The organism is Desemzia sp. C1, assembly GCF_020882875.1.
GTDB classification, from domain to species: Bacteria; Bacillota; Bacilli; order Lactobacillales; family Carnobacteriaceae; genus Desemzia; species Desemzia incerta.
The window spans coordinates 1,992,854-2,050,524 of the sequence record NZ_JAJIZP010000003.1 but is presented as its reverse complement, the minus strand read 5'-3'; the positions used below and the strand labels follow the sequence as shown (position 1 = coordinate 2,050,524).

The following is a 57,671-nucleotide window of genomic DNA, read 5'->3' as shown; positions in this document are numbered from 1 at the left end:
GGTATCGTTGGTAACATCATTGCTGGATTTATCGGATCTTGGTTAGGTACATCATTATTAGGACAATGGGGTTTGAATATCGGAGGATTTTACATCTTCCCAGCGCTGATTGGTGCTATCGTTCTAATTTTAATCTTCTCTTTCATTACTGGAAGACGCAAAGGGTAATTGTTCCCTAATAACATAAAAAAGATATACTCTTCGGAGTATATCTTTTTTATGTTAATGTAAAACGATAAAAAGAATGGAAACTATGAAGTCTCCATTCTTTTTGATTTTTTAATTATAATTTAACAACGTTAGCTGCTTGAGGTCCACGGTTGCCTTCAACAATTTCAAATTCTACCGCTTGTCCTTCTTCTAAAGTTTTAAAACCATCGCCAGTGATTGCGCTGAAATGTACGAATACATCGTCTCCGCCTTCAACTTCGATAAATCCAAAACCTTTCTCAGCGTTAAACCATTTTACAGTTCCTTTTTCCATAACTAACTACCTCCACTATATCTTATTGCAACAGATCTTTTTTTCTATAGAGGTCTATTTATGTAACTCAACGATCAAAGTGCATTTATACAAATATAAACGTCGTTCTTGATTAGTTATTGATGTGACATAAAATCAACTTTCTCATTTTTAAAAACAAAATCTATTACATTTTCAATTATAACGCAGTTGTTTTTTATTTGCAAGGGCTATCATCTGCATTTTAACAGCGATATCGTTCGAACGTGATAATGTCCTAAGTAGGTCGAAGCATAAAATGTCCCAAAATGATAAAATAAAATCATGAAAAGGATAATACTAACGATGAATGAAGATAAGAAATATAAAGTAATAAAAGCTGTGGCAGAAAAAAGAAAGGAAAAAAAGAGAGCTTGTGTTGAACTTGGGCTCTCGATGAGGCAAGTCAACAGATTGATTCAAGACTATCAAGAAGGAGGAAAAGCTGTTTTTTCACACGGCAACAGAGGAAAAACAGCTAGGCACGCCGTGCCAGAGGAAATAAAAAGACAAGTGATCGAGCTCTATCAAAGTTTTAAGATAAAGCCTAACGTGAAGCATTTTACTGAAATTTTGAAGGAGGATCATGCTATCTGTTACACCGATACGACCATTCGTCATATTTTATATCATGCTGATATTCTATCACCTAAGGCTCAAAGAAAAACACGTAAGAAAATAAATGCTCGAATCAAAGCTAAATCAATGAAAGGTAAAAAAGGGTCTTATAACCCACTGGTTCCAAGAGCCGAAGATCAAATGGAGTTACCCGAAAAAAGTCACCCTAGCCGTCCTAGAAAGAAATATCAGGGGGAGCTTATTCAAATGGATGCCAGCTCCTATAACTGGTTTGGTAAAGAGGTGACACATCTCCATTTAGCTATTGATGACGCTTCTGGTAATATCGTCGGGGCTTATTTCGATATGCAAGAAACACTCAATGGCTATTATCATGTGCTCAATCAGATCCTAACGAAACAAGGCATCCCTTTAGCTTTTTTAACAGATAAACGAACGGTTTTCGAATACACATCAAAAGCCATGAAAGCGGTCGAAGAAGATACCTTTACCCAGTTTGGTTTTGCCTGTCATCAACTCGGTATTGAGATTAAAACCTCCTCTATTCCACAAGCTAAAGGCCGCGTAGAGCGCTTAAACGGGACTGTTCAATCACGACTTCCTGTAGATTTAGACTTAGCTGGAATACAATCTATGGAGGAAGCCAATCACTTTTTAACGAAATGGATTAGGACTTTCAATAAGAAGTTTGGCAATAAAACGAAGGAATCCATCTATGAAAACGCACCAACTAAATCAGAAATCAATTTATTATTAGCACGAGTAGCGAATAGAAAAGTGGATAGTGGGCATCATATTCGGTATCAAAACAACTACTACCTGCCTACGGAAGGCAGTGAAGAGCACTACTGTTTATGGCAAGATAAAAATACATAAGAGGAGGTGCGGATGTTTTTTTGGACTTTTTCAAGCAATTAAACCTAGTTTCTTTCTGTAATCAATCGGACTGAGACCGCCTAGAGACAATTTTATTCTTTTGTTATTGTACCAATGCAGGTAATCATCAAGTAGTTCAATGAATGCGTCAATTGAAATATTGTCCCATTTAAAGCCATAGAAGAACTCATTTTTAAGTCTACCGAAAAACCCTTCGCAAGCCGAGTTATCCGGTGAACATCCTTTTTTAGACATGGACTGTGTCAAACCGTTGGTTTTAATCCTTTCAATCCAACCTGGCCATCTGTAGTGAGCTCCGCGATCAGAGTGTATGATTGGCTTTGAATTATCAGCGAGTGTATCAAGTGCCTGATCAAACATACTATTAACGAGCTCCGCATTTGGTTGTGTACTGATAGTCCAACTAACTAAGGCCCCGTCAAAACAATCGATAATGGGCGATAGATAGACTTTTCCGGCGGGAATACGAAATTCTGTAATGTCTGTCAACCACTTTTTGTCAGGTGCTTCAGCTTTGAAATTTCGTTGAATAAGGTTAGGTGTCGCGGGAGTAATTTCACCTGCATATGAACTATATTTCTTTTTAGTTACTGAATGAACAATGAGTTTTTCTTCCTTCATAAGCCGTCTAACAACTTTCTCGGAAACAACAATATTTTGCTTTTTTAGAACGTCATGCATACGACGATAGCCATACGTACGACGACTTTCAATAAAAATATCTTTAAGCATTACCCTTAGATCAGCATATTTATCCGGAAGCTTAGCCTGACTTCTGTGGTAATAATAACTACTCTTAACTAAATCCAAATTCTCTAGTAAAAGTGCCAATGGATAAAAGGTTTTTAATGCATCAATCACTCTTGTTTTTTCCTTGTTGGAGAAATGTTTTGGATTGATGCCCCATTCTTTTTTACAAGTTCGGCAGACTTTTCCAAGATATCTTTTTCCATTCGTAGTCGATAAACTTCTTGTTTTAAAACATCAACTTCATTTTTCAACCCTTCTAGTTGAGGGCTATCAGGCATATTCGTCATATTAGGTGGAAGCTCCTCTCCGATGAGCTCCTCTTTCCAATCATAGAGCGTTTTACGGGTGACCTGCAGGCGCTCAGCAATTTTGTGGACAGAGGTTTCTCGGCTCACAAGATGGATAACGGCCTCTTTTTTCTGCTCTTGAGAATAGTTTAACTTACTTCGCCTGATTTTACGAGCTTCAGGTGCAAGTTCTTTACACCAATCGCTAAGAATGTTTCTATCTGGATAACCCAACATGCGAACAGTTCTAGAATAATTGCGACCGTATTCGATATAGTGATTAACAGCAAACTGCTTTTCTTCTTGCGTAAATTCACGTTTTCTTTTTGAAGTCTTAGAAAGATCACCATTCTCTTCATATTCCTTAAACCATTTGTATAAAGCTTTTGAAGAAGGATAGCCTAATTCATGAATGACTGACGCCAAAGAGTGTTCGTATTTGATGTAAAGTTTTACAGCTTTCATTCTTTCTTCGTAAGAGTACATGGACATTCTCCTGACTTATAGTTGTCCAAGATTATGTCCGCACCTCCTGTTGTGTAGAAAAGTCTTGCAAAATACAACTACTTCACGCGAAGATCAAAGGTGTTGGTTATCGAAGCGTTTAACGGAGATATCTATGTAAATATAGCTGAAAAAATATACACAACAAGGAGACTGAAAGAACATGACTACTACTCACAAGAGTTTGATCCGATTCCAGAGCAAAAAAAAGAAAGACGCCAGTATATTCCCCCACAATCTCACCCGTGGAAACTAGAATCTTTCAAAAGATATCTTCGCAGTGTCGGAAAAACACTCGAAGAGTACGAAGCTGAACAAACAGCTTAAGACTAATTTTAACAAATTCGGTCACATTAATGCAAGCTTTTGCGAAGTAAAAGCTTGCATTAATGTGAGCCTTGGTTTTAGGACATTTTAACTTTCGCTTGACAGGGCTATCATCTGCATTTTAACAGCGAACAACAGCTTTTTATTGATTATGAGTTTTCAACTACTTTGGAAACGTTCTATCAAAATAGTTCTCATTCACCACCTACCTCAAATTAATTGCCCTCTTTTCACTTTCGTACTCAATAAAAAAGCTCCATCAAACAGATTGAACTGTTTAATGGAGCTTACTGGTCTATTCTGCTTCTGTTTCAGGTATTAACGCTTCTGGATAGTGTTCCTTCACGATATGGTAGCAACGACCACAAAGTGTTGGAGCCTCCTCAAATGATCCCACTTCTTCACTGACGATGCGGCATCTTTCACACGTCTCTCCGTGTGCATGTTCAATAGAAACAGCTACATCTGCAAATTTATGAGCTGATTCAGGTGCTGACTCGTAATCACCAGCAATTTCTAAATCAGAAACGATCAATAATTGCCCAATATTTGCGTCTAAACTATTCAACAACTCTTTTACTTCTGCTGTTGGGTAAAGAGTTACTTTTGCTTCAAATGACTTACCAATGATTTTTTCATTACGTGCTTCTTCCAAAGCTTTCAATACTTCATCTCGCACATTCATGAATGCTTTCCAATCTTTTAACACTTCTTCTTGATTGTTGAAACGTTCTACTTCAGGTAATTCTGCCAATTGAGCAAATTCTTCATCTTCTTTAAGGAGTTTCCAAATCTCTTCACTAGTATGCGGAAGGATTGGTGTCAATAATTTTGTCATCTTCACTAAGATATCATAAAAGACTGTTTGCATAGCACGACGATCGTGTCCATCTTCTAAGTCGATGTAAACAATATCTTTAGCAATATCTAAATAGAATTGAGACAAATCAACTGTACAGAAGTTCATTACTGTTTGGTAAATCCCCTTGAAATCATACGTTTCATAAGAATGTTTGATTTTTTCTACGATTTGGTTGAAACGAATCAACATATATTGGTCTAAAGCATTCAACTCTTCGTAAGCAACGGCATTGACTGCAGGATCAAAATCAGATGTATTAGCCATTAAGAAACGCATCGTGTTACGTATTTTACGGTAACCTTCAGATACTTGTTTCAAAATATCATCTGAGACGCGCACATCGTATTCGTAATCAACGCTTGAAACCCACAAACGAATAATATCTGCACCCATTTGTTTGATCACTTTATTTGGAACAATAACATTTCCGATAGACTTACTCATCTTACGGCCTTCTCCATCCATTACAAAACCTTGAGAAAGGACGCTTCTGTAAGGAGCTTCTTCGTTAACAGCCACAGAGGTTGTCAAACTAGAGTTAAACCAGCCTCGGTATTGATCTGAGCCTTCTAGATACATGTCTGCTGGGAATGATAACTCTGGACGAGTTTTCAATACACCTGCATGAGATGATCCTGAGTCAAACCATACATCCATGATATCTGTTTCTTTAGTAAATTCATTATTTGGACTAGCTGGATGCGTAAAGCCTTCCGGTAACAAATCTTTTGCTTCCCGTTCAAACCATACATTCGATCCATGCTCACTCACCAATGAAGCCACATGATCAATGGTTTCTGGAGTAATAATCGGTTCGCCATTTTCAGCGTAGAAAATCGGCAGAGGCACGCCCCATACACGTTGACGTGAAATAACCCAATCACCGCGGTCTCGAACCATATTGTACAATCTTGGTTTTCCTGATGGATGCAACCACGTTACATCATTTTCAATAGCATCTAAAATTTGTTGACGGAATTTATCGATTGAAGCAAACCATTGAGGTGTTGCTCTAAAAATAACTGGTTTTTTTGTTCTCCAGTCATGAGGGTAGCTATGTGTAAAGAAGCTCATTTTCAACAAGTTTCCTTTTTCTTCAAGCCATTCCGTAATTTGTTTGTTGGCTGTATCATAGAAAACACCTTCTAAGCCTGGTGCTTCATCAGTGAAACATCCTTTATCATCAATAGGAGAAAGAACACCTAGTTTGTATTTTTGACCTGCAATATAGTCATCTTCCCCGTGTCCAGGAGCCGTGTGAACTAAACCAGTACCGGCTTCTAGTGTAACGTGATCTCCCACAATTACTAGAGATGTACGATCATACAATGGATGTTGTGCTGTCATCAATTCTAAGTCTTTTCCGTTCACTTCAGATACGGTTTCAACATTTTCCCAACCTAATGTGGCTGCTACATCATTTACTAAGTCTTTAGCCAGTACATATTTTTTGCCATCAACTTCAACTACAGAATACACATAATCTGCATTCACAGCGATAGCCAAGTTTGCTGGAATCGTCCAAGGTGTAGTTGTCCAGATTACGAATGATGTGTCACCATTTAAAATTCCTTTTCCGTCAACAACTGGGAAAGAAACATAGATACTTGGTGATTTAACATCTTGGTATTCAATTTCAGCTTCAGCTAATGAAGATTCACTAGATGGTGACCAGTAAATAGGTTTCAAACCTTTATAGATGTATCCTTTTTCCGCCATCTGTCCGAATAAACGAATTTGTTGTTCTTCAAATTTAGGATCTAGAGTCACATAAGGATTATCCCAATCACCAGCTACTCCAAGACGTTTAAAATCTTCTCTTTGTTGGTTGATTTGTTTCCAAGCATACTCCTCACAAATCTTGCGGAATTCTGCTTCCGACATTTCTTTCCGTTTCACACCGCTGTTTGTAACAGCTTGTTCAATAGGCAGTCCATGTGTATCCCATCCAGGAACGTAAGGAGAACGGAAACCGCTCATGCTTTTTGATCGGATGATGATATCTTTTGTAATTTTGTTTAAAGCGTGACCCATATGGATATCGCCGTTTGCATATGGAGGTCCATCATGCAAGATAAAAGTTGGTTTATCTGAGTTTTTTTCTTGACGTTTTTCATATACATCAGCATCTTTCCACTCTTGTTGCCATTCCACTTCTCGTACTGGCAAGTTTCCTCGCATTTTGAATTTAGTATTTCCTAAATTCAATGTTTCTTTCATTTTCATTGTAAGAATTCCCCTCTTCTTTGTTTTTCCTTGTTTCCTTTGATCAACACCATTGCCTAACTTTTGGAGCATAAAAAAAAGACCTCCTCCCAAAAGGGACGAAATCTTCGTGGTACCACCCATAGTTCAAGAAAAGAGTTCCCTCTTTTCTCCTCTAGTAATTGTTAACGCCAATCACACGATTGATTCTACTCCTAGTTCGAATCAATACTCATGGAGGATCTTACGACAGCAGGGACTTGTTAGACTTACACTATCTCTAACTCGCTGAAAAGTATACTTACTGTCGCTTTCTGTTCCAATCTTCGCTATTCATTATTCAATTGGTTGATTATAAAGGCATTTCTACAGCAGGCATGTTGCCTTCTTCGTAGTCCGCTTCATCTGTTTCAGACGAAGTTTTTTCTGAAACAGTCTCAGAATGAACTTCAATGGATTCCGTTCTTTCAGAATCATCATCTGTTATTATAGCTTTTTCGACATCTACTGGCAACCGTTTCTCATTAGTTTCTGTCTTTTTCAAAAATTCTTTAACCGTTGGAATTTCGATAACTTCTTCTACGTCACTTTTCAGCAGCTCATCCCATTCGTTGTTTTTTACCATTTCCAATTGAGATTCGATCATCAATTGAAGACGTTGCTTGAATACACGGCTTTGTTTTTTCAATTCTTCTGTTTCAGCAGTGATTCTACGAGCTTTTTCAACGGAGTCGTTCAATAAGCGATCTGCATTATTTTCAGCTTCTTGTATGATGATAGCTGCTTCTTTATCAGAGTTTTCTTTCAAACGGTCAGCAGCCTCTTGAGCAACAATAATGGATTTATTCAAAGATTCTTGAAGATTATTGTAATAAACCACTTTTTCTTCAGCAAATTTCAAGTTCTTTTCCAATTCTTTTTTGTCTTTTAAAATGGCTTCGTAATCCTTGATGATTTGATCTAAATAATCATTTACTTCATCTTGGTCGTAACCACGCATTTTGACCGGAAATTCTTTATTATGTATATCTAATGGTGTTAGTACCATTATTGACACCTCCAATAGTAAAGTTGTTAGTCTGTTATTTAAATAAAACGCCTAATTCAAGTTTCCATTTGTCTTTCTTGCTTTTTCCTTCAATTTCTTGTATTTGGAAACGTCCAAACCCGCGAACTGAAACAATATCTAATAAGTCCAACACAAAATCCGGACGTTGCATTTCAGTCCAATTGACCTTAATATGCCCTGATTCTATCATTTGTTTGGCACGTTGTCTAGAAATCTTGAAAACACTTGAAACAAGCACATCAATACGCATAGATGAAACGGTATCGTGGACGATCGTCCAACTATCTTTAGGAACGATCATATCGGTGTAGCGTCTTTCTTCTAACCGAACAGCGACTCTCCCAATTTTATCGATTTGAGAGACCACATAGTTCTCGATAGAGTCGTCAATAAAAAATTGCCATCTCTCTCCATCCGAAATAATATCTCCGAAATATTCCCTTTTCATACCGGTAGAAAGCAGAGTACCCAATATTTTCCCATGAGACATGGTGGCAAACTTCGCTGGGTACTTTACTTCATACAAGCGGATATTGAAATCTTCTTGTTTCGGTTCAAAGTAAGTCGGACAAATAAATGCTCGGTTTCTCTCAGAGGATTCGTATCCTCCAAAAGAATGCAACTTGATTTCACTGCTTTTACCGATGATCGTTTCCAATATATAGTATTGGCGAGGATCTAAAAAATTTGTCAGTACCGGTGTATATTGGTCCTCAACTTCTCTGACCCAATCCATTACCATATCAATAAAAGGTATTTCATCTTTTCGGAAATGCTGGTAAACATTTTCAATCATTGTGACCTACCCCTTATGAAAGTATTAATCGATAAATGAACACGAAGATACTATCTAAACCTGAACTTGCCAGATTCAATACAAATAACGCTACTATTCCAGATATACTGATCATACCGATTGGCGGAATGAATCTGCGGAATATTTCCAAATAAGGTTCGCAAATTCGAGCCAACAACTGCCCAAAAGTAGATTGATAAGCATTCGGAAACCAAGACATCAGTATATAAATAATCAGTAATACGGAATAAATTTCTAGAGCAGCAGATAATACATCATGAAGTACAAATAGTAAGTTTAACACTGAATGGTATTTCCTCTCTTTTAGTAAATCTCAAGATCATCAAAGGTGTTGGTTTGTTCTAACACACCATCGATTTCAACATTTTTTGGTGTGCAAAGAAAAATTTCATTTCCAACACGTTGCATGTCTCCTTCAATGGCATAGATACTTCCCATCAAAAAATCCACTATTTTTTTGGCTTCGCTTTTTTCAATACGGCTAAAGTTCAAAATAACAGATTGATTCGCCAACAGTAAATCTGCAATATCTTTTACTTCCGAGTAGACTCTTGGTTCAACTACGATGATTTTTCCTTGTTGTTGAACTTGGCTCAAAGCAACTACATTATTGTTTTTCTTAACTTCTCTTCGTGTATTCATCGCCGGATTACTTCCTTGTCTGTTTGGAAACTGAGGTTTTTGTTTATTTTTCATCTCATTATTTTCTTGTGCATTGTTTTCGACTTGAAAAGTTTCTTCTTCATCACCCAGCCCAAAAAAATCATTTAATCGGTTTATCATTCCCATTGTAAACCCTCCTCATTCAAAAATTAATCTTCGTCAACAGTAGTATTTTTGAAAAAAGCTGACCCAATACGGACAAAATTAGAACCTTCTTCTATAGCGATTGGATAGTCTTGACTCATCCCCATACTTAATTCCGTACAAGGAGCGTAGGACAACCCAAGCAATTGAACTTCGTCTCGCAATTGTTTTAACTCACTAAATGTTTTTCGAATAGTTTGTGTATCAGCATTTTTAGGAGCCATCGTCATCAAACCAATAACCGTTATTTTTTCAAATTGTGCCAAAGAACGAATGAAATCCATCACTTCATCAGGAGAAAAACCACTTTTAGAGTCTTCTCCAGCTACATTCACTTGTACGAAACAAGAAACAGGCTTTTCAGCTCGTTTTTCGATTTCTTTCGCCAAAGACATACGATCTAAAGAATGTAAATAATCAATACGATTGATAACTTTTTTTACTTTTCTAGTCTGAAGTGATCCAATATAATGCCAGACAATACTGTCATCTTGTAAAGCTTCTTGTTTCTCGATCAAACCTTCTGGTCTATTTTCTCCCAAATCTTTGTAACCTAATGATACTACCTCTTTAGCCTGTTCAATGGATACATATTTTGTTACGACTACAACACGAAGACCAACTCTATCACGTTGAGCTTCTCTAAGTGATTTTTCTAGTTGATCTTCTATGCTGTGAACATTTTGTTCAATGGTGTTCATTTTTTACTTCCGTCTTCTTCTGAAGAAAGGAGGTGTATCTAAGCTGTCTTGAGGCATTTCTTTTTTCTCTTCTGGCGCTGTCTCTCGGTTTGATGAATTGAAATCATGATTATCCTCTTCATTGAAAGAAGCTGACTCTTCTGTTTGTACTGTACGGCTGCGTGTATTCGGTTCGCGACGGATATCCCAATCAGCAAACGGATCTTTTTCTCTTGTTTCTCGGTTTGAGTCATTTGTTTGTTGTCCGCGATTTGAAGACGGTTGAACACGATTGCGTGTATTTTGAGCTAACCGTTTGTCTGATTCCGTTGTATCGATTCCTGTAGCGATAACCGTTACGATAACTTCGTCTCCTAATTCTTCATTGATTGAAGTACCAAAGATGATGTTCACTTCAGTAGTAGATGCAGCTGAAACAATGTCGGAAGCATCTTGCGCTTCAAATAATGTTAAATCTGATCCTCCTGTAATGTTCAACAATACTGATTCTGCTCCATCAATAGAAACTTCTAATAATGGTGAAGAGATAGCTTTCTTAGTTGCTTCCACAGTGCGGTTTTCTCCGCTTGCTGTACCGATACCCATTAAAGCAGATCCTTGATTTTCCATTACAGTTTTAACATCCGCAAAGTCCAAGTTTACGTATCCAGGAGAAGTAATTAAATCAGAGATTCCTTGTACTCCTTGACGCAATACATTATCTGCTTCACGGAATGCTTCCAACATAGGAGTCTTTTTGTCTACGATTTCTAACAAACGGTTGTTTGAAATCGTTACTAATGTATCTACGTATTCTTTCATTTTAGCTAAACCTTCAGCAGCGAAACGGCCACGTTTTGGTCCTTCAAATGAAAATGGACGTGTGATCACTCCAACAGTCAATGCACCTTGTTCTTTAGCAATTCGAGCAACGATAGGCGCAGCACCTGTACCAGTACCTCCACCCATTCCAGCAGTAACAAAGATCATATCTGCTCCTTTTAGGGATTCAGCAATTTGTTCTGCACTTTCTTCAGCAGCTTTATGGCCAATATCTGGATTCGCACCAGCACCTAAACCACGTGTCAATTTAGGTCCAAGTTGAATTTTTGTTTCAGCATTTGAATTTGCCAAAGCTTGTAAATCTGTGTTGGCTACAATAAATTCCACGCCTTTTACGTTATCCATGATCATACGGTTTACTGCGTTGTTACCTGCTCCACCTACACCAATTACTTTAATGACAGCTCCACTTACTGGTGCTGTATCGAATTCTAAGTCCATCTTGTTTCCTCCTACTATCTGACTGGTTTCATTTTTTTAGTTTAATCAAAGAAGTTGTTGAACATTTTTTTCATTTTTGAAAACATGCTTTCTTCTTGGTTCTTTTGCTTTTTAACTACTTGTTTCTTTTCAACATATTCCCCTGCATCTTCTTCTGCATACATTGGAACAACTGTCTGTTCTTGTGAAAAAGAAGGTTCTTGATTGAATCCTGTTGCAGTTTGGTTGGCAATCTTTTGAATATCATTTAGTTTTGCTTGATATTCGATCAACCCAATACCGGTTGTAAAGGAAGGATATCTGATTCCCATATGATCTGGAATGTATAATTTTACATTTACTTCAAATATCTCTTTTGCCAATTCTACCATACCTGGTATAGAAGATGCTCCTCCAGTTAAAACGATACCCCCAGGCAGCTCTCTAGCTCTGACTGAGTCCAACTCTTCCTTTATAGTCTCAAATATTTGGACCAGACGAGCTTCTATAATCTCAGATAAATACAGTTCATTAACTTTGACTGGCTCAGTTTTACCGACCACTTCGACCGGGAAGACCTCGTCCTCTGAAGCTTCAAGCGAAGTGGCATAACCAAAGTCACGTTTTATTTTTTCCGCATTTTCTAAGCTTGTATTCAGTACAATGGAGATATCTTTTGTAACGTATTCCCCACCTTCAGGATCGACAAATGAAAACTTCAATTGATTGTCGTGAATAACTGAAGCAGCAGTTTGGCCGCCTCCCATGTCAATCAATATCGTTCCAAAATCTCTTTCTCCGCTTGACATGCTTACTTTACTGGCTGCCAAAGGCTGAAGAACAATGTTTTCAATGTTTAATCCCGCTTTTTCCACACAACGTTTAATGTTATGTACAATGGTTTTAGGTCCAGTGATCATTGTGGCATGCATTTCAAGTCTGACACCGATCATTCCCCTAGGATCTTTTATACCATCAAATCCATCCACGATAAATTCTTCTGGAATAATAGCCAATATCTCACGTTCTGGAGGAACGGATTTGACCATTGCTGCGCTGATCGTATTTCGTACATCTTCGTCTGTAATTTCTTTATTTTCACCTGATACTGCAATCATTCCATGACAGGTTTCAATTTCTGTAGATGTACTTTGAGTTCCTACGACAACGTTGCGAATATCAACATTAGCTTTTTTTTCTGCTTGTTTAATCGCTTTCTTCACAGATTCCACAGTTTTGTCGATATCCACTATGATACCTCTGCTTAGACCTTCAGATTTTTCATTTCCAACTCCAATAATATTCATTTGTCCATTAATATACTCGGCTACAACAACCTTTATTGAAGTGGTTCCAATATCTAAACTAACATACATCTCAGAATTCCTCATACATTGAAACCTCCTAGCTTTAAATTTCAACTTTTATCTATTTTTAATGATGATTTATACAAAATCAATTCTACCATACTTTACGCTATTTTTTGAAGCTATTCCTTTAGTTTACTGATTATTTTGAAAAAAATCTTGATTTAATTTTTTAAGAGTCTAAGAATTCCATTTGATACTTATCTCATTCTTCGACCACTTCCTCAGTTTCTTGAGAAACCTCAGCATCTTCTTCTGCAGACTCTTCTTTTGAATCAAATGTATCAGATTCAAAAGGTGTGAAATAGCCCCCAACTTCAAGATTGAACAGACCATTTTGGTCTCCAACTTTTTGCACCATATCTGGATAATAATTCATTTTCTCAGCAAAGCTGGGCAGTGTAGCTACTACCTGGTTTCCATCATTCATATAAATTTTGATTAAATATTCATCTGTTTCTGTCGGAGTATGTTCAATCTCAGAGATACCGTTTTGTACACTGGTATTCAGCAATTTATATTGCTCGATCAATATATCCAATGCTTTACCTTCTGAAAAATCTTTGAAGATGGGATTATTGCCCATTGAGACTTTCTTGCTTTCATTTACAATCTTTCCGTTTTCCAATATCGGGAAATAATCATCTTTTATATGAGAATAGGCGATCATTTTGTATTCTTCTACTGTAACCACGATATTGTTCCACCCTTGACGTTTTACATCAGCTGATTTTACTTGAGGAATATCCAACACAGCTTTTTCTGTTTCTTCATCATTCCATAAAGTAGTCCACAAAGGCATTCCAGATGACAGTTGACTAGAGTCGATCACTTGTTGATCAGTCACGTTTTTACTTCCATCCACCGAAATTGTGCCTACTTTACTTAACGGAGAAATGAAATATACGACAATTAAGATTGCACATGAAAACAGCAAAAGTAACGGAATCAAACGTCGATACATTTTACTTCGGCGCTGTTTTTTCAACTTGGGTAGATTCTCTTCCAAACTGCGCGCAGAATTAGAAGATTTTCTTGCATTGTTCAAGGAGGATTCTCCAGGAAAATTGCTATTCATTTTGGGTTTATTTCTTTTGAATGAATTCATCTTGGTTCATCCTCCTTCCAATGGATTTGATTAGATAATATCTTTGATCACTTGAATCAATCGGTCTGCAGCATCTGGAACTCCGATTTTTTCAGCTTGTCGAGACATTTCTATTCTTTTTTCTGGATCACTCATCAATTCATCGATCGTTTGAATGAATGTTTCTGTAGTCAAATCTTTTTCAGCGATCATTTTAGCCGCATCATGCTTTACTAAACTGTTCGCATTGCTCGTTTGATGATCGTTAGTCACGATTGGACTTGGGATTAAGATACTAGGAAGCCCCAGTGCAGTAACTTCTGCTAGTGTCGTTGCGCCACTTCTAGAAACTACTACTGAAACATTGGCAAATATTTCTGGCATATTAGGGATATAAGGAACAATTGAAATGTTTTCAGTCGCTTCTCCAATTTGTTCGACTATTGTATCGTAGTGGACTTCTCCAGACGCAAATAATACTTGATAGTCTTTCTTGGAAAAAGCAGGTATTGCTTCAACAAAAGACGTATTGATCGCTTTTGCTCCTCTACTGCCTCCAAAAATCAGTACAGTTGGAACTCCAGGTTTAAGATTGTATTCTTTCAAAGCATCAGACGGCTGAATACCAGCCACTTCTTGAGCTCTAGGATTACCTGTATAAACTACTTTAGAAGAATTTTTACCAAACTCTGACTGTGCTTCTTCAAAACAAGTGGCGATTTTGTCCACGTAGCGAGCTAAGAATTTGTTCGTTACACCAGCTATACTGTTTTGTTCATGGATGATTGTAGGAATCTCTAGTTTCGCTGCTGCGTACACTACTGGACCACACACATATCCTCCAGTACCAATCACTACATCAGGTGCAAATTCTTTAACGATTTTTCTAGATTTAAAAACTCCTTGTAAAAACAGTTGAACAGTTTTTAGATTATCTAAGGACAAAGAACGCTTGAAACCCTCTACTTTAATAGCTTTAAAAGGGACACCAGCATTTGGCACGATCGTACTCTCCAATCCGCGCTCCGTTCCAACATATAAAAACTCTGTAGTGGGATCGATACTCTTTAATCTTCTCATTAAGGCTAAAGCAGGATAAATGTGGCCTCCTGTTCCTCCGCCTGATAATAGTACTTTCATGTAAATGTAAGACCTGTATAAAAGGTCTATTCCCCCTCTTCTATATTGGCAATCAGTTGTTCAATGGCGTCGATAAACGCATCTCCCCGCACTTCAAAACTGCGGTATTGATTCCAACTAGCACATGCTGGCGATAAGAGAACAACATCTCCTTCTTCACTCATGTCATAAGCGACTGGTACTGATGCTTCAACGTTTTGAACGGTTACAATCGATGGTACACCAGCTTCTTCTCCAGCTTGAGTCAACTTAGCAGCCGTTTCACCATATACGATCATCCCTTTGACTTGTTTGAGATGCGGTACCAAATCATCAAAATCATTTCCACGATCTAATCCACCAGCTACCAAAATTACTGGCTGCGTAAATCCATTTAGAGCATTAATAGTTGCTAATGTATTCGTTGCTTTTGAATCGTTATAGAATTTTCTGCCTTTATAGTCTTTAACAAATTGAGTCCGATGTTTTACGCCGGCAAATGACGCTAACACTTCTTTGATGACAGGCGTTTCTTGTCCCATCAATTTAGCAACTGCAATAGCTGCCATGGCATTTTCCAGATTGTGTTCTCCCGGAACTAAGATATCTTTTTTATTCATGATTGGTTCATTTAAATAGTAAATGGTCTCTCCACTAAGGAATACGCCGTTTTCTACCATTTCTTGTCTCGAGAAAGGAATAACAGTAGCTTTGCTGGCAAGTGCCAATTCTCTCAACTCCGGTTGATCCCAATTCACGACTAGATAATCTTCTTCGGTTTGATTTTTTGTGATTTGCATTTTAGCTGCCACATATTCTTCTCTCGTTCCATGATAATCCAAGTGAGCTGAATAAATATTGGTGATTACCGCTATATGCGGTTTAAATGTCGTTGTACCTAACAATTGAAAACTGGATAATTCCATAATAATAGCATCTTCATCGGCTACATCTTGAACCACTAAACTTGCAGGAGTTCCTATATTCCCTGCCACGTAGGCTTTCCCACGCTGTTGTTTGCTGTTTAACAAATCAGCGATCATCGTCGTTGTGGTTGTTTTTCCATTCGTTCCTGTGATTCCGACAATAGGACATTGCGCCACTTCATAGGCCAATTGAACTTCTGTCAATACCGGAATGCCTTTTTCCATTGCTTTAGCAACGATTGGGTTATTGTACATAATTCCAGGATTTTTCACTACAAATTCAAAGTCTTCATCTAATAATTCGACTGGATGCCCTCCTGTTACTACTCGCATCCCATCTTCTAAAAGTTCTTGTGCTTCAGCATTGTCTTCAAAACTTTTGTAGTCATTAACAGTGACCAATGCACCTAATTTATGCAAAAGTTTTGCAGCATTCACACCACTTAATGCTAAACCTAGTACTAATACTTTTTTATTTTTATATGTCGTTACATTTTTCACCCAAAATCCTCCATTGCTGTTTAATTGTTAAAGTACGATCCATAAAGCAATTAGGGCCATTAGTAAACCAATCGTCCAAAAAGTAATGACGATTCTCCATTCGCTCCAGCCGCTCATTTCAAAATGGTGGTGAATAGGCGCCATTTTAAATACACGTTTATTTCTTAACTTAACCGATCCCACTTGTAAAATGACCGATAAGGTTTCTACGATAAAAATCAGACCGATTAACAATAATGTCCATTCTTGATGCAGCAATACAGATACAGCAGCAAGTCCGCCACCAAGTGCTAATGAACCTACATCACCCATAAATATTTTCGCAGGTTTTTTGTTGAACCCTAAAAATCCTATTAAACCACCGATTACAGCTAAACAAAAGATCAATACATCTATTTGTTCTTGGTGGAAAGCTATTATTGCATATGCTGAATACGCTATGATACTTGTTCCAGTAGCCAGCCCATCTAATCCATCTGTCAAATTGACTGCATTTGAAAATCCAACCAACCAAAAAATGATCACTAATCCATAAAACCAGCCTAAATTCACATCAGCTAATCCAAACAAATTCAAATCGCTAGGCAATCCTTGCATTCGGTAAACAATGTAGAATAAAGCTCCGCCTACTACTTGTCCGATGAATTTTTGCTTTGACGTAAGACCTAAGTTTCGTTTTTTGATTAATTTAATGTAATCATCTAAAAATCCTAATAATCCATATAACATCAGAATAAATACCAACAAACCTAAACTGACCGTAAACACATTCTGCCAGATGGCTGTCCAAATAATCGTTACACTGGCAGAAATCAAAAAGGCGACTCCTCCCATTGTTGGAGTTCCTGTTTTTACTTCATGCCATGTTGGACCTTCTTCTCTAGTTGTCTGTCCTAATTGTTTTGTTCTAAAATACCCTATAATAAAAGGCATTAAAATAATTGTTATTGCAAAACTGCTTACTGCTGAAATCAGCATTTCTTCCCACTGCATATGATCGCTCCTAGTTTTTCTTTTTAACAGATTGCCTTTTTCCTGCTGCGAAGTCAAGACCTGTTTCCTTTGCAACTAAAATCTCTTTACGATTAAGGAGATTCAAGTTTGATTTCAATTAGACTTTCTTCTGTCAAAAGAGCATTAGGTTCTAAACTTTGCTGCGTAACGTAACCATCACCATCAAAGGTAAATTCTATCCCTGTGATTTCAGAAACCTTCAACACATCGTTTTTCGACCATCCCATCATATCAGGCATAGTCATTGCTCCATTTGTCATCAGAATGACTCGTTGTTCATCAATGATCACTTCATCAGTCAATGGCAATTGCTGTACTATTGTATCACCATTTCCAACGACGGTCACGTTCAAACCCATTTCTTCTAATTTTGTTAACACGTCATTTTTAGGCTCGCTGGTTACTTTAGGCATCTTGATTTGATTGTCTAATGCTTCTTGAGCAGTATCATTCAAATGCAAGTATTCCAATCCTCTCTTCATCACTGGATTAAAAATTGAAGCTAAAACATCAGAAGGAGCAACCGTATAATCAGTGATTGTAGGACGTTCCATTGTGATATACAACACTAATTCAGGATCATCAGCTGGTGCCATTCCAACTACTGAATATAAGAAATTGTGCCCCCCACTGAAATAGCTCTTCGTTTTAGGGTTGTAGATTTGAGCAGTCCCGGTTTTAGCTGCAATCTCATATCCATCGATTGCATACTTCTTCCCCGTCCCATTTTCGTTATACACAACTTCTTTTAAGTATTCCAGCGTTTGTTGTGCAGTTTCTTCTGAAACAGGTGTCCCAACTACTTCTGGTTCCACAATGGTTTCTTCATTTGTATTAGGATCTACATACTTATCAATAAATTGGGGCTTCATCATTTGTCCGCCGTTTGCGATAGCACTGAAGGCTTGCATCATTTGCAACGGTGTAACGGTCAATCCTTGTCCAAAAGCCGTATTTGCTTGATCAATAGCTCTTTCATAATTATTTGAACCCTTATTTTCATGAGGCAATCCTGAATTGGTCGATTTTCCTATCCCAAATGCATCCATGTATTCTTTCCAGACATCTGCCCCCATTTTTTCGACGATTTTTACAAACGCGACGTTACTGGAGCGAGCCAGTCCTTCTAAATAAGTGATCGTCCCCCATCCTGTACGATTGACATCTCGAATAGGTACACCAGATACTTTGATCATACCGGACTCATAATAAGCTTTGGGCTCAAAAGCATTTTCATTAATGGCTGAAGCCAACGTCAACGCTTTTAATGTAGACCCTGGTTCATAGGTGTATTCGGTTAGTAAGTTCATCCATAAATCACTGATACCTTCTTTTGTTGTTCCATTAAAAGAAGGTCGCTGAGAAGTCGCTATGATTTTACCTGTTTTCGGGTCCATCAGCGTTGCTGTCAAAGCCACTGGATTGTATTTTTCATCTACTTCCGTCATCAAACTTTCTAACAGTACCTGCATACGTTTGTCTAGCGTCAGATAAATGTCAACCCCATCAACTGGATCAATCACCTCAGCGTCTTCATTAGGCAATGCGTAGCCGAAACTATCTTTTTGATATTTTAATTTTCCATCCGTTCCAGTCAATTGGTCATTGTAAGCTTGTTCGATCCCCATAATGCCGACCATTTCTTCATCGACTTTTACTTCGCCTTCTTTAGTCGTCGGAAGCTGTGCTACACCAACTAAATGAGAAGAGAATATTCCATTGGGATACAACCGAGTAGGCATCTCCTTGAAAAAGATACCTGACAAATCATGTTTTTCGATGTCGCTTTTGATTTCGTAGGATAAGTTTTTTCCTGCTGTCCCAAATTCAACTTGGCTCAAATCTTGACTCAACTTCTTGAAAATTTCTTCTTCACTCATCGAAATGTATTGGGCTAGGATCTCAGCTGTTTTCTGCTTATTGGTCACGTGTTGAGGATTTTTCTTATTATTCGACCACTCATCTGTCAGTACAGCATATAATGAATAAGAAGTAGCATCCATAGCGACCGGATTCCCCCCTACATCATAGATGGTACCACGGTTAGCTTCAAGGACACTACTTCTTGTATATAGATTATTCACATTGGTCTCTAAATTTTCCCCGTTAACTTCCCCTTTGACCATTATATATGAGAATCGTCCAGCAAATATGACAAATGCTAAGATAGATCCAAAAAATAAGAAAATGGCAATTAATTTTCTATTTGTTAAGGGACTTCTTTTTTTCATTTCGTAACATTCCTAACATTTTCTTCATTCATTTCCAACCCGTGAGCTTTAGCAATTTCATACACTCGATCGTAACGTGACAATTCTTGTACTTCTTGCTCTAAATTAGTATTCATAACCGCAACTTCTTCAATAGCTCGATTTGTATCTTGCACTTCTCTGTTCGCAGTAGCAACCATGATTTCCAACGACACACAGGCTACTCCTAAAGCAAAGATGATCATACTAGCCACAACTAATAATACCTTTTCAACTTTTAAATGACGCTGTTGTTTTGGCTCAGGAGTCTGAATAGGTTGTTGTTTAGGTTGGACTTGCGGTGCTGTTTGAGGCATTACGCTATGTAAATCCCTTGCTAAATTATTTTCTGCTGCCATACAATAACTTCCTTTCCCATCTAAGTAATTAGTTGCTTTCTGTTTTAACTTGTTTCTCTGCGATTCTTAATTTTGCACTTCTAGCTCGGTTATTTTGTTCCAGTTCTTCTTCACTAGGTAATATAGGCTTACGTGTAATGATTTTCAGTTCCGCCATATATTCTGTCGGCAACACCGGCAATCCGGGCGGCAATTGAGGTCCTCTGGCACGGTCTTTATATATGGACTGGACAATTCTGTCTTCTAGAGAGTGGAAAGTGATTACGCTGATTCTTCCATTCACATTTAATAGATCAATAGCTTTTTCTAAAGACTCTTCCACAGCATCTAATTCATCATTTACAGCTATTCTGATCGCTTGGAACGTTCTTTTGGCTGGATGACCGCCTTTTCTGCGAGCAGGTGCTGGAATAGCTTCTTTGATCAACTCAACTAATTCGCCAGTTGTTTCAATTGGAGCTGTCTCTCTGGCTTTTTCGATTTTGCGTGCGATTTGTTTAGAGAATTTTTCTTCTCCGTAACGGTAAAAGATTTTGACTAATTTCTCGTAAGGCCAGTCGTTAACTACTTCTTTTGCAGTTAACGGAGATTGGGTATCCATTCTCATATCTAAAGGTGCATCTTGATGATAGCTGAAACCTCGTTCGGCTTGATCCAACTGCGGAGAAGACACTCCTAAATCGTATAAAATCCCATCCACCGAATGAACACCAAGAGCATTCAATTCTTCTGTGATGTAACGGAAATTCGACTTGATAAACGTTACCATTCCTTTTTCTACATAATGGCTCAACTTTTCTTTTGCATTGGCAATGGCTGTTTCATCTTGATCGAAAGCATATAAATGCCCTTTTTCATTTAATTGAGAGAGCAGGTATTCACTGTGTCCAGCTCCTCCAAGGGTACAATCGACATATGTTCCTTCAGGAGAAATGGACAATCCATCTACCGTCTCGTGTAGTAAGACTGTTTCGTGTTTAAATTCTGGCATCTATATCTCCCTTTCAATTTCTTATCGGTTAAAATCCGAAATCGATCATACTTTCAGCAATGTCTTCGTAGGATTCTTCTGCTTCAACAGCATACTGGCTCCATCTTTCATTGCTCCAAATTTCGATCCGTTCCGATACTCCTATAACGTGACATTCTTTGTCTAATTTTGCGTATTGTCTTAAGTTTTGAGGAATGTTGATTCTGCCTTGCTTATCCAACTCACATTCTGTGGCGGCGGAATAAAAGAAACGCGTAAATTGACGTGCATCTTTTTTAGCAAGCGGTAATTGTTTTAGTTTTTCTTCTAGTTCAGACCATTCTTCTTGCGGGTAACCAAATAAACAGCCATCAAGCCCACGAGTAATAATAAATCTCTCGCCTAAGTCATCTCTGAATTTAGCTGGCATGATCAACCGGCCTTTTGCATCAATATTGTGCTGATATTCACCGATAAGCATGTACTTTGGTCACCCCTATCATCCCTATTTAAATTCAGTCTACCACAATCCCCCACTTTCCACCACCACATTCCGAAATTTTTGTGATTTTTTTTCATATCTCATAAACCGTTGTCATTACTGGCGTGGCAACACTTAAAAATTAAAATGTTCCTACATTTCATTTGTAACAAACTGATTACTTTTTCTAATTATTTTCCTTTTGGTCTATAGAGCAATTTTCTTGAAAATAAGTCTATAATTTGGGGTGCTTTTTCCGTTTCTAGGATACAAAAAAAGAACGATGAGATTTTATTCTCATCGTTCTTCGCTTTCTAAACACCTATGATAATGCTTGTAGCTGCTAATCCATAATATGTAATGATGGAACTAATAAAAACAAAGCGCCACCAGCTCTTAAAAAACTTCCCATATAGAATCTCGCCTTTTTTCACAGCTAAATACAAGAGCAAGACTATTGCTAAGGAAAAAATAAAGATTAAAAAGTATGGGAAAACAGTCAATCCAAGTGTCAGCATACTTAATATATGAATACCTACTATTAAGTAAGGAACAAGCAAGTCTGCCAGCTTGAGAGTCAGACGTTGTCTTCGAAAATGTCGATTGATTTTTTTATTGAATAATAGGAATAAAAGAATCGGTACTAAAAATAACACGATTCGCATAACAAATACTGAATCCAACACCATTTACTTGCCCTCCATCTATGAATAAGTTATCCAAATTGTACACTATTTTCATCTTTATTACTCTAACAAATTAGTTGAAACTTGGCAAAAAAAATAATCCTGAGAAAATCTCAAGATTATTTTTATCTTAAGAGCGCAATAACAGAAAGTTATTATGCTTCTTTAGATGATACCTCTTTTCCATCATAGAAACCGCATGATGCACATACGTGATGGCTTTTTTTCAATTCACCACAATTAGGGCAAGCGTTCATACCTGGAACTTCTAATTTAAAGTGAGTACGACGTCTGTTTTTCTTAGCTTTTGATGTTCTTCTTGCTGGTACTGCCATTCTATACACCTCCTTAAACAATTGTTTCATTTTTAACTAACATGAAACAAGTTAGTCTTCATCTGGATTACTATTAGATTCATCATCTTTAAAAAAATCTTTCAGATTCGCAAAACGCGAATCAATAGCGTCTTCAGATTTTTTTTCTTTTGAATAGTAATCTTCTTCTGAAATTACTTTCCAACTATTTCCACTTGGCATATCTTCTGCTTCTTTTTCTTCTTCAGTAAATACTTGAAGAGGAAGATTAAGCAAAATCGTATCCTCGATACTTTCTGCTAAATCGATCCAGTCATGTTCTAAATAAATCACAACTTCATCTTCTCTAGCAGCAGTTTCATTAGATGCTGATTTTGGAATATACACTTCATTTATCACAAATTCCATTGGAAATAATACAGGTTTTAGTGATCTTGCAGAAGGAAGTGTTAATTGTAATGAAACATTCATATGAAGAATCAATTCATCATCATTAACAGTTAAGATTCCATCCAAATGAATCGGTGAAACGTCTAATATTTCACTTTCTCTTTTTAACAAGGATTCTTTTAAATCCACCTCATCATTAAAGACAAAAGGTTCATTTAGATATCGTTTTAATTCGTTTAGTGACCACTTCATTTTCATTTCTCTTCACTCCTAAAGCAACAAAATTTATTATACTAGTGATAAAAACCTTTGTCAAGATATTTTACCTTACACCTCTAAGTTCTTTTTGATTGATTTCATGCGTTTATGCTTCCACTTTTCGCAAAGGCAAACGATGAAAATCTTGTTCTTTCGTTACTTCTCCAGTTGCTAGTTGATAAATTTTTCCTGCTTGAATATCTATTTCCCACAAATCCTTATTCTTTTGATGCAAACGACTAATAATCGGAATCGAAACACTCTTTTTGGTCTGGCTTAAATATTGCTGACCAGCGGCGGAAAAACCCAAAACTCGAATCGCTTTTGGTCCATCTAGAGCTTCGTCTGCAATATCTTTTGTGAATTGCAGCAAGACATAAGTGAACAACCGCTGCAACCGAACCCATGTGTAGCGTTTGGTTTTCACCAATTCTACAAAATGCTCAAAATTCTCGGCTTGTGTGACGAACTCTTTCAATCGGTATTCAATACCCTCGTTCATTTGATACGTTTGTCTCAATTGTTCTTCTGATTGGACGATCAGTTGGTACTTTAAAAAGGGCCAAAAGGCATTCCAGTCGACAAGCTGACTATCTACCAATATGTTGAACACTTTAGCTGGAACTGCCGCTTTGAGTGCTTGTTTATCAACATTGGATATCTGACCGGAAATCTGTTGTTCGAGAAGCTGTTTTCGAATCGCTGTAGCACTTTGAAAAGACGTTTTTTGGAGCTTTTTCTCATGGTAACCTGCTCCGAGACGTTGGATAGGTTCCAATAACATAGGATGACGATATCGGCTGTTTTCTTTGGCATAAGCCAACCCTAAGATAGTGTTGGGCAACTGCAAGTCAAGGCTGTGTTTTGATAAGACAGACTCTGCTGCTTGCTGCATCTGCTCTGAATAAGTGCCGCCGTTATTTTTGAACTGCTGAAATGCTGCTTCGATTTGTTCTTCATTTTTGAGCCAATCAGCTGCAAATTGTTGAAATTCTTCTGCTGTTCCGCTTTCTGTACCAAAAGACAACACATCACATCTCATTTCTTGCAGCAGGGCTACTCCACCTTTAGCAAAATAATCTGCCGGCTGCACACTAAACGCTACAGGCAGCTCAATCACAATATCTGCTCCTGAGGCCAAAGCCATTTCTGCTCGCTTCCATTTATCCACTATGGCGGGTTCACCCCGTTGCAAGAAATTACCGCTCATTACAACAATCATGACGTCAGCGGAAGTTTTTTTCTTCGCTTCTTCTATCTGATATTGATGTCCTTTATGGAAGGGATTGTATTCTGCAATAATGCCGCAACTCTTCACTAGATCGTCTGCCTTTCTAAACTGTCGTCTTCTATCTTATTTCTAAAGCTCTGTTGATTATTTTTTATGACAAACAAAAAACCATCGTGTGCTCTCTTCTGTTATCTCTTCTTCTCCATACTCAGCCGATACTTCTATAGAAGCAAATCCAGCTTTCTTCAACATATCAACGTAAGTCTGTAGTTGATATGTCCGCTCTTTATGAGTTTCATCGAATCGTTCGTATAAATCTATCTCATCTTGATAAACGAAAAAAGTTAAATCGTGTTCAATGGAATGCGGATACTCTCCCGCAAAACTTTTCCATAGAAAACTCACTTCTTCTGTTTGATCATTGAAGGTATAGCCAGGAAAGATTTCATCTATTTGATAAACAGAGTGGACATCAAATAGAAACACCCCATCTTCCGTCAAATGTTGATAAACTTGATTAAAAGCAGTCTGAACAGATTCTTCATCAGGCAAATAACAAATCGAATCACAATAACACGTAACGGCATCAAATTGCTCCAAAGCTGTTAAATCGGTCATGTCTCCTTGCACGAATGGAATAACTGTTCCAGCTTCTTTTGAGCGTTTTTCAGCTATTTCCAACATCTGCGCAGACAAATCCAACCCTGTAACTTTTAACCCCTCTTGCTGCATCTTAATGGCCAAATGACCTGCTCCACAAGCTAGGTCTAGTACATTTTGATGATGTTCGACAAGATTTTTCTTCGTGAATAAGACCCACTGATCATACAATTCTTCATCCATCAAATCATCATACACTTGGGCAAAAATGTTGTAACTCATGTTACATCATTCCAGAAATATCAACTAGTGGTGCGTCACTCCATAATTTTTCCAAGTTGTAGAATGAACGTTCTGTGTAATGGAATACGTGAACGACAACATCTCCTAAATCGATCAAAATCCATTTAGCAGAGTCTTTTCCTTCTACGTGTTTCACTGTGTATCCAGCTTTTTCTACACTGTCTACGATTCCTTCAGCAATAGCTGCAACTTGTCTATCATTATTTCCGTGCATCACTACAAAATAATCGGCTAAAAGAGAGATTCCTGCAACGTCCATCGCCATAATATCTTCAGCTCTTTTATCGTCACCCGCTTTAACTACTGTTTTTAATAATTCCATATTTGTTTCAATCATGTTTTTCCTCCTATTTGTCAGCTACCCATCTATTGTAAGTAGCTACGGCTCTTGGGTAAATCTTTTTCTTTGTTTGAATCAAATGAGCTAACGTCTGCTGCGTTCCGAATGATACCGCTGCTTCTAGGTCTTCGTCAGCCAAGCGGCGAGCTTCTTCCACACCTGGAAACTGTCTTCCAGCTTCGATATAATCAGCTACATAAATCACTTGCTCTAGTAAAGACATTTCACTTCTGCCAACCGTATGGTAACGAATAGCGTTTAAGATATCCTCATCAAAAAGATGATACTCTCTTTTTACGATTTCCGCTGCGCAAGGTCCATGCCAAATGTTGCTGCCATAATCTATCATTTCGCTGGGCAATCCAGTTTCTTTGATCAACTCTTTCATCTCTTGGTCAGGTTTTTCTTTTGCCATGTCATGGCATAGTGCTGCAATACTAGCTGCTTCTATGGATGCTCCATATTGTTCAGCTAATCGGACTGCTGCTGCTTCTACTCCCAACACATGCTTAAAGCGTTTAGCACTCATTTGAACCCTTGCTTGTCCCTTCAATTCTTCACGGGTCAGAGCGAAGTAGCGGTTTGAATAGATCAGCTCATCAACCTCAATTTTCATCTCTATACAACCCTTCTTGTTGAATATAGTCTAAAACTGCTGCCGGCACTAAGTAGTTAACTGTACAGCCTCTGGCAATGTTTTTTCTAACTGAAGTAGAACTCACTTCTATTTCCGGAACATCTACCCATATCAAAGGATATTGAGTATCGATCACGTATCCTGGACGTTTTACTCCTACAAACTGAACCAGCTGCATCAATTCGTCAATCTTGTACCATTTAGGTAAATAGTTGACCATATCTGCTCCAATAATAAAATAATACTCTGTATCAGGATGACGTTGAATCAATTCCAACATCGTATCGTAAGTGTAGCTTTTTCCGCCACGCTCAACCTCAATCGTTTCAATATCAAATTGAGGATTGTCTGAGATAGCTCGTTTCACCATATTTACCCTGTGTTTGGCGTCGATGGTTGTTTTAGCATCCACATGAGGAGGATTAGCAGTCGGCATAAAGTAGACTTTATCCAACCCTAATTGCTGGCATACTTGATCTGCAACAACCAAATGTGCCAGATGTGGAGGATTGAATGTTCCTCCAAGAATACCCACTCTTTTCTTTGTTTCCGTTTCAGTTAATACTTCACTTAAAACTTGAGTTTGTTTCCCAGAAAAAAATGACTCTCTCACACAACTTCCACTCCTTCTTACTGTAAACTCTAAAGATTATTTTTTAGGGATATCTAATGAGATCTTGCGGTATTTCTCTTGTGAAGATGGTTTAAACAACACGATCACACGACCGATTTTTTGGATGACTTCGCAGTGGACTGCTTGTTCGATTGCTTCTGCAACTTCAGAAACGTCTTCATCTGCATTTTGCAATAACGAGACTTTGATCAATTCTCTTTTTTCCAAAGCTTCCCCGATCTGTACTAACATTTCTGGATTCATCCCATTTTTACCTACTTGAAAAATAGGGTTCAAATGATGTGCTTTGCTTCTTAAAAAACTTTTTTGCTTACCTGATAAGTTCATAGTAACTCTCCATTTCTATACTCGATTGACATTAAATAATTGACTTTCTGATTAAAACATCGATGCCTTTAGGCGCCCATCCGGCTACCACTACACCCGGCTTGGCTACAGTGATCCATCCTAAACCGGCAAAAACAATGTCTGACTTTTCTTTGATTGAGAACTCAAAACGAACCAGCTCAGGAAAAGCATCTTTTTCTTCCATGCGCGGCGGCTGCAATAAAGCTCCTTTTTGTTTTGCATACAATTCATCCGCTTTTTCCAATTTTGTTCGATGAATAGTTAAATCATTTGAGACGTAACAAGTAAATGAACTTCTTTCACCTTTGATGAAATCAAAACGAGCTACTCCACCAAAAAACAAGGTTTGTGCTTCGTTCAATTGATAGACTTTCGGTTTGATTTCTTTTTTAGGTGCGATCAATCGCAAGTCTTTCGCTCCTAATACGTGAGCCATTTGGTGACGGTGGATGATTCCCGGTGTATCAATCAAAGCTTTGCCGTTATCTAAAGGAATCTCGATTTGATCTAATGTAGTACCTGGAAACTGAGAAACAGTGATCAAATCTTGTACCCCTGCCGAACTCTTGATAATTTGATTGATGATACTTGATTTCCCAACATTGGTCACACCGACTACATAAACATCTTTTCCATTACGGTATTTTTCAATAGCTTCTTTCAACTCATCTATTTCGTTAGTTTTCATCGCACTAGTCAAGACTACATCTACTGGACGTAAACCAATTTCATGCGCTCTTTCACGCAACCACTGAGTCAAACGGCCTCTTTTTTGCGACTTAGGCAATAGATCCACTTTATTCCCCACAAGCAATACAGGGTTTTTCCCAACGAATCGATGCAGCCCCGGAATGACGCTTCCATTAAAATCGAATACATCTACTACGTTTACAATCAAGGCATCTTTAGAGCCGATTTCGTTTAGTAATTTTAAGAAATCGTCATCTGTCAAATGAACGTCTTGTATTTCATTGTAATGACGCAATCTGAAACAACGTTGACAGTAAACTTCTCCCGTTTCTAAACCTTTCTCTAAAGCTGCTGCAGGTGTATATCCAGGTTTAGTTTTGTCTGTTGTCTGTAATATTGCACCACAGCCAATACAACGAATCTCTTCTTCGTTATTTAACTCTGTCTTTGTCATGTATTGATGTCCTCCATCTCATATCTGGGTCTTTCTTGATCAAATAATTCATAATGTGCAATTCAAAAAAGCGATTGATGCGCGTATTCCATGCATCAGAGTTTAGAATGGGTTTGACAAGCACATTACGGATACCGGCGATATTCGCTCCCCAAATATCTGTCATGATTTGATCTCCTACCATTAAAATCTGTTCCTTAGGCAATTTCAGCCCCTCAGCAGCTTCATTAAACCCTTTTGATAAAGGCTTCATAGCGCGAGGAACATAGCGTACACCCAATAATTCTGCTACACGTTTGACACGTTCATCACTATTGTTCGACAGAATAATGATTGGTATATCTACTTCCTTCATCACTTGAATCCAAGCAATCAATTCTTCCGTACCATTTGGATTGTTCCAAGCGATCAGTGTGTTGTCCAAATCTGTCAAAACGGCTTTTATATTGTGCTCTCTCAACTGCTCCGGAGTGATCTGATAGATTGCTTCTACCATCCAGGTAGGTTTAAATATATTTAACATAACATCTCCCTACTCATTAAAATGGGAGCACTGTATTGAGTACTCCCATAGTATTCTATGTTTTTATTATACGCGAAAAGCTGAGAATATCAATTTTCTCTAGACATCTTCTTCCTTCCAATAAGCATCAATCTATTCGTAGGAAGAAAGGCCATCTCAGTTTGTTTAACGCTCTTTATTGTATCTTTCTAAACTTTTGATCACGTGGAAAGTATCACCTTCGTAATCTACATACCCATTCCCGACACGTTGATTCGTTTCTGCGCCTTTACCTACGACTGCTACAACTGTAGGTCCATCAATATGACTCATAGCTTTCTGAATAGCTTCAGCCCGATCTTCAACGATTTCATAACAACCATTCTCAGCAATTACAGCTTCAGCGACCTGCTCACATATCTCAATAAGTGGTTCATTAGCAGGATCGTCTTCAGTAATATAAACTTTATCTGAAAACTTACCGGCTACTTCTCCCATCTCTTTTCGTCGGTTGTAAGCTTTACCTCCAGGACACCCAAATACTGAAATCAGTTTGTGGTGCGGATATTCTTGTTTCAATGAATCAAACAATACCTCAAAGCTCAATCGATTGTGGGCATAATCTACTATCCCAACCAAATTTTTATCTTGGCTGGTGTACAACTCCATGCGTCCTTTAGCTCGTGCCTTTAGCAATCCTGACTTAATGTATTCTATAGGAATTCCTAAGACATACATTGCCGCAATAGCTGCCAATGCGTTCTCCACATTAAATAGTCCTGCGATTCCTAAAGAAACTTTTTCAGTATATGTCGGCGTGCGAACATCAAATGTGATGTGATTATGCTCTTTTTGTACATTAAAACCGTAAATATCTGCTTTTTCATTTCGCTGACTGAACGTGATCACATTACTAGCTTGGCGAGAAGCTTTTTCGATTCGTTCAAAATAATCCGTATCTAAATTTAAACAAACCGTCTCAGATTGTTTAAATAATAATAATTTTGAATTTAGATAGTCATCCATATCACTGTGTTCCACTGGACTTAAGTGGTCCTCAGAAATATTTAAAAATATACCGATTTTAAACATTAACCCTTTAGTACGATCGTATTTTAGCGCTTGACTGGAGACTTCCATCTCAAAAAACTCGACTCCAGAATCTACAGCTGTTCTGAAGTTTTGTTTCAATACCATGGCTTCGGGAGTCGTCATGCGTGAAGGTGCTTTTGTGACTCCATCGTAATTTTCAACAGACGAAAAGTAACCAGATGTTCTTTTTTGGTTAGCTACTAAATAGTCATCTAAAATAGAGCGCATAAAATTTGTAGTGGTTGTTTTTCCTTTTGTTCCTGTTACCCCTATCAGCGTCAACTGCTCTTCAGGAAAGTCATAGAAAAGAGAACTTAACACCGCCATAGCTTCGCGTATCTCTTTTACTAATATAACCGGTACTTCTATACCGTAGTCTACTTCACTGACATAAGCCACAGCACCATAAGATACGGCTTGTTTTAAATATTCTATTTTAAACGTAGCACCCTTACAGATAAACAAAGAAGGTTCACTAACTTCTCGTGAATCGTATGTCATTTGTAAAACAGCGCTGTTAGCAATAGCAGAATCTCGAACAACCGTTGTATTGACTAAAATATCTTGTTCAACTAATTGATCAATATAGTCTTGTACTTTTAAAGTTCTCATGTTTCCATATCTCCCTTTATTCAGCTAATGGCTGATTTTAGTACATCAATCGAATCTTTTTCATACCAAAACCTCATCAGCATCTCCTACCTGTTTCAATGTTCCATTAAAATGATAGATATCTACTTCTTCTAATCTTTAGACATATTAAGTCTAACAAACTTCTCCTTATTATAACAAAATATTTTACTATTTACTTGAAAATTAGTTAAGGATTTCTTTTCAGGCTTATTTTGCTTTTTAGCCTGTCAATATGTCAGAGCATGCTGAACTGCCCTTTTAAACACCGAGCGGATGTCCGAAAGGGATTTTCCATTATTTTAGACAAAATAAAACAACCGACACAGAAATACCACTATTTCTGCATCGGTTGATTGCTTAATCTTGAAGTAGTTCAAATATTTCTATGGCTACAATATCAATATCATCAAATTGATAAACTTGACCAGTGGCTATTTCTTCTAGTTCATAAACTCCTGATTTACCATCATAATTGATCAGACAACGTTCAGCGCCTTCTTTTTCAAAGCGACGGACTTGTACTTCTCCATCTGATCCTTCTTGCATAGCTTCTAATCTGCGTATAATGGCAGTTAATTGTGAAGACTTCATGGTTCGTGCCCCTTTCAAACTTGACTCAGTACTATTCTAACAGATTTCAATGTAAATAACACTATACTCACTTCTGTTTTGCAAAAAAAAATCCAGCACTTTGGCTTATTCCTATAAACAAGGCTTTTTTACTTTACTGACAAATCCTTCTTTTCTTTAATTATGATAAAAAAATGATATCTTTCAGTAAAAAAGTTGAAAATAACATGACAAAAAAATGAGAAAACTGTTTCTTATATGCTGTACTTGTTGAATACATTCGATTCACAAGAGGACCCCGACCAGTTTTTTGCAAAAAAAAAACGCCCGCAGAAAAAAATGACTGCTGACGCTTTTCTCAATATCTTTACATTTCCCACCATAGTTTGATTAATGCCTGTGTACCGTCATTCCCTTTACCTTTACCTTCCAACTCTTCATAGAGTTTTTCTGCTAAGGCTGTAGAAGGTAAATTCAGGTTCATTCTTTGCGCTTCTTCTAAAGCTATCTTTAAATCTTTAACAAAGTGTTTAACGAAGAATCCAGGAGAATAATCTTCTTTTAAAATACGTGGAGCATAATTGGTCAATGACCAGTTTTGGGCGCTCCCGCCTCCAACAGTATCGACTACTTTTTCAATATCTAATCCAGCTGCCTTTGCGTACACTAACAATTCCGTCATACCTGTCATCGTGCCCGCAACCATGATCTGGTTAGCCATTTTAGTATGTTGTCCGCTGCCAGCCGGTCCTTGAAGATTGACCTTGCTGGAAAATAAATTAAAGATGGGTTCCAGTCTTTCAAATACATCTTGGTCTCCGCCTATCATGATGGTCAGAGTTCCGTTTTTCGCCCCTAAATCTCCTCCTGAGACCGGTGCATCTAAAATACCTATACCTTTTTCTTGACCGGTTTCATAGAGCTTTTTCGCTAATGTCGGTGTACTAGTTGTCATATCGACCAACACTTGCCCGGACGCAGCGGTCTGGAAAATTCCGTTTTCTCCATAATAAACTTCTTCCACATCGGATGGGTAACCCACAATAGTAAAGACCAGATCTGCATTTTGCGCTGCTTCAGCTGGAGTACTTTTCCATTTCGCACCCAACTCTATGACCTCAGTCGCTTTATTTTTGGTACGGTTGTAGACTTGTACCTCGTGGCCAGCTTTTAATAAATGTTTAACAATGGATGTCCCCATAACACCCGTTCCAATAAACCCAATTCTTTTTTTCATAAGTACTTATCTCCTCCTCTTATCCCTCGGTAGTAGTATAACACGGATTCAATAGGACACTGCGAAAAGCGCTGTAGACTTTTTTACTGAAGTTGGTCCTGCTGGCTGTAAAACTCCAACCATATGCGAGCCAAGCGCTTTTCTGAATAAGCAGCATTGCCTTCAACCGCTTTTTTCTTTACGCTTTGATAAAAATCCTCATCTTGTTTTAGTCGATCAATCGTTTCTTTCATCGCCGTTTTATCTGCAGCAGGGTGATAGTAGTCTTTTAATACCGGTTCATACAATGGCAGATCACGCAACACAACAGGTGTATGACATGCTAAAGATTCCAAAATACACATTGGAAACAACTCTTCGTACGACGGCAATAAAAAGACATCAGCTAGATTATAATAGTCTAGCATTTCACTTCGGTTGAGTATGCCGGTAAAGAGCAGATTTTCAGGCGGATGGTCCATGATTTTTTTAAACTTTTCATACCCGTCTGTTATTTTCCCAAATGAAAATCCTCCTGCCCAAATGAACTGAACATCAGGCATTTCTTCAGCTAGTTTTACGAAGTCGTATACGCCTTTTCGCTCTTGGACTTGTCCGGCTCCAAATACTACAAATCGGTCAGGTTTGATTCCCAACTTTTCTTTCGCCTGTTTTTTTCGCTCAGAAGAATAGACAAAAAAGTCCTTTTCCGCTACAAAATTTGGAATATATGTAATATCGTTTTCCGCAATGCCGTATTTTTTTAACTCGTCAATAAAAATAGGATTAACCACTACTAGATGGTCCATCCTTTTATAGAAAGATATGACATATTTATAAAATACTTCTTCTATGAGTTTTGGTAAATGAATACTGCCTTTTAGTGTGGAAGGCAAAAAGTGAACATAACCTATTCTTCTTCCAAATCGCTTCCTAAAAAAAGTGCTGATATAAAAATGTAAATCGATTGTATGATAATGGCTGATAGCTGATTTCGAAAACCGATTGATAGAAAGATCGATAGAATCTTTATGGTATGTTTTTAACAATTGCAGCAATTCAATATAAGCACTGCCTACACCTTGACCTTTTACTTTATCAGCAGAAGAAAACATATTTATATGAAGCATGACTTTAACCTCTCCTTACTGATTTTCGGTAATATTTTGGCTCAACCGGTTTTTCCAGCTGATAAGATTGCATCGCTTCTTGGTAATATTTCAGGACTTCTTCACCAAACACCGTTGACGAAATCGATTGAAGCAAGTTTTTACGATCTATAGTGTTACTTTTTTGAGCATCCCTATTCTTTAGATAGTCTAGAACCGTCTGACCTAATTCTTCGTCATACCGGTATGTTTTACCCAGCTTGCCGCTATAAATCAACATATCCGTATAAGGGCTAGACTTAGCTACAATGTTTGTTCCAGCAGCGATTGCTTCAATGTATGTCAGACCTTGAGATTCAGATGTAGAAGCATTAACATACAAATCCGAAGCTTGATAGTAAGCATTCACTTCATCTACATGGACTTCTCCAGTAAAACGAACGGATGGAGCGATGTTTAACGCCTCACTCAACTGCTCCAATTCACTACGAATAGGCCCATCGCCAACTACAATTAATTTAGCGGTCGGATATTCGCCTAACACAGTCGGAAAAGCTTTTAAGATAGCCTCTATATTTTTTTCATGCGCTAAACGACTCAAAGATAACAACACCAATTCATCTTCTTCAATAGCCAATTCTTCGCGAATATTTCGTGTTGATGGGGCTCTTAATTTTTCCAAATTGACACCTGTAGGGATCACTCGGATGTCTTGTTTTACGCCGTAGAACAACAATTTATTTTTGGCTTTTTCACTTGGAGCAATTACTCCAGCCGTTTGATTGCAAAAATATTTGGAAACGACTTTTACATGTGATGGACGCAAAACTTTCCCTTTAGCCACGTAATGCAGATAGTCTTCATACATCGTGTGATACGTGTGCACGCAAGGAATCCCCAGTTGCCGCGCTACGTATTTGCCAGTTAACCCCAAGCTAAATTCAGTATGCGTATGAACTAAATCAAGGCGCAACTCTTTGGATTTTTTCAATGCAGTCAACATGCCGCGAAAAGCCACACGTCTATCTTTAAAAGAAAAGAAAGGAATACTAGCAAATCGCACGATACCCGGTTCATATTTATCAGCTTTAGGATCTGTCGTTGTAAAAATCACTACTTCATGTCCATGAGCTTCCAATTCTTCCTTTAATGTTTGGATAGATGTCGCTACCCCACTGACTTGGGGGAAATACGAATCAGTGAAAATTCCTATTCTCATTTTTATTTTCACTCCTTTAATAAGATTATACGGATTTTCAGTAAAAAAAACAGTGCAATTAAAGTAAATATTTCATTTTCATTGTTTTTTTGATAGATTGCTCATCATAATCTTACCTTAACACAGATGGATAAAGAAATAATCCATCTTTAGCAGTAGAAAAAAGCACTTTATACAAAAAAACACTTGGTTTAGGAATCCCTAAACCAAGTGTTTTATAATTATTATCTTTATGGTTTTATTTTAGATATTCTTCAACTAAACCAACAACTTCTTCAGCAGTGTCGCATTCATTGATTGCTCTGTCTGCCAGTTCAGCCATTTTTGTTGAATCCAATGTTTTCATTAAGCTGCGTGTTTTTAACACACTTGATGCACTCATTGAGAACTCGTCTAAACCAAGACCTAATAATAACGGAACAGCTGTTTGATCTCCAGCCATCTCTCCACACATACCAGCCCATTTGCCTTCTTTATGCGCTGAATCAATAACATTCTTGATTCAGCGTAAAATTGAAGGATTGTAAGGTTGGTACAAGTAAGAAACGCGCTCATTCATACGGTCAGCAGCCATCGTATATTGAATCAAGTCATTCGTTCCAATACTAAAGAAATCTACTTCTTTAGCAAATTTGTCTGCAATTACAGCTGCAGCAGGAATTTCAATCATGATACCAACTTGGATAGAATCAGAAACTTCAACACCATCTTTGATCAAGTTTTCTTTTTCTTCCAATAAAATAGATTTAGCTTCACGGAATTCGCCTAAAGTAGCGATCATTGGGAACATGATACGCAAGTTACCATGAACTGATGCACGTAATAGAGCACGCAATTGTGTTCTGAACATGTCAGATTCATTTAAACTGATACGGATTGCACGATATCCCAAGAACGGGTTCATTTCATGAGGTAAATCTAAGTAAGGAAGTTCTTTATCCCCACCGATGTCCATTGTACGAACAACGACTGGTTTTTCTCCCATACTCTCTAACACTGTTTTGTAAGCTGTATATTGATCATCTTCCGTTGGGAAATCTGGTGAGTCCATATATAAGAATTCAGTACGGTACAAGCCAACTGCTTCAGCTCCATTGTTGTGAACTCCGTCTAAATCTTTAGGAGTACCAATGTTTGCAGCTAATTCAATGTGTTTCCCGTCGGCTGTTACAGTATCTTCTTCTTTTAATTTTTCCCACTCAGCTTTTTGATTTTCAAATTCTTCAGCTTTTACAGAGTAAGTGTTGATTGTGTCAGCATCTGGTTTAATGAATACTTGACCTTCTAAACCGTCAACAATAATTTCATCCCCATCTACTACACGACTTGTAATATCTTTTGAACCAACAATAGCTGGAATCTCAAGAGAACGAGCCATAATAGCAGAATGTGAAGTACGACCTCCGATATCAGTTACGAAAGCCTTAACGTATTTACGGTTTAATTGAGCAGTATCACTTGGTGTTAAATCATGTGCGATCACAATCACTTCTTCATCTATTGTTGAAGGACTAGGTAATTTCACACCTAATAAATGAGCTAAAACGCGTTTGCGAACATCTTTGATGTCAGCTGCTCGTTCTTGCATATATGGATTGTCTTCCATTCCTTCAAAGATAGAAATAAATGTATCAGTAGCTTCTTGAAGCGCACTCTCAGCATTTACTCTGTTGTCTTTGATGTTGCTTTCGACCGTTCCAATCAAATCAGGATCTGAAAGGACCATCAAATGCGCATCAAAAACTTGAGCTTCTTCTTCGCCTAAACTTTTCGCTGCATTCTCACGAATCAAGCTCAACTCTTCTTTAGCTTTAGCCAATGCATCAGTAATGCGTTGAATTTCACTATCTGAATCTTCAACTGATTTTTTGGTGAAAGTTAAATCCGGCTCGATAAGCATATAGGTTTTTGCAATAGCAATACCATCACTAGCTGCAATCCCTTTCAGTACGTCTACCATTATTCTGATAATCCTTCTTTCTTCATTGTTTCTGCGATTCCAGAAATTGCTTCAGCTTCGTCTGCTCCTTCAGCAGAAATCGTAACGTCTGCGCCTTGGCCAACACCTAAAGACATAACGCCCATGATTGATTTCAAGTTTACAGATTTACCTTTGTATTCAAGGTTGATATCTGAGTTGTATTTGCTTGCTGATTGTACTAATAATGTAGCTGGACGTGCATGGATTCCTGTTTCAGCTACGATATGAAATTCGCGTTTTTCCATAATGGTTATTCCCCTTTATTTCAAATATTTTTTTATTTAGAGTCAGTTTCATCTATAATACTGTTAAACAGTAAAAGACATAGTTAAAAATAACCCTTTCAAAAATTAGATTACCATTTTTTCAATCATTTCACAACTCTTTTTACATTGTAAACGCTAAATCGAAGATAAATTTAATCTATTCTCTCGGTTTACGTCTATAGACAACGTTTCCACCTAATCCAGCTTCACCTATAACGTTATTTTTTTCTGGATGCTGATTCCACGCTTCTAAAAAAATCATGAACTCATCTTTTGGAATAATGATTTCTTCCACTTCCCCATTACTTAATGCAAAAAGTTTTTGCTGCATTTCTTCTTTAGTCAACTTAACCACCTCGTTTTTCTGTTGGGTCTAGTGTATCACTTTCATAAAATAGAAAATAGTTGTATCTTAGCTTTGTAAATAAAAACTTATTTATGCAACAGACGTCTAATTTTTACGAGAAAAAAACTTGAAAGTCAGGAATGGTCAGTGTATAATAAATTCATAAAGGTCAGACAAAGTCAAATTCATGTCTGACTGATGAATCAATCTTTGAAAGGTTGTGTAAATTATGTTATGTCAAAATTGTCACCAAAACGAAGCTACTATTCATTTGTATACTAGTATGAACGGCCAAAAAGGTCAATTAGATCTATGTCAAAACTGTTACCAAGAATTGAAAAATGCACAAGCTCGAGGAATGGGAAATAACCGCCCACCTCAAAATCCTTTTGGGTTTGGAAATTTAGATGATTTATTCCGTTCTATGCAAGGCGGAGCAAGAGAATATCCTAATTCTGATGTCCCTCCTACTCAAACCGGTGGCGGCAGAGGCAATCAGCCTCCAACCAGAAGAAAATCTGGTTTACTGGGAGAGTACGGTACTAACTTGACCGACTTAGCAAAATCAGGAGCCATTGACCCAGTTATCGGTAGAGACCAAGAAATCGAACGAGTATTAGAAATCTTGAACCGCCGTACAAAAAATAATCCTGTTTTGATCGGTGATCCCGGTGTTGGGAAAACTGCTGTTGTAGAAGGTTTAGCACAAAAAATCGTAGACGGAGACGTTCCTCAAAAATTGATGAACAAAGAAGTCATCCGCTTAGACGTTGCTTCATTAGTTCAAGGAACGGGTATTCGTGGTCAATTTGAAGAGCGCATGCAACAATTGATGAATGAATTGAAGCAAAATAATAATATAATCTTGTTTATTGATGAGATTCATGAAATCGTGGGCGCAGGTAGTGCAGACGGCAGTATGGATGCAGGTAATATTTTAAAACCTGCCCTAGCACGTGGCGAACTTCAATTAGTTGGTGCTACTACACTAAGAGAATACCGTTCAATCGAAAAAGATGGTGCATTAGAACGTCGTTTACAACCTGTACGTGTAGATGAACCCACCCTTGATGAGACTTTTAGTATCTTAAAAGGGATTCAAAAGAAATACGAAGAATATCATCAAGTAAAATATACAGACGAAGCTATACGAAGTGCGATCAACTTATCTGATCGTTATATCCAAGATCGGTTCTTGCCGGATAAAGCAATTGATTTGTTAGATGAATCAGGCTCTAAGAAGAACCTGACTATCCAAACCATTGATCCGCAGATCATAGAAGAAAAAATCGCTGAGGCTGCTCAAGAAAAACAAGCTGCTCTGCAAAATGAAGACTATGAAAAAGCTGCATTTTATAGAGACCAAGCTGCTAAATACGCAGCTATGCGAGATCAACAACAACCCGATTCAGAAAAACCGGTCGTTACTGAGCAAGATATGATCAATATCATTGAATTAAAAACAAATATCCCTGTTGGAGATCTAAAAGAAAAAGAACAAGCTCAATTGCGCAACTTAGATACTGACTTGAAAAAACATGTCATAGGTCAAGATGCTGCTATTGAAAAAATTGCTAAAGCTATCCGCAGAAACCGCGTTGGTTTCAATAAAAAAGGCAGACCTATTGGTTCATTCTTGTTTATCGGACCAACTGGTGTCGGAAAAACAGAATTAGCTAAGCAATTAGCATTTGAATTATTCGGCAGTAAAGATTCGTATGTACGTTTTGACATGAGTGAATACATGGAAAAACACAGTGTCTCTAAATTGATCGGTTCTCCTCCAGGATATGTTGGTTACGAAGAAGCTGGTCAATTAACTGAAAAAGTTCGTCGTAACCCATACAGCATTTTGTTGTTGGATGAGATTGAAAAAGCTCACCCAGATGTATTGCATATGTTCTTGCAAATTCTTGACGATGGTCGTTTGACGGATGCTCAAGGAAGAACTGTAAGCTTTAAAGATACGATCATTATTATGACAAGTAATGTTGGACAAGGCGAAGTTGAGGCTAGTGTCGGATTCGCGGCTACTAATCAAGCAAACCGAAGTTCAGTCTTGAACCATTTAACAGACTACTTCAAACCAGAGTTTATCAACCGCTTTGACGGCATTATCGAATTTAATACGTTGAGCAAAGAAAACTTGCTCCGTATTGTTGATTTGATGATTCTAGATGTGAATCGCATGCTTCAAGATCAACGCATCACCTTAGATGTCGATCAACAAGCGAAAGAAAAATTAGTAGATCTTGGATATAATCCTAAGATGGGCGCTCGTCCGCTACGAAGAGTAATCCAAGAACAAATAGAAGACCGTGTAGCTGATTTCTATTTGGATCATCCAAACGCTAAAGAATTGATTTGCACGATTGAAGAAGATGAAATCACTATAAAGGAAAAAGAAATCGCTGAGGTCAGAGAAGAAAGCGAATCTTCTTCATCAGAGACAACAGAATAATTTTTGATATCACTTCTCACTATAGGTTTTTAATACCATGCCCTTTGAAGTAAGAATAAAGATTTCTTATCTTCAAAGGGCATTTTTTCTTCCAAATAGTAAATAATATTTTGAAAAACGGTTTAGTGAGGTTTATAATAAAACCAAATAATAAAATTTTAAAGAAGAACGAGGTGGACAGCATGAAATTAATTGATGTAACCAATAGCCATTCTCTTTTAGTAAGTAGTCAGTTAGAAAATACTGATGCCGTTTTTATAAAAGTCTTTTCATTAGGTCCTACCACAGTAATTTTCTCCGGCGCGCCTACACATGAGGATGTTATTCTTGAAAATAAGAAAAGAAATATAAAGAGTACTGAAGTCCAATACGCTATTGAACGTATTCTAGAAACAGATCCAAGCGAGGTAGAAATCTTTGAAGCTCCGCATCTAGTAGAAATTTCTATTAAACGCTGACTTTATTTATCGATACAATCCCAACAGACAGGAGCCAACATTCATTTTCATTTGTTTACGTTGACTGTCTCATTTCACTCATAATCGAGTAGGAGATAAATAATTAATTTATTTATCGTCCTCTCACACCACCGTACGTACCGTTCGGTATACGGCGGTTCAATTTCATATAACATGCTTTTGTTTTAAATAGTAACTATCTGGAGATACTAGACCTTTGAAGGCTAGTATCTTATTGGTTACTGTGGTTGTCATAACCCAGGACAGGGCTATTCGGGCAGTTCCTTTGGAACTGTGGCTATTCATGTAGGCGTTGTAGTCGCTCATCCCTAGTTTAGTGAGGGCTCTTCTTCGATTTTTGGCTGTTTTCCATTGGTGCCAGATACACATCCTCAGTCGATAACGAAGATGACTCGCTATTTTCTTGAGTTTTGTGTGCATATTTCCTATTTTGAAATAGTTCACCCATCCTCTGATGACTTGATTCAATTTAACGATGCGGTAAGCCATATCAATGCCCCAGCTTTTCTTGCTTAGCTGATGAAGCTTATATTTAAACGTCTCGATTGATATGGCATGAGGCTTTGCTTGATAGCCTTTATCTGCTTTCGACCAATAGAATCCAAATCCCAAGAATTTAAAGGTTGGGTCATTAGGTTTAATGATTTTCGATTTACTCGTGTTCACAGTTAAACCCAGAGTTTCCTCAATATATCGTGTAACCGAACGCATTACGCGCCTTGCTGCGAATTCGCTCTTAACGAGGATAATGCAGTCATCTGCGTATCGCACGAAGTGTAGACCTCTTCTCTCTAGTTCTTGGTCGAGTTCATTTAAGAGGATATTACTCAATAATGGCGAGAGGTTTCCCCCTTGGGGAGTGCCAACTGGACTTTCCTCATATTCTCCGTTTACCATAATGCCACTCACGAGATATTTCCGAATCAATGATATCACATCACCATCGGTTATTTTCCGAGAAACTAGATTCATCAGTCGATCATGGTTAACAGTGTCAAAGAACTTCTCTAAATCAATGTCGACAATCCAGTGATAACCTTCGTTCATATCTCTTAGCCCTTGCGCTATAGCCATATGGGCGTTGCGGTTTGGACGGAATCCATAACTACTGTTGTGGAAGTGTTCGTCAAAAATGGGTGTGAGAACTTGTGCAATCGCTTGTTGAATAACTCGGTCAACCACTGTCGGTATACCCAGTAGTCTGACCCCACCCGATGGTTTAGGTATTTCTACTCTTCTGACAGGTTTAGGTTGATAGTGACGTTGACGAATAGTCTGAATAAGCTCTTCTTTGTGCTGACGAAGATATTCTTTAGCCTCTTCGATAGACATACCGTCAATGCCTGCGGCACCTTTATTCCGTTCCACTTGTCGAAAGGCTTCGTTTAAATTATTTCTGGATAGGATTCTATCCAGTGTCCTGTTTTCCTGCATGCTTGTTACTCCTTTTCTGCTCTCGTAAGGCAGCTATCTACTTTTACGCTGTCGTAGCCAATAGTCTTTGGCGGCCTCCAATAAAGATGTTTGTAACGATAAAATTGTTCGGTCCTTCGCTCTTTCTAGCTTTCACTAGCTGTCTTCACTACTACGACCTCTGCTGACTTCTCATGAGTCAAGCACTTATCACTAAGTGTATTTGGTATAACGTCATGAGACCTCCCCAGTTAAGGTGCGAACTCTTTCACTCCATCTATCTGCCACATTTATGCTTCGAGTTAGGACAGTTATCGGACTTTAGCTTCTTTCGCAGCCTTATCCACTCGACTCACCTCTTATGTGATTTCTGTTCGTCAGACCAGAGTTTTGCCTTAGGCTTCCTTCAGATTCCACCTCACGGTGGACACCCTTGCCGTCAGCTATATGCTTACCACTGTCAGGTCGCATTCGGGACTTGCACCCGTTAGAGTTCGCCCATGCTGGGCGAACAAAAAAATGACCGCTGAATGATTCAGCGGTCATTTTTTATGTTTTTTTACAACAATGTTTTTAATTCAACATCCGGATATTTATCTGAGAACCAACGCATTGCAAATTCATTTTCAAATAAGAACAACGGGTTGCCAAAACGGTCTTTCGCTAGGATATTTCGACTAGACGACATATTCTCATCTAAATCATCGACATCGATCCAACGAGCGATTTTATGCCCCATTGGAGACATAATGATTTCTGAATTGTATTCACCCAGCATTCTGTGTTGGAACACTTCGAATTGCAGCTGACCAACAGCACCGATAATATAATCTTCCGTGTGGTATGTTTTATACAATTGAATAGCACCTTCTTGCACCAATTGTTGAACACCTTTATGGAATGATTTTTGTTTCATTACATTTTTAGCTGAAACTTTCATAAACAATTCAGGAGTAAATTGCGGCAAATCTTCAAACTCAATTTTTAAATTGTTTTCGTAAATCGTATCTCCGATCTGGAAGTTTCCAGTATCGTATAGCCCAATGATATCTCCTGCAACAGCATGCTCTACTGTCTCGCGTGTTTCAGCCATAAATTGAGTCGAATTAGACAATCTCATTTTCTTAGAGGTTCTTGCTAAAGTGACATCTATTCCACGTTCAAATTTACCAGAACAAATTCGTACAAAAGCGATTCGGTCTCTATGAGCAGGGTCCATATTCGCTTGAATTTTAAAGACAAATCCAGAAAATTTTTCTTCCGATGGACTTATTTGTTCTTCATTTTTTGTTTCATGAGCAGATGGACCAGGCGCAAATTCTAGATAAGTATCTAAAAATGTTTGCACACCAAAATTGGTCAATGCAGAACCAAAAAATACAGGCGTCAATTCTCCGGCTTGAATTTTTTCTCTCGAAAATTCATTTCCAGCTTCACTTAACAATTGGGCATCCTCAAGTGCTTGCGTATATAAGCTGTATTGTTTTAACGGATGATCTCCAATGATCTCCCCATCTTCATCTAATGGAGCATAAGATTCACCATTTAAGCCATTGATTTCAGGGCGATGCACTTCTACACGATTGTTATAAAGGTCGTATAATCCTAATAAACCTTTCCCCATACCGATTGGCCAATTCATTGGGTAAGCATCAATTTCTAACACTTCTTCCAATTCATCAATCAAGTCTAACGGCTCTCTTCCATCCCGGTCTAATTTGTTAATGAAGGTAAAAATAGGAATACCTCTCATGCGACAAACTTTAAATAATTTCTTTGTTTGCGGCTCAATCCCTTTGGCACTGTCAATAACCATTACTGCACTATCCACAGCCATCAAAGTACGGTAAGTATCTTCAGAAAAATCCTCATGTCCAGGAGTATCTAAAATGTTGATTCTTTTGCCACTATAATCAAATTGCATCACTGAACTGGTTACTGAGATCCCACGTTGTTTTTCAATCTCCATCCAGTCTGATTTAGCAAATTTTCCAGATTTTTTCCCTTTTACAGTACCCGCTTGACGAATCGCTCCACCAAAAAGCAATAATTGCTCGGTGATCGTCGTTTTCCCAGCATCCGGGTGAGAAATAATCGCAAAAGTTCTACGAGATGCCACTTCTTCTTTTAATGTTTGGTTCATATTCAAATCCCTCTTTTAAATTTCTTTTAGTTTTTATATAAGCAGAATCTGTTGATTCAGTTAGCATTAAGAATCTTTTCTGCACTAATCAAGCTTTACTATCTACAACTAATTAATTATAACATAATTTAAAAACGAGAGCGAGATAAATCTAAATCCTAGAATGGCTTCGGCGTGAGGAAGATGGAAAATAAAGAACAAAAAAATGACTGAAGTAAGACTCCAGTCATTTTTATTCTTCTTAAATTAAGGATTAAGCAGTTACTTCTGTGCCTAATGCGATTTTTCTTTCTTGTTCTACTGCTGCTTGTGCAAGCAAGTTCAAGTAGTTCCAAGGACGATCGAATACTGGTTGGAAGAAGAAGTCAACATATGCCAAATCTTCGATAGTCATTTTGTTTTGTACAGCTAATGACAATGTATTAGCTGATTGAGTAATATCATATTTAGACATTACTTGTCCACCAACGATGCGGTTTGTTCCTACTTCATAAACTAATTTCATCAATACTTTTTCATTTGTCGGCATGAATTCTGGACGGTAGTAGTCTTCTACTACAACTGAACGAACGTCTAATCCGAAATGAGAGGCACTGTTTACGTTTACTCCTGTAGAACCGATGTTGAAACCGAACAAGTACAATCCAGATGTAGATTGTGTTCCACGGTATTTAACACTTGGTTCAACAATGTTTTTACCAACTAAAGTTCCCATACGAACAGCGTTAGTTGCTAATGGAATGTATGCAGATCCACCATTTGGATTGTAATGAACTGCACAGCTGTCTCCAGCAGCGTAAATATCTTTATCGCTTGTTCTCATGTATTCATCAACAATAATAGCGCCATTTGGCAACATGTCTACTTTGTCTTTTAACAATTCATTGTTTGGACGGAAACCAACACACATGATAACCATTTCAGTTTCAAATGAATTTTCAGAAGTGACAACTTTAGTTACTTCTCCATTTTCATTTGCTTCAAAGCCATTTACAGTTTGGTTTAGTGCTAATTTGATTCCACGTTCTTGCAAATCATGTTCTAAGATGTCTGTGAATTCTGGATCTAGGTATTTGTTTAAAATACGGTCTAATCCATCAATCAACGTAACATCTTTTCCAGATTCAGCAAAAGCTTCCACTAATTCAATACCAATGTAACCTCCACCAACAATAACAACTTTTTGTTTGTCTTTTGCTTGGCTGATGATTTCATTAGCTTGGTTGTAGTTTTTGCATAATAAAATGTTTTTAGACTCGATACCAGAAATTGGTGGAACAATAGGCCATGAACCAGTTGTATTCACTAATTTATCGTATGATTCTTCAAAAATTTCACCAGTTTGCATATTTTCTACAGTAACTTTTTTAGCAACAGTATCAATATTTGTAACATTGTGTTCCATGTGCACAGTTGCGCCCATTTCAGTTAATTCTTCAGGGTTTGAATAGAATAGACCTGCTGGATCTTTCACAACGCCACCAACATACAATGCGATTCCGCATGATAAGAATGACACATTGTCATTTCGTTCAAAAACAGATACTTCAGTATTGGGATGCTCATTAAGAATAGTTTTTACTGCTGATGTTCCAGCATGCGTACATCCTACAACGACTACTTTCACTATGAATCCTCCTATTTAGATCACTTATACAGATCATTTTCAACGGTATTTTATGCTAAGAACATTTATTATTCTTAAGCACAGCTCATAGAATACTACACTCTTCACAAAGTTGTCAATGGTTTTAATCAGAAGTTCGTGCATTTTTTTTCAAATTTGCGTATCTGAACTCTTTTCTCAATTTATACATGTTGTGTAAGTAGATGATGATCGTTTTTGTTACCGCATACGTAGGAACGGCCATAATCATTCCCAAGACTCCTGCTAAGTTTCCTGCGACCAAAAGGATGATGATAATTGTTAATGGGTGGATATCCAAAGATTTACCAATAATATTCGGCGAAATCAAATTGCTCTCGATTTGTTGGATCACCAGCACCACCAAAGCTACTTTTACTGCTTGAACCGGAGAAATTGTTAAGGCCAAGACAACTGCCGGAGCAGCTCCGATAAATGGTCCTAGATAAGGAATGATGTTGGTTACCCCGGCAATCAATCCAAACAACAAAGCATACGGCAAACCGATCAGCATATAGCCCAGATAAGTAAAGATACCAATAAATAAACAAACTAAAGCTTGCCCACTTATATAAGAAGAAATCGTTTGATTCATTTGACTTAGTAAGCCGATCATTTCTGTTCGGTATTCTGCAGGCAAGAACCGAGAAATCGCTTGAGGCAATTTTTCACCATCCCGGAACATGTAAAACAAAATGATTGGAACAGTTACTACGAAAATAGCTGTATTTGCCACTATGCCTACTAAAGAACTCAGACTAGAAGTAACATTGGTAATCAGAAAATTCGAGACGTTCTTGATGCTTAATCCAAACGAATCGATCAATTCGTCTACGTTGATTTCTTGAAACCATTGCTGCTCTTCCCATTTTGTCAATTGTGTTTCAAGGTCAGAGACAACTTTAGGCAGACTTTCTAATAGTTGCGCTACTTGAGTAACAATAGCTGGTATCAACGTCAAAATTAAAATCACTACCACACTAATGAACGCCAATAACACAATGGGAGCAGCAATTTTCCTCTTGATATTGATTTTTTCCAGTAAAGTAGTTATAGGGTTTAATAAGTAATACAAAAAACCAGCTGTCAAAATCGGCAAAAATAATGTGGCAATAAACGTTGTTACGGGATAAAAAACAAAATTGATCTGTGTCATGATATAAAAGATAGTTACGATGACTAACAACCAAACAGACCAAAACATTAACTGGGAGTCCTTAAGTTTATTCATTTAATTTCTTTCCTCTTTCCTAAAACATAATGGTTGATCTACATCTTGATAACGTAAAAGAATTATTAGTCGATAACAGATAACAAGTACTGTTCTACTAGGTTTTCAGTAGCTTTGATTGAATCATTGTGCGTTCTTTCGTAAGCGTGACTGGCATCAATTCCAGCTCCAATCAATCCATGACGAACGTCTGCCCCGGCTTTCATCGCTGCTGAAGCATCACTGCCATAAAAAGGATAGATATCCAATTGATAAGGAATTTGATGCTTTTCACACAGTTGAGTCAATTGCTTTCTGAATTGGTAATGATAAGGCCCACTGGCATCTTTTACACAAATCGAAACGGAATATTCATCTGTTTGCTGGTCATCACCCATAGCTCCCATATCTACCGCTAAATACTCAACAACTTTATCTGAGATATTGGAGTTTCCGCCATAACCGATTTCTTCATTATTTGAAATAAAGAAATGTGTCGTATGTGGAAGAGTGATCTTTTCTTTGACTATTTTTGATAGAAATTGCAGCAAAATAGCTACACTCACTTTGTCATCCAAGTGACGCGATTTGATAAATCCTGAATCTGTAATTTCCGTACGCGGATCAAAACTGATGAAATCTCCTACAGAAATCCCTAATGCTTTAGCTTCTTCCGCTGTAGTAACTTTTTCATCGATTCTTACTTCTATATTATCTTGATTTCTTGCAGCTTCTCCAGCATCTTTATAGACATGCACACTAGTTTGATGCATAAGTATGGTTCCTTTATAGGTCTCACCTCTCGTAGTATGGATCGTACAATACTCTCCTTCTATCGCGTTGAAGCGGAACCCTCCAATCAAGTCGATTTTTAATCTTCCATCTGGTTTGACAGCTCGTACCATTGCTCCTAATGTATCAACATGGGCTGTAATAAATCTCTCTTGTTCTGTGTTTTCTCCTTCAACCGTTATCATCAAGCTGCCTTTGCGGTTGATTACAGGTATGTATCCTTCTTTTTCCATCATTTCTTTGATCACAGAAATGATTTCATACGTATTTCCTGTTGGGGAAGGGATATTCGTTAACTGTTTCACTTTGTCGATTGTTTGCTCAGTCATCCTATTGCTCCATTCTATTCTATTTTTTATTATTTTCAGTATAAGCTAAAGTGTTAGAGAAAGAAAGATGGTATACATGTAGTCCGAAAATAGTAGCTCACCTTCAGACTACTTGACCTCCCAAACAAATTTAGCTTGTTTCTTTTTTATCAAATGGTTTAAAAGCCAATTCTTGCTTTTCATTTATCATCAAGGCTGCTGAAAACAAGTGACCACTTTTCTTTTTGAATCCTTTTAACACTTGTGTTTCTCCTTTTTCCAGTAGTTTTCTGACGGTTGCCGGCGAGAGTGTCTTACCTACGAACTTTTTGGGGATCAAGAACCCGCAACCTTTGCTATACCCCGTACAGCCATAAATCTTCCCTTTATCGATGATCGTTTGTCTGCACTTAGGACAAATACCTATAGGCTCTCTGTCAGTTTTTCCCTCAGTTGCTTTGTCAGACCAATCATGTGTATTCAACGTTTCAACAGCTGAAGTCAATGTGTGTTGAATAAACTGTTCGATATTGGCCAAAAAAGCTTTTTGAGTTCCTTCTTCACTTTTGATTTTTTTCAAATAGGTTTCCCATTTCGCAGTCATTTCTGGACTGCTTAACAACGTATTTTCTACCGCCTCACATAAGATTTCACCTTTCGCGGTAACCGTAACCGTATTCTTTTTAACGTCAATATACTGTTGGTGTTTTAGCGTCTCCAAAACGTTTGCTCTAGTCGCTTCTGTTCCAATTCCTTCTGTTTCTTTTAGGATCTCTTTTTCTTCCGCATTGTCTAATTCTTTTCCACACGTTTTCATTGCTGTGATGAGTGTACCTTCTGTATAAAACTTAGGCGGTGTGGTCATTCCTTTTGACGTTTTCAATTCAGTTTCTACTGGTTCGTCTTTCTTTAATGGCGGGAGTTCCACCTGATCATCTTTACTTGTTTTTTTAGTAGACGCATATTCTAGTTTTCTCCACCCATCTTCTAAGACCACTTTTCCTTTACTCACGAAATCAAGCTGTTTGATGTCAACTGTGACTTTCGTTTCATCATACACGTAGTTCGTTTCAAACATCGCTAGCGTCCGTTTTAAAACAGTATAGTAAATTTGTTTTTGTATAGGAGACAATTTATCTAGTTGCTTTTGAGCAGGTATTTTCTTAGTCGGGATAATAGCATAATGTTCTTGGACTTTTGAATCGTCCACATACCGTTTTCTCTTACTCGTATTCGGCTGTTCTATTTTATAGTTCAGCAACTGCTCATAGTCTTTTCTCTTTTCCAGCAAATAAGCAAACTCAGACCCAGTGATGTGTCTGCAATCACTTCTGGGATAACTCAATAATTTGGCTTCATACAACGACTGAACATGTTTCAATGTATCAGAAGGACTGATTTTATACTTTTTGTTAATCAAACTTTGCAAGTCGCTTAATGAAAATAATAAAGGTGATGGTTGAGAGATTCTTTTTGTCTCTACATCTGTTATCTTGCCGGAGTTGTGAGCTGATAAGCCATGTTTTTGAATCACGTCTAACAGTTCTTTTTTGGATGGGAATTTTTTATGGTATTTTGCTTGAAATACACCTTTTTCAGCTGTAACTTCTGCGTGCAATTCAAAAAACGGCTGTGGAACAAACTGTTCGATTTCTTTTTGCCGTTGATAAATCATATACAATGTTGGAGTCTGTACACGACCTACGCTAAAAACTCCTTCATTGATTCCTTTAGCTTGTAAAGACAAGGTATAAAAGCGAGACAAATTGATGCCTACAAGCCAATCACTAACCTGCCTTGTTTGAGCTTCAATATAAGAAGAATAAAATTCTTTACCGTCTCTTAATCGAGCAAAACCTTTTTGAATTTCTTCCGTCTCCAGTGAATTGATCCACAGTCGTTTAATGATTTTATTCTCGGCCTTCGCTTGATGAATAATAGATCGGGCAATATTTTCTCCTTCTCGATCACTATCTGTGGCAATAATGATTTCATCAGCTTCTTTTAACAATTTTTTTACCACTGTAAATTGTTTCGCCTTTCCAGACCCTACTTTAAAACGAAAATTTTCTGGGATGATAGGCAGTTCTTTCATGCTCCATTTTTTCCATTCTTTTTTATAGGTCTCCGGAGGGGCTAATTCGATCAGATGTCCGTATCCCCAGGTGATGACAAACTCATTTGATGCAGACAAGGTGATATAACCATTTTTTTTAGTATATTTCCCAAAGGATTCAGCATAAGCTTGTGCTTGGGAAGGCTTCTCTGCTAAAACTACTTTTTTCATGTTTCTCACTACCTTCAGTTAGATGTTTTTATTTTTTTATCATTATATTCTACGTTTTATTAGCTGTTTCACTATATCCTTTTTGAAGTTCAGCTAACTATATAATACTTTATTCATTGCCGTTTTTTTGATAAAAAATTGATTATTTTTATACATGATGCAAAATTGATTCAAATAGAAAAAACTTGTTTTGAAATTGTCCTTTCACTTTCCTTATGTTACTCTATTTATCAAATAGAAAAAAGTGAGGCTGGGCAAATGAACTTTGAATGGACAACAGATATTGAATCTTCTATCTGTAAAGACTCTTTAGCTCTACGGACAAAAGTTTTTGTAGAAGAACAAAAAGTACCGGTAGAATTGGAAATCGACGAACTGGAAAGTAAAACAATCCATGTTGTTGGATACAACCATCAACATGCTATCGCTACTGCACGTATTTATGAAAAAAGTCCCCATACTTACAAGGTTCAACGCGTAGCGGTAGACTCTGAATTACGTGGCCAGAAAGTCGGTATGCAGCTTATGCAAGAAGTCGAAAGATATGTTTCTTCTCTTAAAGGAAAAGCGATGATCTTAGAAGCTCAAGATTACGCCATTCCATTCTATGAAAAATTAGGCTTTATTATTACAGATCCAAATGGGTTTATGGATGCAGGGATCCCTCATCATGCAATGGCAAAACAATTGTGAGTTGACGATGATTCGATAAAGTAAAAGGAAGCTGAGACAGTCTCAGCTTCCTTTTTTCGCTTTAATTTTTTATCAAAAAGCATCATTTCTATAAGGCTGTTAAAAAATAAGCAGCGATATTGAAGTAAATAAACACACTCGTTAAATCGCTTAAAGTGGTGATGAACGGTCCACTAGCCACTGCAGGATCAAAACCTAATTTATCCATCAAAACAGGGATGAAACTTCCCGCCAAATTGGCGATCGTAATGGCAAATAACATGGCTACACCGATAACCAACCCTAAAATCATATTAGATTGCCATATTCCTACCAGCAAGAAAACAGTTATCCCAGTCACTAAACCTGTAATCAATCCAGATGAGAGTTCTCCTAAAATCATCCGCCCAATCGTTCTGGTTTTATCTTCTTTTTCTGCTAGTCTTCGAACGGCTACCGCTAGTGACTGAGTACCTGCATTCCCAGCAGTTCCTGTAATCAAAGATATAAAGACGGCCAATACGCTGACTTCACTGACCATATTTTCATAATTGCTGATTAATGTTGAAGTTCCCATACCAAGGAACAACAATGTTACTAACCAAGGCAACCTCTTAGAAGCCACCACAAAAGGATTTTCTGATCTTTCATCCACGTCTACCCCTGCCAAACCAGAATAGTCGCTTCTTGCTTCTTCATCAATAACATCGATAATATCATCAACCGTAATAATACCGACTAAACGGTCCACTAAGTCTATAACCGGAACAGCCAGTAAGTCGTAGTCCCGAATAGTATGAGCGACTTCTTCTTGATCGTCAGTCACATGGACTGAAATCAATCTGGTGCCCATAACGTTTTCTACTAACTCATCATCTTTTCTAGTTATCAAATCCCTCAAGGATAAAACTCCTACAAGTTGTTTTTTCGAATTTACTACATATAGATAATAAATTGTCTCTGCTTCTTCAGACTGTCTTTTCACTTCTAATAAAGCTTCTTTGATCGTCAATCCTGCCTCGATAGAAACAAATTCAGTCGTCATGATTGATCCAGCGGTGTTGTTTTCATAGACTAACAGATCGCTGATTTCTTCTGCTTCATCTAAAGGCATCAGATCTAAGTATTCTTTTTGCTGTTCTTGCTCTAACTGGTTTAAAATATCTACGGCATTATCTGTGTACATCTCACTTAACATATCTGCTGCATACTGGATATTCATCTCTTGTAAATAGTCTTCGATGAATTCTTCATCTTCTTCGATGGTATCGAACAAGTCAGCCATTTCTTCTGGCGAAAGAAACGCATAGATTTTCTTTCTCTCTTCATTGGCTAATGACAAATAGAATTGCCCTTGATCATAAGTATGTAGCGAAAGAAAGTACCTTCTGAAATTATTGATATCCCCAGCTATTAAGTATTCTCTTAAAAATTGCAATTTGTCTTCGATTTTTTCTGAGTTATCATTCACGAAAATTCTTCCTTTCTACTAGGTAACGCATGTTTATTGTTGTTGTTTCCAAGCTTGGAAATCTTCAGGATATTCAGCGGTGATCGTGACTGACTTCTCTAAAAATGGATGGTGAAATGTCAGCTCACGGCAATGCAAAGCTTGGCGCTTGATCCATGGATTTTCTTTTCCGCCGTAAAGAGTGTCGCTGATCAGCGGGAGTCCCATCCAACTAAAATGAACACGGATCTGATGAGTTCTGCCTGTATGCAATTGAATATCTACCAGCGAACTGTCTGAATATTCTTTCTTCACCCAATATTCAGTTAAAGCTGCTTTTCCGCTTTCATGGACTCTCCTCGTGATAATTGAATCACTTGTCCGAGCGATAGGCGCATCAATATATCCATGAGCCTGTTTTAACCGACCCGAAACGACAGCTGTATATTTTTTGATGACTTCTTTGTCTCTCAATGCTTGATCGATCAGTGCGTGGGCATAACGATGCTTAGCAAAAAACATCAAGCCGGATGTATCTCTATCTAGCCTAGTCACTATATGAATGACTTTGTTGGAATATTGTTTTTGAATAAAATAGCCTTTCACGCGATTAGCCATCGTATCTTTTGGGTGTACATTTGATGGGATAGACGCTACTCCAGCTGGTTTGTTGACGATCAAAAAATGATCATCTTCAAAAACGATATCGATTGGCAAATCCGAAGGAAGAATATTAGGTGTACCTTCGTCATCTGGGACAGTAACCTTTACTATATCATTTTTTCCTAATTTATACACAGCATTTACCTCATGACCGTTCACTTCTATTTTTCCGCCATGAAACTTTACTTGTGCTAACAAACCTCTAGAAATGCCCTGTTGTTTTAAAAAAGATTTTACTTGTATCAATTGTTCATTTTCGTATTGCCATTTAAAGATCATTCTGTTTATTCGCTCCTATAAAACCTGCTTCTACACGATTCCAGAAATGGGTATGTCTGTATCGAGCAAAATGGATTCGTTCTTTCGCTACACGATAAGATAATTCTACAATATTTTTTTCTGAGGATGTCAAATGATCGATGGTTAAGACAAATCCTTCAGAGGTTACGGGTCTCAAAGTCAACCATTCATCAGTAGGGATGATCATCGGTGAACTCAATGTACGAAAAACTCGATTATTTATCGAGGCAATTTCTGCGATTTGAAGAGCATTGATTCGCGGATGGATAACAGCGCCGCCTACGGATTTATTATATCCTGTAGAGCCTGTTGGAGTTGAAATACACATTCCGTCTCCTCTAAAACGTTCAAAAAATTCATCTTTGATGTATACGTCACACACCATCGTTCCATCCAATCGTTTAATCGTCGATTCATTTAGTGCAAGAAAATGGGCAGGTTCTTTTCTTCCTTGATAAATTGCAGACACATCCAATAGAGGATAACTGACACTCTCGCCCTTATCTCTTACTAAACTTTGAACCAATTCCTCAATCTCGTAATCTCGCCAGTCTGTATAAAAACCTAAATGCCCAGTATGAACACCTACAAAGCGTACTTGGTTCAATAAATGGGCGTAACGATGAAAAGCAGAGAGCAACGTTCCGTCTCCCCCTACCGTAACGACAACATCTGGATTCTTATTGTCTAAAGTCAAACCAGCTTGAAGTGCGGTTTCTCGAAATTGTTTTACTAATGCAACTGATTTTTCACTATCATTGCTCACTATTCCTACTCTCACGGTTAGCCTCCTCCTGATTCTGCCATTTTACTTTCTCTTTCGTTTTTAACGAATTTCTTCTCTAATCTGAGACATCTCTTCATCCAACCTGAAAGCTGCTTCGGCTGCTCTTTTGAGACGAACTCTTAAATCTTCCGGCAAATCATCTTGGTATTTATAATTCAACGAATGCTCTATCGTTGCCCAAAAGTTCATGGCTAATGTTCTGATTTGTATTTCCACTAACACATTTTTTTCGCCATCTATCAATTGCACCGGATATTCTACGATGATGTGATACGAACGGTATCCACTATCTTTTTTATGAGAAATGTAATCTTTTTCTTCAACAATTTTCATATCATTTCGTTTTTGGATCAATGCCACTATATCTCTTATATCATCTACAAATTGGCACATAATACGCAATCCAGCAATGTCTTGCATTTCATCTTCAAGATTTTCATAAGATATATCCCGCAACGCCATTTTGCCTAAAATACTCTCTATAGGTTTGACTCGTCCTGTGACGAATTCAATGGGGTTGTGTATATTTTCCGTATGGTATTGCCTGCGTATCCCTCTTAATTTCACTTTCAGCTCTTCTACGGCTTGTGAATAAGGCGATAAAAATTCTGACCAGTTCTCAATCATAGCTGCAACCTTCTTTACCTATTTCTTATCGATTTACTTTCTAATTCTCAATAGTACTAGTTTAACACATTTTAAAACAAAGAAGAAACTTCAAGTAAGGCTGAACTATGGTAAAATACTTTAGATGCAATAAAAAGAATTCGTCATTAAGGAGAGAATCGTATGAGCGAAGAATTGGAAATAGAATTCAAAAATCTACTCAGCAAATCAGAATATAATGAGTTGCTGAATATTTTCAATGCGCGCGAAAAAGACTTTTTTTCGCAAGAAAATCATTATTTTGATACGGCAGATAGTCGGTTAAGAAAACTGAATTCAGGATTGAGAATCAGATTGCTACCCCAATCAGCTGAGTTGACCTTAAAAACTCCTCTTGGACTGCATTTGTTGGAGACAACCGACCAGATGACATTAGATGAAGCACATGCTTATTTAGCTGGCAGCACCATCAAAAAAGATGGTATGGTAGGCAGAAAATTAACAGAAATGAACATTTTAATAGAAGATTTACGCATTATTGGTTCTTTAAAGACTGTAAGATTCGAAACATCCGTACCAGAAGGTCTGGTTGTTCTTGATAAAAGTACCTATGCAGGAAAATTAGATTATGAATTAGAATTTGAAGCACAAGATCATCATGAAGGGTTAGCCTTTTTCAATCAGTTTTTAGAAAAATATGCAATCCCAAGAAGAATAGGAAAAAATAAAATAGCGCGTATGAAAGATGCAATGGACGAAAATGGACGAAAATGAACGAAATGTGAAGCCTTAAAAGGCTGTTTTCCCGGGGTTTTTGTAAAATTTGTGGCAAGTTTGTTACAAGCTTGTCTTTTTTTTCCATTTTTTGATTCAGTCCATTATCACTTTTCGTTTATTTTTGATAAAGTGTCTATGTTGCCACAAAGAGTCAAGGCAGACACTAAAAAATAAACTATATAAGGTGAAGACATGCTTACTACAAAAAAAATAATTGAATTTTATCTATTTATCAATCCACTAGAAAAAGAAAGTTTTGAAAATCTTCAAAACATATTAGCTTTTGCTGAAACCAGACAAGAAAAAGTTTCTATCCAAATCATGCCATTATTGAATTTATCTAGTTTTAACCATTTTATGTATAAACACAATCTTTCAGAAACAGATTTAACAACCAGAAATAAATTATTTGCTCAAACTTACGATATGTCTTTATCTTTTATTGCTGCTTCTATGCAAGGAAAGAAAAAAGGTCGTAAATTCTTATTGAATTTGCAAGATGCTGTATTGAATCAAGGTCGCGCTTATTCTGAAGAATTACTTGTAGAGATGGCTGAAAAATCAAAAATCGACGTTCCTATGTTTTTCGACGATAAACAATCTGATTTTGCAAAAACGGCTTTCTCAGCTGATCAAAAAGTAGCGCGAGACATGAAAGTTGAAACTACACCTTCTTGTGTAATGTTCAATGAATCATTGTATGAGTATGGTTTGTTACTAGAACATGAAGTTTCTTATTCTTTACTAAATAACTTGTATGACATCTCTCCTAACCAACTAGACACAGTGATGAAAAAAAATGTATTTCCAACATTAAGAGTGTTGAATTAACCGACAGGCTACACCAAAAGACTTCTTTAAGAGGTCTTTTTTTATGGTTTAACTTGTTTTATAACCAACTACAAAAAAAAGAGATGGACAACAGTGTCCATCTCTTTTTTATACACCACTTTTAATGGCTAAGTTTAGTCTGCTTTTACTTCTTTTATTAATTCTTCTAATTCGTTCAAACGTCTTTCGAAGACAGCCATAGCTTTTTCAATGTAGTCTTTTTCTGTCATATCCACGCCAGCTTTTTTCATAACTTCAATCGGAAAGTCGCTATTACCAGATTTTAGATACGTTAGGTATTTATCTAATGCGCCTTCTTCTCCACTCATGATTTTATCTGCTAAAGCAGTAGCTGCAGAGAATCCTGTTGAATATTGATACACATAATAATTGTAGTAGAAATGAGGAATGCGAGACCATTCGTAAGCAATTTCGGGATCTTTTTCTACTGCAGGGCCATAATAACGAGCATTTAGTTCTCCATAATAGTTCGTTAATAACTCTGCTGTTAAGGGAGTTCCCTTTCTAGCTTCTTCATGTATTGTGTGTTCAAACTCAGCAAATTGAGTTTGACGGAAAATAGTTCCTTTAAACCCATCCAAATAATGGTTTAAAATGTACACACGTACTTTTGGATCCGTTACCGTTTGCAGCAGATATTCTGTTAAGATGTTCTCATTAGTTGTAGAGGCAATCTCCGCTAAGAAAATAGAGTAATCTCCATATACATATGGTTGATTTTTTCTCGTAAAGTAACTGTGAGCACTGTGCCCTAATTCATGCACTAACGTATACAAATTGTTTAAAGAATCGTGCCAATTCAATAAAATGTAAGGATTGGTCGCATAAGCTCCGGATGAGTAAGCTCCACTTCGTTTTCCAGTATTTTCAACCACATCGATCCAACGGTTTTCAAAAGCTTCTTTTAAAACAGCCTCATACTCTTTTCCAAGAGGTTGAAGAGCTTTCATCGTTTCCTCTTTGGCTTCCTCATATGTATACTTGATCCCAGCTTCTCCTGTGATTGGTGTATACATATCATACATATGCAATTCGTCTACTCCCAACAATTCTTTTCTAAGGGCTACGTAACGGTGAAGCAATGGCAAATGTTCTGCTACCACTTCAATCAAATTATCGTGAACTGATTCCGGAATATGATTGTTTGCTAAAGCAGCCTCTCTGGCAGAGCCATAATGATGCACTTTCGCATTGTAATTATGGTATTTCACATTTGATCCCAACGTACTGGCAAAGGTGTTTTTTAATCCTTGATATACACTGTAAAGTTTTTTGAAAGCTTGTTCACGTACCGAACGATTTGTGCTTTCCAGCAATTCTCCAAATACCCCATGAGATAGTTGGACATCTTCGCCGTTTTCATCTTTTATAGTAGGGAATTGGAT

At 37.5% G+C, this 57,671-nt stretch carries 53 protein-coding genes, 3 pseudogenes and 1 other annotated feature (2 of these 57 running past the window's edge); of the genes and pseudogenes, 8 read left to right on the top strand and 48 right to left on the bottom strand.

Annotation, left to right across the window (positions count from 1 at the left end; all coding sequences use genetic code 11):
• On the top strand, positions 1–168 hold the 3' portion of the coding sequence (locus LMF32_RS10380) for a GlsB/YeaQ/YmgE family stress response membrane protein (RefSeq protein ID WP_092479674.1). Its footprint begins 81 nt before the window's first position; 168 of the gene's 249 nt are visible here — the last part of the coding sequence; its start codon lies off the left edge, out of view; the stop codon is at positions 166–168.
• A gap of 115 nt (positions 169–283) precedes the next feature.
• Here LMF32_RS10380 and cspD read toward each other — a convergent pair whose 3' ends face one another.
• Positions 284–484 carry a cold-shock protein CspD gene (cspD, locus tag LMF32_RS10375; protein WP_092479675.1) on the bottom strand — a complete coding sequence of 67 codons (201 nt, stop codon included), beginning with the start codon at positions 482–484 and terminating at the stop codon, positions 284–286.
• Positions 485–808: 324 nt separating this feature from the next.
• Here cspD and LMF32_RS10370 point away from each other — a divergent pair.
• Positions 809–1,930 (top strand): annotated as a pseudogene (locus LMF32_RS10370) (ISNCY family transposase); the annotation flags it as partial.
• 57 nt (positions 1,931–1,987) lie between these two features.
• Here LMF32_RS10370 and LMF32_RS10365 read toward each other — a convergent pair.
• Positions 1,988–3,501, bottom strand: a protein-coding gene (locus LMF32_RS10365) for an IS3 family transposase (RefSeq protein ID WP_230523472.1) whose coding sequence is annotated in 2 segments (ribosomal slippage) — positions 1,988–2,883 and positions 2,883–3,501 — 1,515 coding nt in all. Because the reading frame shifts where the segments join, the coding sequence is not laid out codon by codon here.
• Between the two features lie 78 nt (positions 3,502–3,579).
• Here LMF32_RS10365 and LMF32_RS10360 point away from each other — a divergent pair.
• Positions 3,580–3,846 (top strand): annotated as a pseudogene (locus LMF32_RS10360) (ISNCY family transposase); the annotation flags it as partial.
• A gap of 295 nt (positions 3,847–4,141) precedes the next feature.
• Here the strand turns inward: LMF32_RS10360 and ileS are convergent.
• The 35 genes and pseudogenes from ileS to LMF32_RS10185 form a co-directional block, all read right to left on the bottom strand.
• Positions 4,142–6,934 carry an isoleucine--tRNA ligase gene (gene ileS / locus LMF32_RS10355; RefSeq protein WP_230524691.1) on the bottom strand — a complete coding sequence of 931 codons (2,793 nt, stop codon included), beginning with the start codon at positions 6,932–6,934 and terminating at the stop codon, positions 4,142–4,144.
• A gap of 91 nt (positions 6,935–7,025) precedes the next feature.
• Positions 7,026–7,249, bottom strand: a binding site (T-box leader).
• 16 nt (positions 7,250–7,265) lie between these two features.
• Complete coding sequence (locus tag LMF32_RS10350; RefSeq protein WP_230524690.1) at positions 7,266–7,961, bottom strand: DivIVA domain-containing protein; 696 nt, start codon at positions 7,959–7,961, stop codon at positions 7,266–7,268.
• A gap of 34 nt (positions 7,962–7,995) precedes the next feature.
• Entirely contained in the window at positions 7,996–8,778 is a 783-nt protein-coding gene (locus LMF32_RS10345) for an RNA-binding protein (protein ID WP_230524689.1), read from the bottom strand.
• 13 nt (positions 8,779–8,791) lie between these two features.
• The gene (locus LMF32_RS10340; protein WP_092479678.1) at positions 8,792–9,082 is read right to left on the bottom strand and encodes a YggT family protein; all 291 of its coding nucleotides are present in this window, start codon (positions 9,080–9,082) and stop codon (positions 8,792–8,794) included.
• A gap of 20 nt (positions 9,083–9,102) precedes the next feature.
• Entirely contained in the window at positions 9,103–9,588 is a 486-nt protein-coding gene (locus LMF32_RS10335) for a cell division protein SepF (protein WP_188203844.1), read from the bottom strand.
• A 23-nt stretch (positions 9,589–9,611) separates the two neighbouring features.
• Positions 9,612–10,307 (bottom strand): YggS family pyridoxal phosphate-dependent enzyme, encoded by a 696-nt coding sequence (locus tag LMF32_RS10330; RefSeq protein ID WP_230524688.1) that lies wholly within the window; start codon positions 10,305–10,307, stop codon positions 9,612–9,614.
• A gap of 3 nt (positions 10,308–10,310) precedes the next feature.
• On the bottom strand, positions 10,311–11,570 hold the full coding sequence (gene ftsZ / locus LMF32_RS10325) for a cell division protein FtsZ (RefSeq protein ID WP_230524687.1): 1,260 nt from the start codon (positions 11,568–11,570) through the stop codon (positions 10,311–10,313).
• Positions 11,571–11,611: 41 nt separating this feature from the next.
• Entirely contained in the window at positions 11,612–12,940 is a 1,329-nt protein-coding gene (gene ftsA / locus LMF32_RS10320) for a cell division protein FtsA (RefSeq protein WP_230524686.1), read from the bottom strand.
• Positions 12,941–13,121: 181 nt separating this feature from the next.
• Complete coding sequence (locus tag LMF32_RS10315) at positions 13,122–13,880, bottom strand: FtsQ-type POTRA domain-containing protein (RefSeq protein WP_242597372.1); 759 nt, start codon at positions 13,878–13,880, stop codon at positions 13,122–13,124.
• A 174-nt stretch (positions 13,881–14,054) separates the two neighbouring features.
• On the bottom strand, positions 14,055–15,143 hold the full coding sequence (murG, locus tag LMF32_RS10310; protein WP_230524684.1) for an undecaprenyldiphospho-muramoylpentapeptide beta-N-acetylglucosaminyltransferase: 1,089 nt from the start codon (positions 15,141–15,143) through the stop codon (positions 14,055–14,057).
• A gap of 26 nt (positions 15,144–15,169) precedes the next feature.
• Positions 15,170–16,549, bottom strand: coding sequence for a UDP-N-acetylmuramoyl-L-alanine--D-glutamate ligase (murD, locus tag LMF32_RS10305; RefSeq protein ID WP_230524683.1), 1,380 nt, complete (start codon positions 16,547–16,549; stop codon positions 15,170–15,172).
• Positions 16,550–16,576: 27 nt separating this feature from the next.
• On the bottom strand, positions 16,577–17,542 hold the full coding sequence (gene mraY / locus LMF32_RS10300; protein ID WP_230524682.1) for a phospho-N-acetylmuramoyl-pentapeptide-transferase: 966 nt from the start codon (positions 17,540–17,542) through the stop codon (positions 16,577–16,579).
• Positions 17,543–17,634: 92 nt separating this feature from the next.
• On the bottom strand, positions 17,635–19,794 hold the full coding sequence (locus LMF32_RS10295; RefSeq protein ID WP_230524681.1) for a penicillin-binding protein: 2,160 nt from the start codon (positions 19,792–19,794) through the stop codon (positions 17,635–17,637).
• On the bottom strand, positions 19,791–20,171 hold the full coding sequence (gene ftsL / locus LMF32_RS10290) for a cell division protein FtsL (RefSeq protein ID WP_092479688.1): 381 nt from the start codon (positions 20,169–20,171) through the stop codon (positions 19,791–19,793). Before ftsL ends, LMF32_RS10295 begins: the two co-directional genes overlap by 4 nt.
• A 28-nt stretch (positions 20,172–20,199) precedes the next feature.
• Positions 20,200–21,162: a 16S rRNA (cytosine(1402)-N(4))-methyltransferase RsmH gene (rsmH, locus tag LMF32_RS10285; RefSeq protein WP_092479689.1), complete on the bottom strand. Its 963-nt coding sequence runs from the start codon at positions 21,160–21,162 to the stop codon at positions 20,200–20,202.
• A gap of 28 nt (positions 21,163–21,190) precedes the next feature.
• Positions 21,191–21,622, bottom strand: a complete 432-nt coding sequence (gene mraZ / locus LMF32_RS10280) for a division/cell wall cluster transcriptional repressor MraZ (protein WP_092479690.1) — start codon at positions 21,620–21,622, stop codon at positions 21,191–21,193.
• A gap of 314 nt (positions 21,623–21,936) precedes the next feature.
• The gene (locus LMF32_RS10275; RefSeq protein WP_230524680.1) at positions 21,937–22,311 is read right to left on the bottom strand and encodes a DUF3397 domain-containing protein; all 375 of its coding nucleotides are present in this window, start codon (positions 22,309–22,311) and stop codon (positions 21,937–21,939) included.
• 152 nt (positions 22,312–22,463) lie between these two features.
• Positions 22,464–22,643 carry a 50S ribosomal protein L32 gene (gene rpmF / locus LMF32_RS10270; protein ID WP_092479692.1) on the bottom strand — a complete coding sequence of 60 codons (180 nt, stop codon included), beginning with the start codon at positions 22,641–22,643 and terminating at the stop codon, positions 22,464–22,466.
• A 51-nt stretch (positions 22,644–22,694) separates the two neighbouring features.
• Complete coding sequence (locus tag LMF32_RS10265; RefSeq protein ID WP_223155920.1) at positions 22,695–23,270, bottom strand: DUF177 domain-containing protein; 576 nt, start codon at positions 23,268–23,270, stop codon at positions 22,695–22,697.
• A 106-nt stretch (positions 23,271–23,376) separates the two neighbouring features.
• Positions 23,377–24,588: a nucleotidyltransferase gene (locus tag LMF32_RS10260; protein WP_230524679.1), complete on the bottom strand. Its 1,212-nt coding sequence runs from the start codon at positions 24,586–24,588 to the stop codon at positions 23,377–23,379.
• A gap of 57 nt (positions 24,589–24,645) precedes the next feature.
• Positions 24,646–25,383 carry a class I SAM-dependent methyltransferase gene (locus LMF32_RS10255; RefSeq protein ID WP_092479694.1) on the bottom strand — a complete coding sequence of 246 codons (738 nt, stop codon included), beginning with the start codon at positions 25,381–25,383 and terminating at the stop codon, positions 24,646–24,648.
• A 1-nt stretch (position 25,384) separates the two neighbouring features.
• Positions 25,385–25,741 carry a ribosome silencing factor gene (rsfS, locus tag LMF32_RS10250; protein ID WP_092479695.1) on the bottom strand — a complete coding sequence of 119 codons (357 nt, stop codon included), beginning with the start codon at positions 25,739–25,741 and terminating at the stop codon, positions 25,385–25,387.
• A gap of 10 nt (positions 25,742–25,751) precedes the next feature.
• Positions 25,752–26,360, bottom strand: coding sequence for a bis(5'-nucleosyl)-tetraphosphatase (symmetrical) YqeK (gene yqeK, locus LMF32_RS10245; protein ID WP_230524678.1), 609 nt, complete (start codon positions 26,358–26,360; stop codon positions 25,752–25,754).
• Positions 26,350–26,994 carry a nicotinate-nucleotide adenylyltransferase gene (locus tag LMF32_RS10240; RefSeq protein ID WP_347401917.1) on the bottom strand — a complete coding sequence of 215 codons (645 nt, stop codon included), beginning with the start codon at positions 26,992–26,994 and terminating at the stop codon, positions 26,350–26,352. The genes yqeK and LMF32_RS10240 overlap by 11 nt, the downstream gene beginning before the upstream one ends.
• A gap of 36 nt (positions 26,995–27,030) precedes the next feature.
• Positions 27,031–27,342, bottom strand: a complete 312-nt coding sequence (gene yhbY / locus LMF32_RS10235; protein ID WP_092479698.1) for a ribosome assembly RNA-binding protein YhbY — start codon at positions 27,340–27,342, stop codon at positions 27,031–27,033.
• 31 nt (positions 27,343–27,373) lie between these two features.
• Positions 27,374–28,507, bottom strand: coding sequence for a ribosome biogenesis GTPase YqeH (gene yqeH / locus LMF32_RS10230; protein WP_188203853.1), 1,134 nt, complete (start codon positions 28,505–28,507; stop codon positions 27,374–27,376).
• A complete protein-coding gene (locus LMF32_RS10225) occupies positions 28,485–29,030 on the bottom strand; it encodes a YqeG family HAD IIIA-type phosphatase (RefSeq protein ID WP_092479700.1) in 546 nt (181 codons plus the stop codon). The genes yqeH and LMF32_RS10225 overlap by 23 nt, the downstream gene beginning before the upstream one ends.
• Positions 29,031–29,195: 165 nt before the next feature.
• Positions 29,196–30,713 (bottom strand): UDP-N-acetylmuramoyl-L-alanyl-D-glutamate--2,6-diaminopimelate ligase, encoded by a 1,518-nt coding sequence (locus LMF32_RS10220; protein WP_230524677.1) that lies wholly within the window; start codon positions 30,711–30,713, stop codon positions 29,196–29,198.
• Positions 30,714–31,091: 378 nt separating this feature from the next.
• Entirely contained in the window at positions 31,092–31,325 is a 234-nt protein-coding gene (locus tag LMF32_RS10215) for a YkuJ family protein (RefSeq protein WP_092479702.1), read from the bottom strand.
• A gap of 346 nt (positions 31,326–31,671) precedes the next feature.
• Positions 31,672–32,541, bottom strand: coding sequence for an NAD(P)-dependent oxidoreductase (locus LMF32_RS10210; RefSeq protein WP_230524676.1), 870 nt, complete (start codon positions 32,539–32,541; stop codon positions 31,672–31,674).
• An 83-nt stretch (positions 32,542–32,624) separates the two neighbouring features.
• On the bottom strand, positions 32,625–33,650 hold the full coding sequence (locus LMF32_RS10205) for a glycosyltransferase family 4 protein (protein ID WP_230524675.1): 1,026 nt from the start codon (positions 33,648–33,650) through the stop codon (positions 32,625–32,627).
• Between the two features lie 4 nt (positions 33,651–33,654).
• Entirely contained in the window at positions 33,655–34,848 is a 1,194-nt protein-coding gene (locus LMF32_RS10200; RefSeq protein WP_230524674.1) for a glycosyltransferase family 4 protein, read from the bottom strand.
• Between the two features lie 238 nt (positions 34,849–35,086).
• Positions 35,087–36,808: pseudogene (gene ptsP, locus LMF32_RS10195) on the bottom strand (phosphoenolpyruvate--protein phosphotransferase).
• A complete protein-coding gene (locus LMF32_RS10190) occupies positions 36,808–37,074 on the bottom strand; it encodes a phosphocarrier protein HPr (protein WP_092479707.1) in 267 nt (88 codons plus the stop codon). The pseudogene ptsP and the gene LMF32_RS10190 overlap by 1 nt, the downstream one beginning before the upstream one ends.
• A 178-nt stretch (positions 37,075–37,252) precedes the next feature.
• Entirely contained in the window at positions 37,253–37,441 is a 189-nt protein-coding gene (locus LMF32_RS10185) for a hypothetical protein (RefSeq protein WP_230524673.1), read from the bottom strand.
• 229 nt (positions 37,442–37,670) lie between these two features.
• Here LMF32_RS10185 and LMF32_RS10180 point away from each other — a divergent pair, with 229 nt between their 5' ends.
• A complete protein-coding gene (locus LMF32_RS10180; RefSeq protein WP_230524672.1) occupies positions 37,671–39,902 on the top strand; it encodes an ATP-dependent Clp protease ATP-binding subunit in 2,232 nt (743 codons plus the stop codon).
• Between the two features lie 182 nt (positions 39,903–40,084).
• Positions 40,085–40,360 (top strand): DUF1827 family protein, encoded by a 276-nt coding sequence (locus LMF32_RS10175; RefSeq protein WP_230524671.1) that lies wholly within the window; start codon positions 40,085–40,087, stop codon positions 40,358–40,360.
• 165 nt (positions 40,361–40,525) lie between these two features.
• Here the strand turns inward: LMF32_RS10175 and ltrA are convergent, their stop codons facing one another.
• From ltrA to LMF32_RS10145, 6 genes are all read right to left on the bottom strand, one after another.
• Positions 40,526–41,815 (bottom strand): group II intron reverse transcriptase/maturase, encoded by a 1,290-nt coding sequence (gene ltrA, locus LMF32_RS10170; protein ID WP_230524654.1) that lies wholly within the window; start codon positions 41,813–41,815, stop codon positions 40,526–40,528.
• A gap of 538 nt (positions 41,816–42,353) precedes the next feature.
• The gene (locus LMF32_RS10165; RefSeq protein ID WP_230524670.1) at positions 42,354–43,937 is read right to left on the bottom strand and encodes a peptide chain release factor 3; all 1,584 of its coding nucleotides are present in this window, start codon (positions 43,935–43,937) and stop codon (positions 42,354–42,356) included.
• A gap of 253 nt (positions 43,938–44,190) precedes the next feature.
• Complete coding sequence (locus tag LMF32_RS10160) at positions 44,191–45,564, bottom strand: FAD-dependent oxidoreductase (RefSeq protein WP_230524669.1); 1,374 nt, start codon at positions 45,562–45,564, stop codon at positions 44,191–44,193.
• Positions 45,565–45,688: 124 nt separating this feature from the next.
• Complete coding sequence (locus LMF32_RS10155) at positions 45,689–46,813, bottom strand: AI-2E family transporter (RefSeq protein ID WP_230524668.1); 1,125 nt, start codon at positions 46,811–46,813, stop codon at positions 45,689–45,691.
• A 65-nt stretch (positions 46,814–46,878) separates the two neighbouring features.
• Complete coding sequence (locus LMF32_RS10150; RefSeq protein WP_230524667.1) at positions 46,879–47,913, bottom strand: M42 family metallopeptidase; 1,035 nt, start codon at positions 47,911–47,913, stop codon at positions 46,879–46,881.
• A 130-nt stretch (positions 47,914–48,043) separates the two neighbouring features.
• On the bottom strand, positions 48,044–50,179 hold the full coding sequence (locus tag LMF32_RS10145; protein WP_230524666.1) for a type IA DNA topoisomerase: 2,136 nt from the start codon (positions 50,177–50,179) through the stop codon (positions 48,044–48,046).
• 258 nt (positions 50,180–50,437) lie between these two features.
• On the opposite strand from LMF32_RS10145, the gene LMF32_RS10140 reads away from it, so the two are divergent.
• On the top strand, positions 50,438–50,872 hold the full coding sequence (locus tag LMF32_RS10140; RefSeq protein WP_230524665.1) for a GNAT family N-acetyltransferase: 435 nt from the start codon (positions 50,438–50,440) through the stop codon (positions 50,870–50,872).
• A gap of 88 nt (positions 50,873–50,960) precedes the next feature.
• On the opposite strand, the gene mgtE is transcribed toward LMF32_RS10140, so the two are convergent.
• Genes mgtE through LMF32_RS10120 form a run of 4 tightly spaced genes read right to left on the bottom strand, consistent with a single transcriptional unit; the run spans position 50,961 to position 54,678 of the window.
• Complete coding sequence (gene mgtE, locus LMF32_RS10135; RefSeq protein ID WP_230525112.1) at positions 50,961–52,301, bottom strand: magnesium transporter; 1,341 nt, start codon at positions 52,299–52,301, stop codon at positions 50,961–50,963.
• 54 nt (positions 52,302–52,355) lie between these two features.
• Complete coding sequence (locus tag LMF32_RS10130; RefSeq protein WP_092479718.1) at positions 52,356–53,243, bottom strand: RluA family pseudouridine synthase; 888 nt, start codon at positions 53,241–53,243, stop codon at positions 52,356–52,358.
• Complete coding sequence (locus LMF32_RS10125) at positions 53,233–54,045, bottom strand: NAD kinase (RefSeq protein ID WP_092479719.1); 813 nt, start codon at positions 54,043–54,045, stop codon at positions 53,233–53,235. Before LMF32_RS10125 ends, LMF32_RS10130 begins: the two co-directional genes overlap by 11 nt.
• Positions 54,046–54,090: 45 nt before the next feature.
• Entirely contained in the window at positions 54,091–54,678 is a 588-nt protein-coding gene (locus LMF32_RS10120) for a GTP pyrophosphokinase family protein (RefSeq protein ID WP_230524664.1), read from the bottom strand.
• Positions 54,679–54,840: 162 nt separating this feature from the next.
• On the opposite strand from LMF32_RS10120, the gene LMF32_RS10115 reads away from it, so the two are divergent.
• Positions 54,841–55,431, top strand: a complete 591-nt coding sequence (locus tag LMF32_RS10115; RefSeq protein WP_230524663.1) for a CYTH domain-containing protein — start codon at positions 54,841–54,843, stop codon at positions 55,429–55,431.
• Positions 55,432–55,626: 195 nt separating this feature from the next.
• Positions 55,627–56,265, top strand: a complete 639-nt coding sequence (locus tag LMF32_RS10110; protein WP_188203864.1) for a DsbA family protein — start codon at positions 55,627–55,629, stop codon at positions 56,263–56,265.
• A 134-nt stretch (positions 56,266–56,399) separates the two neighbouring features.
• Here the strand turns inward: LMF32_RS10110 and pepF are convergent, their stop codons facing one another.
• Positions 56,400–57,671, bottom strand: partial view of an oligoendopeptidase F gene (gene pepF, locus LMF32_RS10105; RefSeq protein ID WP_230524662.1) — the 3' portion only. Its footprint extends 549 nt past the window's final position; only the last 1,272 of its 1,821 coding nucleotides appear in the window; its start codon lies beyond the right edge, outside the window — the gene reads right to left on this strand; the stop codon is at positions 56,400–56,402.

Excerpts from the sequence above, each read along its gene's own strand:
- ltrA (WP_230524654.1), bottom strand. The coding sequence starts at position 41,815 with ATGCAGGAAAACAGGACACTGGATAGAATCCTATCCAGAAATAATTTA.
- cspD (WP_092479675.1), bottom strand. The coding sequence starts at position 484 with ATGGAAAAAGGAACTGTAAAATGGTTTAACGCTGAGAAAGGTTTTGGA.
- LMF32_RS10275 (WP_230524680.1), bottom strand. The coding sequence starts at position 22,311 with ATGGTGTTGGATTCAGTATTTGTTATGCGAATCGTGTTATTTTTAGTA.
- murG (WP_230524684.1), bottom strand. The coding sequence starts at position 15,143 with ATGAAAGTACTATTATCAGGCGGAGGAACAGGAGGCCACATTTATCCT.
- LMF32_RS10130 (WP_092479718.1), bottom strand. The coding sequence starts at position 53,243 with ATGATCTTTAAATGGCAATACGAAAATGAACAATTGATACAAGTAAAA.
- LMF32_RS10265 (WP_223155920.1), bottom strand. The coding sequence starts at position 23,270 with ATGAAAATGAAGTGGTCACTAAACGAATTAAAACGATATCTAAATGAA.
- LMF32_RS10330 (WP_230524688.1), bottom strand. The coding sequence starts at position 10,307 with ATGAACACCATTGAACAAAATGTTCACAGCATAGAAGATCAACTAGAA.
- LMF32_RS10315 (WP_242597372.1), bottom strand. The coding sequence starts at position 13,880 with ATGTATCGACGTTTGATTCCGTTACTTTTGCTGTTTTCATGTGCAATC.
- yhbY (WP_092479698.1), bottom strand. The coding sequence starts at position 27,342 with ATGAACTTATCAGGTAAGCAAAAAAGTTTTTTAAGAAGCAAAGCACAT.
- LMF32_RS10190 (WP_092479707.1), bottom strand. The coding sequence starts at position 37,074 with ATGGAAAAACGCGAATTTCATATCGTAGCTGAAACAGGAATCCATGCA.
- LMF32_RS10335 (WP_188203844.1), bottom strand. The coding sequence starts at position 9,588 with ATGGGAATGATAAACCGATTAAATGATTTTTTTGGGCTGGGTGATGAA.
- LMF32_RS10145 (WP_230524666.1), bottom strand. The coding sequence starts at position 50,179 with ATGAAAAAAGTAGTTTTAGCAGAGAAGCCTTCCCAAGCACAAGCTTAT.
- ftsA (WP_230524686.1), bottom strand. The coding sequence starts at position 12,940 with ATGAGGAATTCTGAGATGTATGTTAGTTTAGATATTGGAACCACTTCA.
- LMF32_RS10215 (WP_092479702.1), bottom strand. The coding sequence starts at position 31,325 with ATGAAGTCTTCACAATTAACTGCCATTATACGCAGATTAGAAGCTATG.
- yqeH (WP_188203853.1), bottom strand. The coding sequence starts at position 28,507 with ATGACAAAGACAGAGTTAAATAACGAAGAAGAGATTCGTTGTATTGGC.
- LMF32_RS10140 (WP_230524665.1), top strand. The coding sequence starts at position 50,438 with ATGAACTTTGAATGGACAACAGATATTGAATCTTCTATCTGTAAAGAC.
- LMF32_RS10350 (WP_230524690.1), bottom strand. The coding sequence starts at position 7,961 with ATGGTACTAACACCATTAGATATACATAATAAAGAATTTCCGGTCAAA.
- rpmF (WP_092479692.1), bottom strand. The coding sequence starts at position 22,643 with ATGGCAGTACCAGCAAGAAGAACATCAAAAGCTAAGAAAAACAGACGT.
- ftsL (WP_092479688.1), bottom strand. The coding sequence starts at position 20,171 with ATGGCAGCAGAAAATAATTTAGCAAGGGATTTACATAGCGTAATGCCT.
- LMF32_RS10200 (WP_230524674.1), bottom strand. The coding sequence starts at position 34,848 with ATGAGAATAGGAATTTTCACTGATTCGTATTTCCCCCAAGTCAGTGGG.
- ileS (WP_230524691.1), bottom strand. The coding sequence starts at position 6,934 with ATGAAAATGAAAGAAACATTGAATTTAGGAAATACTAAATTCAAAATG.
- LMF32_RS10180 (WP_230524672.1), top strand. The coding sequence starts at position 37,671 with ATGTTATGTCAAAATTGTCACCAAAACGAAGCTACTATTCATTTGTAT.
- LMF32_RS10220 (WP_230524677.1), bottom strand. The coding sequence starts at position 30,713 with ATGAGAACTTTAAAAGTACAAGACTATATTGATCAATTAGTTGAACAA.
- LMF32_RS10255 (WP_092479694.1), bottom strand. The coding sequence starts at position 25,383 with ATGAGTTACAACATTTTTGCCCAAGTGTATGATGATTTGATGGATGAA.
- LMF32_RS10150 (WP_230524667.1), bottom strand. The coding sequence starts at position 47,913 with ATGACTGAGCAAACAATCGACAAAGTGAAACAGTTAACGAATATCCCT.
- LMF32_RS10175 (WP_230524671.1), top strand. The coding sequence starts at position 40,085 with ATGAAATTAATTGATGTAACCAATAGCCATTCTCTTTTAGTAAGTAGT.
- mraY (WP_230524682.1), bottom strand. The coding sequence starts at position 17,542 with ATGCAGTGGGAAGAAATGCTGATTTCAGCAGTAAGCAGTTTTGCAATA.
- LMF32_RS10225 (WP_092479700.1), bottom strand. The coding sequence starts at position 29,030 with ATGTTAAATATATTTAAACCTACCTGGATGGTAGAAGCAATCTATCAG.
- mraZ (WP_092479690.1), bottom strand. The coding sequence starts at position 21,622 with ATGCTTATCGGTGAATATCAGCACAATATTGATGCAAAAGGCCGGTTG.
- LMF32_RS10205 (WP_230524675.1), bottom strand. The coding sequence starts at position 33,650 with ATGCTTCATATAAATATGTTTTCTTCTGCTGATAAAGTAAAAGGTCAA.
- LMF32_RS10155 (WP_230524668.1), bottom strand. The coding sequence starts at position 46,813 with ATGAATAAACTTAAGGACTCCCAGTTAATGTTTTGGTCTGTTTGGTTG.
- LMF32_RS10115 (WP_230524663.1), top strand. The coding sequence starts at position 54,841 with ATGAGCGAAGAATTGGAAATAGAATTCAAAAATCTACTCAGCAAATCA.
- LMF32_RS10120 (WP_230524664.1), bottom strand. The coding sequence starts at position 54,678 with ATGATTGAGAACTGGTCAGAATTTTTATCGCCTTATTCACAAGCCGTA.
- yqeK (WP_230524678.1), bottom strand. The coding sequence starts at position 26,360 with ATGAAAATTGAGGTTGATGAGCTGATCTATTCAAACCGCTACTTCGCT.
- LMF32_RS10165 (WP_230524670.1), bottom strand. The coding sequence starts at position 43,937 with ATGAACCAAACATTAAAAGAAGAAGTGGCATCTCGTAGAACTTTTGCG.
- rsmH (WP_092479689.1), bottom strand. The coding sequence starts at position 21,162 with ATGCCAGAATTTAAACACGAAACAGTCTTACTACACGAGACGGTAGAT.
- LMF32_RS10345 (WP_230524689.1), bottom strand. The coding sequence starts at position 8,778 with ATGATTGAAAATGTTTACCAGCATTTCCGAAAAGATGAAATACCTTTT.
- LMF32_RS10110 (WP_188203864.1), top strand. The coding sequence starts at position 55,627 with ATGCTTACTACAAAAAAAATAATTGAATTTTATCTATTTATCAATCCA.
- LMF32_RS10295 (WP_230524681.1), bottom strand. The coding sequence starts at position 19,794 with ATGAAAAAAAGAAGTCCCTTAACAAATAGAAAATTAATTGCCATTTTC.
- ftsZ (WP_230524687.1), bottom strand. The coding sequence starts at position 11,570 with ATGGACTTAGAATTCGATACAGCACCAGTAAGTGGAGCTGTCATTAAA.
- rsfS (WP_092479695.1), bottom strand. The coding sequence starts at position 25,741 with ATGATTGAAACAAATATGGAATTATTAAAAACAGTAGTTAAAGCGGGT.
- LMF32_RS10210 (WP_230524676.1), bottom strand. The coding sequence starts at position 32,541 with ATGAAAAAAAGAATTGGGTTTATTGGAACGGGTGTTATGGGGACATCC.